Genomic DNA, 56,538 nt, shown 5'->3' with positions numbered 1-56,538 from the left:
GCCCGGCTCAACAGTGTTCCACTATCAAAATTAGCACCTCTAGCCATCTGTGCTTTCATAATCTTGTCTGTCTCTTCCAATAGCGTCGGGATAAACCGAATCGCAATGGAAAGCATGAGCGCCATTTCATGAACAGGAAGACCCCATTTTTTTAAAGGACCAAACATTCGTTCTACCCCATCCGTCAGATCAATAGGTGAAGTGGTTAAAGTCAGCAATGAACTGATTACAACCAATAGACCTAATCGCATCGACACAAACAAGGCCTGACGCACACCCTCCTCTTCTATGCTGAACCACCCCCATCTTACATACACCTGCCCACCTTTCGTAAGCAAGAGTTGCAAAATGACGGTTAGCAATAGCAGGAACCAGACTGGCTTTAAGCCACGAAGAATATAGGAAAGCGATAGTTTCGACATAAACAAGCATAGCAAGAGAATAGCTACTAAGAATCCGTAGATTTCCGCCTTGTTCGCCATAAAAACAACCATAGCAAATACGATAATAAATAGAAATTTACTTCTCGGATCTAGGCGGTGTACAAAGGAATCTCCGGGTATATATTGGCCGATAGCAAAATTTTGTAGCATGCTCATTGAACATCCCCCTTACCTTGCTTGAGTAGATCAAGCAGATAGGAGGATAAATCCTCTTCTTTGTATAAAGAGAGCGGCAATCGCTTATTGTGTGGAAGCTTTTCATTTAATCGATGAAGAAAAGAGACTGTTTCAGGTACATCTAAAGCTAATTCTTGCAAAGCAGCTTGCTCTTTAAAAATGTCTGTAGGTGTACCCTCCATCGCGATTCTTCCTTTAGCCAATACCAGAAGATAATCAGCATACCGAGCAGCTTCCTCCATACTGTGGGTAACCAGTAAAGTAGTGAGCTTTTGTTCTCGATGAATCTGATAAATCCCTTCTAAGATGGCTTTCCTCCCAGCAGGATCTAGTCCTGCGGTCGGTTCATCTAGAACAAGTACTTTTGGTTGCATGGCCAATACCCCTGCAATTGCAACCCGGCGCATCTGTCCCCCACTTAAATGAAAAGGAGAGCGATCTTTAACCTCATCGAAGGAAAGTCCCACAATTTCAAGCGATTCTTTTGCCCTTTGATAAGCCATTTGTTCGGGTAATTCATAATTTAGTGGACCGTACATCACATCTTTAAGTACAGTTTCTTCAAAAAGTTGATGTTCCGGATATTGGAACACGAGCCCCACCTGGCGGCGCAAATTACGCGTTTTTTTCGTTGTCGGAGTAACAACCATCTCGCCGACCCGCACAGTACCCTCTGTCGGCTTAATTAAACCGTTCAGATGCTGTATCAAAGTTGATTTTCCGGAGCCGGTTTGGCCAATAATACCTACAAACGAACCCGATGGGATAGTAAAGGAGATGTGCGAAAGTGCCTCTTTTTCAAACGGAGTCCCTTTTCCATACAAATAGGTCACATTTTCAAAAGATATTTGCATAATTCGTCAACCAACTCCTCTTGATCCAGTACAGTCTGAAGTTTTATACCTTGTTGCCTTAAAGTGTGACGAAGCCTTCCTGCAAAGGGAACATCCAGACCAATAGCCTTCAGACCCTCTACGTCAGCATACACTTCAACAGGAGTACCATCCGCATAAATCTTCCCCTGATCCATCACAATAATGCGATCAGACTCTAATGTCTCTTCAGGAAAATGCGTAATGTTAACGATTGTGAGCCCTTCTTCTCGGTTCAACCGGTGAACCAATTGAATAACTTCTTTCCTTCCTTGTGGGTCAAGCATAGCTGTGGCTTCATCCAAAATAATAATGGACGGGCGCATTGCCAGAATTCCAGCAATCGCAACACGCTGCTTCTGCCCACCAGATAGCCGTTGAGGCTGGCTTTTCAGGTAGGCTGTCATCTTAACCGATTCTAAGGATTCGTCAATACGCTTACGCATCTCAGTTGCTTCAATACCAAGGTTCTCAAGCCCAAAGGCTACGTCATCCTCGACGATCGTACCAACGATTTGATTATCTGGATTCTGAAACACCATACCTACCTGCTGTCTGATGTCCCATAATCGTTCCTCATCGTCAGTAGAAAATCCTGTGACCGTCAGTACCCCTGCAGTCGGTACCAACAAAGCGTTCATAAGCTTTGCTAACGTCGATTTGCCAGAGCCGTTATGTCCAATGATTGAAACAAAAGAACCTTCCTGAATAGAAAAGTCTATACCTTTTACCACGGGGGATGCTTCTGCTAGCTCCGAGTGATATTGAAAAGAAAGCCCACTAGCCTGAATCATGTTAGATTGTTCTTTCAAAGTCCTCACATCCCTCGTCACAGGCAAAATTACAAGATGTTTTTGGAACTAAATCTGGATAAAAGAAAAAAGGGTTGAATCAGAACCCGGCAAAACCAGACCCTGTCCTCACCCTTTCTCTAGCAACCAGTTACTATTCAACTAATTCGATATAAGCCATTGGTGCAGCATCGCCACGGCGAGGACCAACTTTAAGGATACGAGTGTATCCACCATTACGCTCAGCGAAACGTGGTGCGATATCATCGAAAAGTTTTTGAACAGCTGTTTTGCCTTCCTCAGTAGCAACTTCGTTACGAACGAAAGCAGCTACTTGACGACGTGCATGAAGATCACCGCGTTTTGCAAGAGTGACCATTTTATCAGCGATAGAACGTAGTTCTTTCGCTTTCATTTCAGTCGTTTCGATGCGCTCATTGATGATAAGATCTGTTACCAAATCGCGGAACAGAGCTTTACGAGCCGCAGAACGACGTCCAAGTTTACGGTATGCCATGTTCTAACCTCCTTCTTTCTGGTATGTTGTGACTTAATATGCATCAGCATTTCACACCAGATTTGACCCTCTCCCAAGACAAGGAGTGGATAGTAACATCTGTATAGATAACTATGCTAAAAGCTCTTAGTCGTCGTTACGTAGTCCTAGACCAAGCTCTTGAAGTTTTTCTTGAACTTCTTCTAAAGATTTACGTCCCAAGTTACGAACTTTCATCATATCTTCTTCAGACTTCTGAGTTAACTCTTGAACCGTGTTGATACCAGCGCGTTTCAAGCAGTTGTAAGAACGAACAGAAAGATCAAGCTCTTCGATAGTCATCTCTAAGACTTTTTCTTTCTTATCTTCTTCTTTTTCGACCATGATTTCAGCATCTTTCGCTTCGTCAGTCAAACCAACAAACAAGTTAAGATGCTCCGTCATGATTTTGGCTCCAAGGCTAACAGCTTCCTCAGGGCGGATGCTTCCATTTGTCCAAACTTCCAATGTTAATTTATCATAGTTAGTCATTTGCCCTACGCGGGTATTCTCAACCTGATAGTTAACACGTTTGATTGGAGTGTAAATGGAGTCAATTGGAATAACACCAATTGGTTGATCCTCAGATTTATTGCCATCTGCTTGAACATACCCACGACCGCGCCCTGCTGTCATGCGAATATGCAGACGACCGCCATTTGCTAACGTTGCGATATGCAGATCAGGGTTTAAAATCTCCACATCACTATCAGCACGAATATCTCCTGCTTTCACAACGCCTTCGCCTTCAGCATCAATCTCAAGAATTTTTTCTTCATCAGAATGGATCTTAAGCGCAAGACCCTTGATGTTGAGGATGATTTCAGTTACGTCCTCCACTACTCCCTCGACAGTCGAGAATTCGTGTAGTACTCCGTCAATTTGAACAGAAGTAACCGCCGCGCCTGGCAAAGAAGACAGTAAAATCCGTCTGAGTGAATTGCCAAGGGTTGTACCGTAACCACGCTCAAGGGGCTCAACGACGAATTTGCCGTACAAGTTGTCGTCGTCTAACTCCACAACCTCAATTCTAGGTTTTTCTATTTCTATCATTCTTAACAAACCCTCCTTCAAAACGTCGAAATTCAAGGGTGGGCCTAAGGACCCACTCAGGAATTTCTTTCGGCGGTTTACCGTTTGCATGCATGTCAAGCCAAAAAAGCAGAATCTACCATTCTATTATGGACAAGTTCTGAGCTTTATAAACCCGACTACACGCGGCGACGTTTTGGTGGACGGCAGCCGTTGTGTGGGATTGGGGTAACATCTTTAATCATGTTAACTTCCAAACCAGCAGCTTGCAATGAACGGATAGCAGCCTCACGACCAGCACCAGGACCTTTAACTAGTACTTCCAAAGAACGCATTCCATGATCCATTGCAGTTTTTGCTGCAGTTTCAGCAGCCATTTGAGCTGCGAATGGAGTGCTCTTACGGGAACCTCTGAAGCCGAGGGCACCAGCACTGGACCAAGAGATTGCGTTGCCATGAGGGTCTGTGATCGTAACGATAGTGTTGTTGAACGTAGAACGGATATGTGCTATGCCAACTTCAACATTTTTACGATCGCGACGACGTGTACGAGTCGCAACTTGTTTTCTTTTAGCCATGTTAATTTACCCTCCTTTACTTCTTCTTGTTCGCTACTGTACGACGAGGACCTTTACGTGTACGAGCATTTGTTTTAGAACGTTGACCACGAACTGGTAAACCACGACGATGGCGGATACCACGGAAGCAACCAATTTCCATCAAGCGTTTAATGTTAAGAGAGATTTCACGACGAAGGTCCCCCTCAACTTTGATGTTCTTGTCGATGAATTCACGAAGTTTGTTAACTTCATCTTCAGTCAAATCACGAACACGAGCATTAGCATCTACGCCAGCTTCCGCAAGAATGCGTTTGGAAGTAGAGCGACCGATACCGAAGATATAGGTAAGTGCGATTTCCACTCGTTTTTCACGAGGCAAGTCGACGCCTGCAATACGTGCCATTCTTCTAAAGCACCTCCTTAAATTTATCCTTGTTTTTGCTTATGTTTTGGATTTTCACAAATAACCATAACGTTACCTTTGCGACGGATAACTTTGCACTTTTCGCAAATCGGTTTTACCGACGGTCTTACTTTCATGGTTCTTGCCTCCCTTTTCTAGGGGTTAAAATTATTTGTAACGGTACGTAATACGCCCGCGAGTTAAATCGTAAGGCGATAGTTCGACAGTTACCTTGTCTCCAGGAAGAATACGAATGAAGTGCATTCGAATTTTTCCAGATACATGTGCCAATACTTTATGTCCATTTTCCAGCTCAACACGGAACATTGCATTTGGCAATGGTTCGATGACGGTACCTTCTACTTCAATTACGTCGTCTTTGGCCATTGGCTAGTCTCCTTTCAACTGTTTATACAGTCAGACCATGAGTTTGGCATCATCATAATGCCTCGAGAAACTTCTCGGCTACTTGAACAAACTTATCGTCAACACGTTGAACGACAATCTTCCAGTTCACCTTCGTTTAGGGTCTAGTCAAGATCTCATAGCCATCTTCCGTAATCGCGATGGTGTGTTCATAGTGCGCACACTTTTTCCCATCCACTGTTACGACCGTCCAATTGTCCTCCAATGTGCGGACATAACGCTCGCCAGCATTCACCATCGGCTCGATTGCTAAAACCATTCCTGGCTTTAATCTTGGCCCTCTGTTAGGAGAACCATAATTAGGAATTTGTGGATCTTCATGCAAACTTTGACCGATTCCATGTCCCACGTACTCGCGGACAATTGAATAACCAGCAGCTTCCGCATGTAGTTGAATCTCATGAGAGATATCAGAAAGGCGTCCATCAGGAATTGCTTTCGCTAAACCTTTATATAAGGACTCTTCCGTGACTTGCATCAGGCGCTGATCATCCACAGAGATGTTACCAACAGCATAGGTCCAGGCTGAGTCACCATGATAACCTTGGAACTTAGCACCAATATCTATGCTGATGATATCTCCTTCTTGCAATGCCCGTTTTCCTGGAATTCCATGTACGAGTTCCTCATTGACTGAGGCACAGATACTGCCTGTAAACCCACCGTAGCCTTTAAACGACGGAATCGCATTATGACTGCGAATAAAAGTTTCGGCCAGCTCATCAAGTTCCTTTGTAGTAACACCCGGCTTTATGAAGTTTGCCAGTTGTTGATGAGTTAAAGCGACAATTCGGCCAGCTTCCCTCATTATCTCAAGTTCAGCTTTAGACTTTATATTAATCATTATCGCTTACCCTCGCAATAACGTGGCAATATTTTCAAACACCTTGTCGATATCCTGTTCCCCATTGATTGTACGCAAGATACCCTCTTTGGAGTAGTAATCAACTAAAAGATTAGCTTGAGAAATATTAACATCTAAACGTTGTGTTACTACTTCTGCTTTGTCATCATCTCGTTGGAATAGCTTGCTGCCATCTTTGTCACAGATTCCATCCACTTGAGGTGGGTTAAACACTGTGTGGTAGCTCGCAGCGCAAGTTGGGCAGATCCAGCGACCAGTAAGACGTTCAATTAACAACTCGCGGCGAACCTCGATGTTAATCACGTGGTCAAGTTCACGTCCCAGTTCTTTTAGCATGGAGCTTAATGCTTCAGCTTGTGGAACTGTGCGCGGAAAACCATCGAGAAGAAATCCTTTTGCACAATCATCTTTACTTAAACGTTCCCGCACAATGCCGATCGTAATCTCATCTGGTACCAAGTTACCTTTATCCATGTAGGACTTTGCTTCCACGCCTAATGGAGTCTGGTTCTTAATAGCAGCCCGGAACATATCTCCGGTAGAGATGTGTGGAATGTTAAAGGTTTCTACGATACGCTCTGCCTGTGTGCCTTTACCGGCTCCAGGAAGACCCATCAAAATTATATTCATGTCAATCCCCCGTCCACTTACGAAAGACCCTATAAGGAAATCCTTAAAGAATTCTTTCTGCACCAGATCCTCTCCCATTAGGAGGTTCAGAGGTGATTATTATACTCGTTATTTAATGAAGCCTTTGTAATGACGCTGTATAAGCTGGCTCTCGATTTGTTTCATGGTGTCGAGAACAACCCCAATCATAATCAAGATGGAAGTACCACCGATATAAATCGTGTTAGGTAATCCAAACATCTTACTAAAAGCGAAAGGCAATAGTGAGATGATAGTCAGGAATATAGCACCGGCGAACGTTAGGCGAGTTAATGTACGAGTAATATATACCTCGGTGTTAGTACCAGGGCGAATTCCAGGAATGTAACCGCCATTCTTTCTCATATTTTCTGCCATTTGAGCAGGATTCATCTGAACAAATGTATAGAAGAACGTAAAGCCAATGATTAACACCGCATAGAGCGTCATACCAAGCGGAGCGCTAACTTGGAAGTTGTTATAAATCCAGTTAGCAATTCCTTCACCAGTTGGTTTAACCCAGAAACTAGCGATTGTTGACGGGAACACTACTAGCGACACAGCGAAGATTACCGGAATAACCCCTGCTGAGTTGACTTTTAGTGGAATATGAGAAGACTGTCCACCATACATCTTGCGTCCTACAACACGTTTCGCATACTGAACAGGAATCTTACGCAAGCCTTGTTGCATGTAGATAATCCCTACAATCAGTAATAGAACTGCAAGTAGAATCAGCAAGATTTTAATAACTCCAAAGAAAACTTGCGAGTTGGGATTGTTAAACTGCATCTCATAGATCGTATGAATCCCACCAGGTATATTGGCGACGATACCCGCCATGATGATAATGGAAATACCATTACCAATGCCCTTTTCGGTAATTTGCTCACCTAACCACAGCAAAAAAGCAGTTCCTGCTGTTAGAGTCAAAGCAATTAACAAAAAGCTGCTCCAAGATGTATCAGTAACTAATCCGTTCATCATTCGGTTAAAACCATAGGTCATACCAAGTGATTGGATAAATCCAAGAACAATCGTACCGTAGCGTGTTACCTGCGCAATTTTGCGACGTCCCACTTCTCCTTCCTTCGACCATTGCGTAAACTTCGGAACCACATCCATGGAAAGAAGCTGCATAATGATCGAAGCAGTGATGTATGGCATAATTCCCATCGCGAAGATAGAGAATTTTTTCAATGCACCACCAGAGAATGTATCCAGAAGACCTACAAAATTGTTGGTATTACCTTGAAGTAAATCAACATTGATGTTAGGCACAGGAACGTGGGTTCCAATTCGGAAGACGACAAGCATCAAAAGAGTGAAAAACACCTTTCGACGCAGGTCGCCTATCTTAAAGATGTTAGAAAAAGATCCTAACATTAGATCACCTCAGTGGTTCCACCGACTTGAGCAATCTTTTCAGCAGCAGCACCAGAGAATTTGTGAGCTTTTACTGTTAGCTTCACTGTTAATTCACCGTTAGCCAAAACTTTCACGCCATCACGAAGAGCACTGATAACTCCTGTTTCTTTAAGCAACTCAGGTGTAACCACTGTACCTTCAGCAAAGCGGTTCAATGCATCTAGAGATACGATTGCAAACTCTTTGCGGTTGATGTTGTGGAAGCCACGTTTAGGTAAACGACGGAATAGTGGGTTTTGACCACCCTCAAATCCTGGGCGTACGCCACCACCAGAACGAGCATTTTGACCTTTGTGACCTTTACCAGCTGTTTTACCAGTTCCGCTTCCGATACCACGTCCTAGACGTTTACGCTCATGACGGGAACCTTCTGCTGGTTTAAGTTCATGCAATTTCATAGGTTGCACCTCCTCACTATCAATCTGTAGCTTATTCTCCGATTTCCTTTACATCTACAAGATGTTTAACTTTGAAAATCATACCACGCATTGCTACGTTGTCTTGTTTTTCTACTGTTTGATGGATTTTGCGAAGGCCAAGGGCTTTCACCGTTTCCTTCTGGTCAGCCGGACGACCGATTAGGCTACGTTTTAGCGTGATTTGTAATGATTTCGCCATGTCCCTTTCCCTCCTTCTATCCTAAAAGTTCTGCGACAGTTTTTCCGCGAAGTTTAGCTACGTCCTCAGCAGTTTTCAGACGGCTAAGACCTTCAAGAGTAGCGCTAACCATGTTGATTGGGTTGTTAGAACCCAAAGATTTACTCAACACGTCACCTACACCTGCAAGTTCAAGTACCGCACGAACTGGGCCACCCGCGATAACTCCTGTACCTTCAGAAGCTGGCTTGATCAATACGCGGCCAGAACCGAAATGGCACAAAACTTCGTGAGGGATGGTAGTTCCTTTTAAAGGTACGCGAATCATGTTTTTCTTCGCGTCATCAATTGCTTTACGAATAGCGTCTGGTACTTCTTGGGCTTTACCCATACCAGAGCCAACATGGCCGTTCTTATCGCCTACTACTACTAGTGCGCTAAAGCTGAAGCGACGACCACCCTTAACCACTTTCGCTACGCGGTTAACAGCGACGACTCTTTCTTCTAGCTCTAATTTGCTAGCGTCGATACGCATTCTTTTCCCTCCTTGTATCTTATTGTCTCCTAGAATTGCAGACCAGCTTCACGTGCTGCATCAGCTAGTGCTTTAACACGTCCATGGTACAAGTAACCACCACGGTCAAAGACGATTTCAGTGAGACCTTTTTCTTGAGCGCGTGCTGCGATCAAGTTACCAACAGCAGTTGCTGCTTCGGTATTAGAACCGTTATTTAAGTTAAGCTCTTTATCAAGTGAAGATGCAGCTGCAAGAGTTGTACCTGCTACATCATCGATTAACTGAGCATAGATATGCTTAGAAGAACGGAAAACGTTCAAACGTGGACGAGCAGCAGAACCCATTACACGCTTACGAATACGCAGTTGACGTTTTTTCCGTGCTTTGTTTTTATCGTTTTTCGTAAACATTAAGCGGCCTCCTTTCTGATGAAACTATGCGGCTTATTTACCTTTTTTACCTTCTTTACGACGAACAACTTCATTGCTGTAACGAATACCTTTACCTTTGTAAGGCTCAGGTTTACGTAGAGAACGGATTTCAGCAGCCACTTGGCCTACACGCTCTTTATCGATACCTTTAACAACAAGTGTTGTTTGGTTAGTTAATTCTAATTCGATTCCTTTTTCAGGAGTTACCTCAACTGGGTGAGAGAAACCTAAAGAAAGAGTTACACCGTTAGCAGACTTAGCTCCACGATAACCTACACCTACTAGTTCAAGTGTACGAGTGAAACCTTCAGATACACCTACAACCATGTTCGAAACCAAGGCACGAGTAGTACCATGGAGAGAACGATGAAGTTTATTGTCAGACGGACGTTCAACGTTTACTTCAGATTCAGAAATGTTGATTTTGATGTCCGGATGAAAGTTACGAACGAGAGTACCCTTAGGGCCTTTTACTGTCAACTCTGTACCGTTCAGAGTTAAAGTAACGCCTGCAGGAACCGTAATCGGTTTTTTACCGACACGTGACATGACTTGCACCTCCTGTGCGTAAATCTAAGATTACCAAATATAAGCTAGTACTTCTCCACCAACATGCGCTTGACGAGCTTGCTTGTCAGTCAAAACACCTTTGGAAGTAGAGATCAAAGCGACACCTAGTCCGCCTAATACACGAGGAATTTCATTGTTGTTAGCATAAACACGGTGTCCTGGCTTACTGATACGTTTTAGGCCAGTGATTACACGTTCGTTGTTAACCCCGTATTTAAGGAACAAACGAATGATTCCTTGCTTGTTGTCTTCAATAAATTCCGCATCACGGATAAAGCCCTCTTCTTTCAAAATACGAGCAATTTCCTTCTTCAGGTTAGATGCAGGAATTTCAACTTTCTCGTGACGAACCATGTTCGCATTGCGGACACGAGTTAGCATATCAGCAACTGGATCAGTCATTACCATGAGAGAAAAACCTCCTTCCCGTCTATATTACCAGCTGGCTTTCTTTACACCTGGAATTTGGCCTTTGTAAGCCAATTCACGGAAGCAAATACGGCACAGTTTAAATTTGCGAAGCACAGAGTGCGGACGACCGCAACGTTCGCAACGAGTATACGCACGAACTTTAAACTTAGGATCACGCTGTTGCTTCACGATCATAGATTTCTTTGCCACAATTGTCCCTCCTTACGATAGGGTTTATTTACGGAATGGCATACCCATCTGAGTTAGAAGTTCACGAGCTTCTTCGTCAGTTTTCGCAGATGTTACCACTACGATGTCCATACCGCGAACCTTATCAATTTTATCGTACTCGATCTCTGGAAAAATCAATTGCTCTTTAAGACCAAGAGTATAGTTTCCACGACCGTCAAAAGCTTTGGATGAAATACCACGGAAGTCACGAACACGTGGTAGAGATACGTTCATCAATTTATCGAGGAATTGGTACATACGCTCACCACGAAGTGTTACCTTCGCACCGATTGGCATACCTTCACGCAATTTGAAACCAGCGATAGACTTCTTCGCACGAGTAACAATTGGTTTTTGACCAGCGATTAATTGCAAATCTTCAATGGCTGTATCGATAGCTTTTGCGTTAGCAACTGCTTCACCAACACCAATGTTGATTACGATTTTCTCTACTTTAGGAACTTGCATGACAGTTTTGTAGTTAAACTTAGTCATCAAGCTAGGAACGATTTCCTGCAAGTACTTATCTTTCAATCTTGCTGCCATTTAAGACAACCTCCTTTCCGACCTGACTACTTATCGATTACTTCGCCAGATTTTTTCGCAACCCGAACTTTTTTACCGTTCTCTAATACTTTGTAACCTACGCGGGTAGGTTTTCCTGTTTTAGGGTCAATTAGAGAGACATTAGAAACGTGGATAGCAGCTTCTTGTGTTACGATTCCGCCTTGAGGATTCGCTTGAGAAGGACGAGCATGCTTCTTCACAAGATTAATACCTTCTACCAACACACGGTCTTTTTTAGGTAAAGCAGCCAATACTTGACCTTTTTTACCTTTGTCTTTGCCCGCAGTAACGATAACCATATCGCCTTTTTTTACGTGCATCGCTGGGTGCACCTCCTATCGAACAAAATACAAATTTGTTACGTTAATTTAGATAACCTCAGGAGCCAGAGAGATGATCTTCATGAAATCTTTTTCACGAAGCTCACGAGCAACCGGTCCAAAGATACGTGTACCACGTGGAGAGTTATCATCTTTGATAACTACCGCTGCATTCTGGTCGAAGCGGATGTAAGAACCATCGTTACGACGTACACCACTAACGGTACGAACGATAACAGCCTTAACTACTTGACCTTTCTTGACAACTCCTCCGGGTGTAGCAGCTTTGACAGAGCAAACGATAATGTCGCCTACGTTAGCAGTCTTGCGGCCAGATCCACCAAGAACCTTAATGCACATTAATTCTTTAGCACCAGAGTTGTCAGCAACTGCTAGTCTGGATTGAGTTTGGATCATTCTGAGTCACTCCCTTCGGATGTGATGTTTTATCCGAGTCTATCATATAGTAAGCTATCTTATACAATGACAGCTTCTTGTACTACTTTTACAAGACGGAATCTCTTGTCCTTAGAAAGCGGACGAGTTTCCATAATTTCTACGATATCACCGATTTTAGCTGTATTGTTTTCATCGTGTGCTTTGAACTTTTTAGAGTACTTCACACGCTTACCATACAACGTATGTTTTTTGTAGGTTTCAACCAGAACAACAACGGTTTTATCCATTTTGTCTGATACTACACGACCTACCAGCGTTCTACGCAAATTGCGTTGTGCGGTCATCGTTGGAACCTCCTTCCTTATATTAGCCGATTCCTAATTCACGTTGGCGTAGGATAGTTTTCGCGCATGCGATATCCTTACGCACTTGCTTAATACGAGCCGTGTTTTCCAATTGGCCAGTAGCTAATTGAAAACGAAGGTTGAACAATTCTTCTTTCAAAGAAGAAACGTTTTGTTCGATCTCGGCAGTGGTTAGATTGCGGTATTCATTAGCCTTCATGTGCGTCACCACCCACTTCTTCGCGCTTAACAAACTTACACTTAACAGGTAGTTTGTGCATAGCAAGACGCATAGCTTCACGCGCTACTTCTTCAGATACACCAGCAAGTTCAAACATAACTTTACCTGGTTTAACTACAGCAATCCATTTTTCAACGGAACCTTTACCAGAACCCATGCGGACTTCTAGAGGTTTTTGTGTAATCGGTCTGTCTGGGAAAACTTTAATCCAAACTTTACCGCCACGACGGATATAACGTGTCATCGCAATACGTGCTGCCTCGATTTGACGATTCGTTACCCAAGCTGGTTCAAGAGCTTGGAGGCCATATTCACCGAAAGCAACAGTTGTACCGCCTTTAGCGTTACCGGACAACTTCGGACGATGTTGTTTACGATGCTTCACGCGTTTAGGCATCAACATGTTTACTTGCCTCCTTCCACTCGTGCAACGTTCTTCTTAGTTGGAAGAACTTCACCACGGTAGATCCATACTTTTACACCGATGCGGCCATAAGTAGTGTGAGCTTCAGCTGTACCATAGTCGATGTCAGCACGCAATGTATGAAGAGGTACAGTACCTTCGCTGTAACCTTCAGAACGAGCGATATCAGCTCCACCTAGACGACCACTAACAAGTGTTTTGATACCTTTCGCACCTGCACGCAAAGAACGAGTGATTGTTTGCTTTTGTGCACGACGGAAAGAAATACGGTTTTCCAATTGACGAGCAATGTTTTCAGCTACTAGAGTAGCGTCAAGATCAGGTTTCTTGATCTCATTGATATTGATGTGTACACGCTTGCTAGTAAGTTGGGAAAGAGCTTTACGAAGTGTTTCAACTTCAGATCCACCTTTACCGATAACCATACCAGGCTTAGCAGTGTGAATTGTTACGTTTACGCGGTTTGCAGCGCGTTCGATTTCAACTGTAGATACAGCAGCGTCTTTAAGACGACCTTTGATGTATTTACGAATGTGAAGGTCTTCATGCAACAAAGTTGCGAAGTCCTTATCAGCATACCATCTGGATTCCCAGTCACGAATTACGCCAACTCGCAGACCGACCGGACTTACCTTTTGTCCCACTCAATTTCCCTCCTTATTTTTCGTTTAGTACCACTGTAATGTGGCTAGTGCGCTTATGAATACGGCTAGCACGACCCATTGCACGTGGGCGGAATCGTTTCAAGGTAGGACCTTGATCTACGAAAATTTGACTCACAACAAGATTCTCAACGTCCATGTTGTGGTTGTGCTCAGCATTAGCAATCGCAGAGTTTAAAAGCTTCTCTACTACTGGAGAACCTGCTTTAGGAGTGTGTTTCAAAATACCTAGAGCTTCTCCAATTTTCTTGCCTCTGATTAGATCGATAACTAGACGCACTTTACGAGGCGCGATTCGAATATTACGAGCAACTGCTTTAGATTCCATGTTTGTACCTCCCCTCTATGAAGAGAATAATTAGCGCTTCTTGGATTTTTTGTCGTTGTCGACGTGACCCCTGAAGGTACGAGTAGGTGCGAATTCACCTAATTTGTGTCCGACCATATCTTCAGTCACGTATACAGGAACATGTTTACGACCATCGTATACAGCGAATGTATGACCGATAAAATCAGGGAAGATAGTAGAACGGCGAGACCAAGTTTTGACAACTTTCTTCTCGTTTTTCTCGTTCAAAGCATCAACCTTTTTCATCAAGTGGTCGTCCACGAAAGGACCTTTCTTCAAGCTACGACCCATAGTTCAGAAACCTCCCTTCGCCAAAGGCGTTCGGTTTATTGTATTATCCGATCTTACTTCTTACGGCGACGGATAATGTATTTATCGTTCTTGTTTTTCTTCTTACGAGTCTTAAGACCCAATGCAGGTTTACCCCAAGGAGTAACTGGTGCTTTACGACCGATAGGAGCGCGACCTTCACCACCACCGTGTGGGTGATCGTTAGGGTTCATTACGCTACCGCGAACAGTAGGACGTACGCCCAACCAACGTTTACGACCAGCTTTACCGATGTTGATCAACTCATGATCCAAGTTACCAACTTGACCGATAGTAGCACGGCATACGTTGTGGATACGGCGAGTTTCACCAGAACCTAGACGCACGATTACGAATTCGCCATCGCGACCTAGCAATTGAGCAGAAGTACCAGCTGCACGTACCAACTGAGCACCTTTACCTGGTTTCAACTCGATGTTGTGGATTGTTGTACCAACAGGAATGTTTACAAGTGGTAAGCAGTTACCTGTTTTGATGTCTGCATCTGCGCCAGATACAATCTCATCTCCAACTTTCAAACCATGTGGAGCGATGATGTAACGCTTTTCACCATCAACGTAGTTAATTAACGCGATGTTTGCAGAACGGTTTGGATCGTATTCGATAGTAGCTACGCGACCTACGATACCATCTTTGTTACGTTTGAAATCGATAACACGATATTTACGCTTATGGCCGCCACCTTGATGACGAACAGTAATCTTACCTTGGTTATTACGTCCAGCTTTTTTGTTAAGCGGTTGTAGAAGAGATTTCTCCGGAGTGGAGGTTGTGATCTCTTCGAAGGTAGAAACCGTCATATGGCGACGACTCGGAGAAGTCGGTTTAAACTTCTTGATACCCATTCCTTATTCCCTCCTTATAGAAAGTCGTCGAGCTTAAATACCTTCGTAGAATTCTAGCTCTTTGCTATCAGCAGTCAATTTAACGATTGCTTTTTTCCACTCAGAAGTGTATCCAGCATATTTACCATAGCGTTTAGGTTTTGCAGCAACGCGAATTGTGTTAACTGCTTCAACTTTTACGCCGAAAACTTTCTCAATAGCTTGTTTGATTTCCGTTTTGTTGGCTTTCATAGGTACTTCGAAAACGTACTTCTTGTCAGCCATCATATCGGTGGTGCGCTCAGTAATGATAGGGCGCTTGATAACATCATGAAGGCTCTTCATTATGCGAGCACCTCCTCTACTTTAGCAACCGCTTCTTTAGTTACGATTACTTTATCATGAGCAACTAGGTCAAGAACGTTAACGCCAGCAGCATCAATGCACTTAGCACCTGGGATGTTGCGAGAAGAAAGAGCGATGTTTTGATCAAAGTCTGCTGTTACGATAAGAACTTTACGATCAACTTTCAAGCTAGAAAGAATACCAGCAAATTCCTTAGTTTTAGGAGCAGACAAAGTCAATGCATCTAGTACCAACAATTCATTGTTTTGTACTTTTGTAGATAGAGCGGATTTAAGAGCCAAACGACGAACTTTACGGTTTAGCTTATATCCATATTTACGAGGTGTAGGTCCGAATACTACGCCGCCGCCTTTCCATTGAGGAGAGCGAATAGATCCTTGGCGTGCACGACCAGTACCTTTTTGACGCCATGGTTTGCGTCCACCACCACGTACTTCAGAACGATTTTTAACATCGTGAGTACCTTGGCGTTGAGAAGCTTGTTGCATAACGATTGCATCAAACAGTACAGCGTTGTTTGGTTCGATACCGAATACAGCTTCAGCCAATTCGATGTCGCCTACTTGCGCACCTGTTTGGTTATAAAGAGCTACTTTTGGCATGTCAGTTCCTCCTTTCCTTATTTCTTGACAGCCGTACGCACGACTACGTAGCTGTTTTTAGGTCCAGGTATGGAACCTTTAACAAGAATCAAGTTACGGTCTGTATCAACTTTAACAACCTCAAGATTTTGGATTGTTACTTTTTCGCCACCCATTTGACCAGGCAATTTCATACCTTTGAATACACGGTTAGCTGCGATAGAACCCATGGAACCTGGTCCACGATGGTAACGAGAACCGTGAGCCATTGGTCCACGAGCGTGGTTGTGGCGTTTGATAGAACCTGCAAAACCTTTACCTTTTGACTCGCCGGACACGTCTACAAACTCTCCTGCGGCAAAAATATCGGCTTTAAGTTCTTGACCTACCTCATAATCAGCGAGGTTAATTCCGTCGATTTCACGGATGAAGCGCTTAGGTGCAGTGTTAGCTTTAGCTGCATGCCCTTTTTCAGGTTTGTTCGTACGATTTTCTTTCTTATCGTCGTAACCGATCTGAATTGCCTCATATCCATCAGTCGCTTGATCCTTCTTTTGAAGAACCACGCAAGGACCTGCTTGGATTACAGTTACAGCAGTTGCTGTACCATTTTCAGCGAAAACTTGAGTCATTCCAAGTTTTTTTCCTAAGATTCCTTTGGTCATTTGTGCCACCTCCTACAATAACATTTTCATAAAATGACCTTTGTTGTATCAAGTCCCTACTGACGAGCAGGGGAGCTATATGGTGAATCCTTTAACTTCCGTACTCATCAAGACAACGCTAGCTAGCGTGTCGCGCTCTAGGTAGAGATTAAAGCTTAATCTCAATATCAACACCAGATGGTAGATCCAAACGCATTAGTGCATCAACCGTTTGTGGTGTTGGATTCAAGATATCAATTAGACGCTTATGCGTACGCATTTCGAATTGCTCACGAGAATCTTTATACTTATGAACCGCACGAAGAATTGTGTACACAGCTTTCTCAGTAGGAAGTGGAATCGGACCAGATACATTTGCACCGGAACGTTTCGCAGTTTCTACGATTTTTTCTGCTGATTGATCTAGAATCTTATGATCATATGCTTTCAATCGGATACGAATCTTTTGTTTTGCCATTGTAGTCCCTCCTTTTTCGCCCATATTATAACGGACATTTCTCCGCGAAAATATCCTGCACCCCAGCAATGGCAAAGGAGCCGGGTGTGTCAGCAACCTCCCGCATCATCGCAAGTCCATGACCAACATTCACTATTTTACTAAAGAAATATAGGCATTGCAAGTTTTTTTTGTAATTCCTATGAATTTCTAATCAAACAAGTATAATAGAGTTATGCGAGCTACGACTTTTGCTATTATACAATAGAAAGGAGCCTTCATGTGATTGAAAAGTCTGGAAGCCTTTATGACCAAATTGGAGGAGCTCCCACCCTTAGGAAACTAGTAAATCACTTCTATGATTTGGTTGCCAAGCATGAAGACTTAATTCCTATTTTTCCATCCGATCTTACAGAAGTAAAAGCAAAGCAATATTTGTTTCTTACTCAATTTCTTGGTGGACCTTCTCTCTATTCTGAAAAACATGGACATCCCATGCTTCGCGCGCGTCACTTGCCTTTTGAAATTACTCCAAAACGAGCAGGAGCTTGGCTTCTTTGTATGGAACAAGCTCTAGATCATACTGAGATAGAGGAACCGATGAAATCTCAGATTTTTGAACGACTTACTTTGACAGCGCACCATATGATTAATCAATGGAATCAACAAGAAGGAACGCCTTCCTAGGCGTTCCTTCTATATAATATAAGTTTTTCACTCTTGGAACGTCATTTAAACTTCTCTTTCTTTGATAGGTAGTGGAATTTTCACAGGATGCGACTTTGTAGAACCTAGATAAACTCCCGCAACCGTGCATAGTAATGCAATTATAGCCAAATAAGTAAACGGCTCATCAATAAGCAAAGCAGCAAAAAGCAAGCTCGCTATTGGCATGCCATTGAGAAAAATGGACGTTTGACTAGCCCCTATCTTTTGAATGCCATAATTCCAGCCTAATGATCCGAGTCCACTTGAAATGCCACCTGAGCAAAAAATGACAAACCAGGTAAACCAACTGATATTCATCTCCTGATAGATATATGTAGGATACATCCCCACGCTCAAAATCCCTAACATGATAGCACCTATCCACTGGGAATACGCCGTCAGCTCCCACACGGGCAAACCAGTAGATTTAGCTCCTCTTACCAACAAACCACCTACTACATACATTAGCATAGATCCAAAAATAATAATCTCTCCCAATCCAAAGGAGATTTGTCCATTCCCTTTTGATGTAACTGCAATAATTACACCAGTAAAACCAAGTAAAATACCTAAGCCCTTGCGCAATTCCAGCTTTTCCCCAAAAAACATAGCGGCTAATAAGGTAGTGGCTAAAGGATTTAATGCCATAATCAATGAGGAGCTTCCAGCCGTACTATGTTGAAGCCCCCAAGCTAAAAGAATCTGATGCAGAGCAATTGATGTAGAGCCGATAGCTACTATAAACAGCCATTGCTTTACTGAGATCTTACATTTTTCTTTCGTAATAAATAGGATTGGCGTCAATACAATTGCGGCAATCAACATTCGAATCGCTGCAATGACTACTGGAGGAAAAAAAGATAGGTATTTGATCATTACTACATTAAGTCCCCAGAAGCATACTACAGATGTTAATATGACATAGATGTATGAATCTTTCTTGCCCACTTCTGTTCCACTCCTCAATCAAAATATGAAAGGTATTGTAACAGGTTGATAATGATTTGACTATAGGGTGGCTGAAAAGTAATTATTACAAAGCATACAAAAAACCCGAGGAGCATATCCTCGGGTTTTTATAACAAGTAAATACTATTCAACGATAGTAGATACTACACCAGCGCCTACTGTACGGCCACCTTCGCGAATCGCGAAACGAGTACCTTGTTCCATTGCAACTGGAGCGATAAGTTCAACAGTGAACTCAGTGTTGTCACCAGGCATGATCATTTCAACGCCTTCTGGCAATTGAACGATACCTGTTACGTCAGTTGTACGGAAGTAGAACTGTGGACGGTAGTTTGCGAAGAATGGAGTATGACGTCCACCTTCTTCTTTAGATAGAACGTAAACTTCACATTTGAATTTAGTGTAAGGTTTAACGGAACCTGGTTTAGCTAGACATTGTCCACGCTCGATGTCTTTACGCTCAACACCACGTAGAAGAGCACCAATGTTATCCCCAGCTTCAGCTTGATCAAGAAGCTTACGGAACATCTCAACACCTGTTACAGTGGAGTTGCGAGTTTCTTCTTGAAGACCGATGATTTCGATAGCGTCACCAACTTTGATAACACCGCGCTCAACGCGACCAGTAGCAACTGTACCACGACCAGTGATTGTGAATACGTCCTCTACAGGCATCAAGAATGGTTTGTCAGTAGCACGTTCTGGAGTTGGGATGTAAGAATCAACAGCTTCCATCAACTCAAGAATTTTCTTAGCCCATTCGCCATTAGGGTTATCCAAAGCTTCTTTAGCAGAACCTTTGATTACTGGAGTGTCGTCACCTGGGAACTCGTATTGAGACAATAGGTCACGGATTTCCATTTCAACTAGTTCTAGCAACTCTTCATCGTCAACCATGTCGCATTTGTTCATGAATACTACGATGTAAGGTACACCTACTTGTTTAGAAAGAAGGATGTGCTCACGAGTTTGTGGCATTGGACCGTCAGCAGCAGATACTACTAGGATCGCTCCGTCCATTTGTGCAGCACCAGTGATCATGTTTTTAACATAGTCAGCATGGCCTGGGCAGTCAACGTGTGCATAGTGACGAGTTTCAGTTTCGTACTCAACGTGTGCAGTGTTGATTGTGATACCACGCTCGCGCTCTTCAGGAGCAGCGTCGATGCTACCGTAATCCATAGCAGTTGCTCCACCAGTTACAGAAAGAACAGTAGTGATAGCAGCAGTTAGAGTTGTTTTACCATGGTCAACGTGACCGATAGTACCGATGTTAACGTGGGGTTTATTCCGCTCAAATTTAGCTTTTGCCATGAGAATTTGTGCCTCCTTAAAGATTAAAGGTTTTTTTTATAATAAGTATAGAGAGAAAGGTTTACACGAATTTGGCTGTAACCAAACAATATTGTAAACCTTTCTTCTTTGAAGATAAAGAGAGAAATCTACACTGGAAGTAAATTCCCAAAAAATAGATACTGATTATTCACCTTTGGACTTCTTGATGATTTCATCAGAAATATTTCTTGGTACTTCTTCGTAGTGGTCGATTTGCATAGAGTACTGACCGCGACCTTGAGTACGGGAACGTAGTACTGTAGAGTAACCAAACATCTCAGAAAGTGGAACCATTGCGCGGATAACTTGTGCGTTTGCACGAGCATCCATACCTTCAATGCGTCCACGACGAGAGTTAAGGTCACCCATTACGTCACCCATGTAGTCCTCAGGTACAGTAACTTCTACTTTCATAACTGGCTCAAGAAGAACAGCTCCACACTTCTTAGCTGCTTCTTTAAGTGCCAAGGAACCTGCAACTTTAAACGCCATCTCAGAGGAGTCTACATCATGGTAGCTACCGTCTACAAGAACAGCTTTAATGTCTACAAGTGGGAATCCTGCAAGAACACCATTTTTCATAGATTCTTCGATACCCGCTTGAGCTGCTGGGATGTATTCACGAGGAACCGCACCACCAACAACTTTGTTCTCAAACATGAAGCCTTGACCTGGCTCAAGTGGAGAGAACTCAACCACAACGTGACCGTATTGACCACGACCACCGGATTGGCGTACGAATTTACCATCAACCTTAGCAGATCCGCGGAATGTTTCACGGTAAGCTACTTGTGGAGCACCCACGTTAGCTTCTACCTTGAATTCGCGTCTCATACGGTCAACGATGATATCTAGGTGAAGCTCACCCATACCACCGATGATGGTTTGTCCAGTTTCTTCATCAGTGTGCGTACGGAACGTTGGATCCTCTTCAGAAAGTTTAGAAAGGGCAATACCCATCTTATCTTGGTCTGCTTTGGATTTTGGTTCAATAGCAACGTGGATAACTGGCTCAGGGAATACCATAGACTCAAGGATAACTGGCGACTTCTCATCGCACAATGTATCCCCAGTTGTAGTATCCTTCAAACCTACAGCCGCTGCAATGTCACCGGAGTAAACCATAGGGATTTCTTCACGGTGGTTAGCGTGCATTTGTAGGATACGTCCGATACGCTCGCGTTTACCCTTAGTAGAGTTCAGCAAGTAAGAACCGGAAGCTAGTGTACCAGAGTATACACGGAAGAATGTAAGTTTACCAACGTAAGGGTCAGTCATGATCTTAAATGCAAGAGCAGAGAACGGACCATTGTCATCGGATTCACGAACTACTTCTTCTTCACTATCAGGAAGAGTACCTTTGATAGCTGGTACGTCAATTGGAGCTGGCAAGTAGTCAACTACTGCATCCAACATCAATTGAACACCTTTGTTTTTATAGGAAGAACCACAAAGAACAGGAACTAGATTAACTGCGATAGTACCTTTACGTAGAGCAACTTTGATTTCTTCAATCGTTAACTCTTCGCCTTCAAGGTATTTCATCATTAATTCTTCGTCTTGTTCTGCAGCTGCTTCAACAAGATGCATGCGAAGTTCTTCGCATCTTTCTTTCAATTCAGCAGGAATCTCTGTAGTTTCAGAAGTTTTACCCAAGTCATCTACATAGATGTGAGCTTTCATTTCAACAAGGTCAACGATACCTGTGAAATTATCTTCCGCACCAATTGGATATTGGATAGCTACAGGGTTAGCGCCTAGACGCTCTTTAATTTGTTCTAAACACATATCATAGTTTGCACCCATGATATCCATTTTGTTTACGTAACAAACACGTGGTACACCATAACGGTCTGCTTGGCGCCATACAGTCTCAGACTGAGGTTCTACGCCGCCCTTCGCGTCAAAAACCGCAACAGTACCATCAAGTACACGCAGAGAACGTTCAACCTCAACTGTGAAGTCTACGTGCCCAGGTGTATCGATGATGTTGATGCGGTGACCATTCCATTGAGCAGTCGTAGCAGCAGAAGTAATTGTGATACCGCGCTCTTGTTCTTGTTCCATCCAGTCCATCGTTGCGGCACCTTCGTGTGTCTCACCGATTTTGTGAACGCGACCGGTATAAAAAAGAATACGCTCGGTTGTTGTCGTTTTACCGGCATCGATGTGTGCCATGATACCGATATTACGCGTATTCGCTAGAGAGAATTCGCGAGCCATTTAGGAATTGCTCCTTCCATACTCATATGTGAGAATATGCGGGTATCTAAAGGATACCCGCCTTTGCATTCTACCAGCGATAGTGTGCAAACGCTTTGTTTGCTTCAGCCATTTTGTGAGTGTCCTCACGTTTCTTAACAGCTGCACCAGTACTGTTTGCTGCATCCATAATTTCGCTAGCCAAACGCTGTTCCATAGTTTTTTCACCACGAAGACGAGCGTAGTTAACTAACCAACGAAGACCAAGAGTCGTACGACGCTCAGGTTTAACCTCGATAGGTACTTGGTAGTTAGCACCACCTACACGGCGAGCTTTTACCTCAAGTACAGGCATGATGTTTTTAAGAGCTTCTTCGAACACTTCCATAGGGTTGCGTCCTGTACGTTCTTGAATGATGTCAAACGAGTTATATAGGATATTTTGCGCAACTCCACGCTTACCATCCAACATCAAACGGTTGATTAAACGAGTAACCAACTTGCTGTTATGAATTGGATCTGGCAATACGTCGCGTCGAGCAACTGGACCTTTACGCGGCATCAAGTTTCCCTCCTTTTCCTAGAGTTAATATAATGTAATCACGCAACGTGATTATTTTTTTGCAGCCTTCGGACGTTTTGTACCATATTTGGAGCGAGATTGCATACGGTTGTTAACACCCGCAGTATCAAGCGCACCACGTACGATATGATAACGTACCCCTGGTAAGTCTTTTACACGACCACCACGAACTAGTACAACACTATGTTCTTGAAGGTTGTGACCGATACCTCCGATGTAAGCTGTAACCTCGATTCCGTTAGTTAAACGTACACGAGCATACTTACGAAGCGCGGAGTTCGGTTTTTTAGGTGTCATTGTACCTACACGAGTACATACACCACGTTTTTGAGGCGAGCTTTGGTTCGTTTGAGATTTCTTAAAGCTGTTGTACCCTTTTTGTAGAGCTGGGGACTTAGACTTTACGACTTTATCTTTACGACCTTTGCGCACTAATTGGTTAATTGTAGGCATGATCTTTTTCCTCCTTCCTCATTCTTTATTGTAAGACCACAGATCCAGGTGAATCACATATGGGCAAAATAAGATGCTCTTGCCAGAAAAACATAACGTTCTTCAACAAAAACATGACTTAACCACTCTTTTTTATTGCACAAGCGGCTGCCCCAACCTGTATTCCGCACGCTTTACCTAAGCGCTTCATGGAATCAACAAAGTTGACGGGAACACCCTTTTCTTTACATAGAAGTGCGATCTTTTGTATTAAACGTCTATCTGCATCCTTAGCCAAAAACACTTCCTCAATAAGTCCGTGTTCGATCGCTTTGGTGGTCTGATTAATACCGATCGTTAACTCCTTTGCCCACTCTACTTTTTCATAAGACATGATGATCATATCCTCCAAAGTAATTGAGTATCAGGCACACTCAAGTATCATACCAGCTATTTTTATAGAAGTCAACCTATTATTCTATAAAAAATTACTTTCTATTAAATTGATAAGGAGGCGGTTTCCCCAGAGAGGAAACGCCTCTTTATCAATATAGCAAACTAGGATTCTACTGATACTGTTTCTAGTACGTCAGAGTTACCTTCTGCTTGTTCGCGGTTTAAGAGTCTTGAGTTGCGATAACGGTTCATACCAGTACCAGCTGGGATCAGCTTACCAATAATTACGTTCTCTTTCAATCCAAGTAGCTTATCTACTTTACCCTTAATCGCTGCATCTGTAAGAACACGTGTTGTTTCTTGGAAGGATGCTGCAGACAAGAAGGAATCTGTCTCCAAGGAAGCTTTTGTGATACCAAGCAACACTGGACGTCCAACTGCTGGGCTCTTGCCAGACATAAGCACTTTCGCATTGGCTTGCTCAAATTCATGAACCTCTACGAAGGAACCTGGCAACAGATCAGTTTCTCCACTATCAATGACGCGCAACTTGCGAAGCATCTGACGAATCATTACCTCAACGTGCTTGTCGTTGATTTCTACCCCTTGCATACGGTAAACTTTCTGAACCTCTTGCAGGATGTAGTTGGATACACCGCGCTGACCGCGTACTTTCAGCATTTCTTTCGGGTCTACAGAACCCTCTGTTAACTCATCACCGGCATTAAGTTTTTGGCCAACAGATACCTTGATACGTGCACCGTATGGCGCTGCGTATTCTTTGTTTTCTGCTTCACCACGAACCTCGATGATGCGTTTATCTTTATCTTCACGGATGCTAACCACTTCTGAGTCGATTTCGGTAATAACCGCTTGACCTTTCGGGTTACGAGCTTCAAACAACTCTTGGATACGCGGCAAACCTTGCGTGATATCGTCCCCTGCTACCCCACCGGTATGGAACGTACGCATTGTTAACTGAGTACCTGGTTCACCGATAGATTGTGCAGCAATAATACCTACTGCTTCACCGATTTCTACCTCTGCTCCTGTTGCTAGGTTACGGCCATAGCAACGTTTGCAGACCCCGTGACTTGTGCGGCAAGCAAGTACGTTACGAATGTATACGTCTTGAATGCCAAGCTTAACGATTAATTCAGCCATCTCCTCAGTAATTTCCTCATTTCGATGAACAAGGATCTCACCTGTTTCAGGATGACGAACAGTTTCAAAGCAGGTACGACCTTCTAATCGGTCAGACAGCTTTTCGATTTCTTCTTTACCATCTTTAATAGCACTTACGCGAATACCTTTATCTGTTCCGCAATCTTCTTCACGAACGATAACGTCTTGCGCTACGTCTACCAGACGACGAGTTAAGTAACCTGAGTCAGCAGTACGCAGGGCTGTATCGGCCAAACCTTTACGCGCACCATGCGTAGAGATGAAGTATTCCAATACCGTTAAACCTTCACGGAAGTTGGATTTGATCGGTAACTCGATGATTCGACCTGACGGGTTTGCCATCAGACCACGCATACCAGCTAGCTGAGTAATCTGGGACACGTTACCGCGGGCTCCGGAGTTAGCCATCATGTAAATCGCATTGAATTGATCCATGGATTTCATGAGAACATCAGTTACTTCATCTTTAGCTTTTGACCAGATGGAGATAACACGGTCATAACGTTCGTCTTCAGTAATTAAACCACGACGGAATTGCGTCATTACCGCATTTACTTTCTCATCGGCACTGTTAAGAATGGATTGTTTTTCAGATGGAACTACGATATCGGCAACGGCAATCGTAATACCAGCTTTTGTTGAGTATTTAAATGCCAATTCTTTTATTTTATCAAGAATTTCAGAGGTCATGGTTGTTCCAAAGCGACGGAAGCATTCAGCAATGATTGTTCCCAAGAAGCCTTTTTTAACAGCACCCGGATCCTTCAAGCTCTTAATAAAAGCAGTAGTATCCTGACCTTTTTCAAACATAAAGTACTCATCAGAAACTTGGTTCTGAAGGTTGTCTCTTGTAGGAGCATTGATGTATGGCAGCTCTGGAGGGAAAATTTCATTAAAGATTACTTTACCTACAGTAGTTGCTAGCAATGCATTCTGTTGTTTTTCTGTAAATGAAGTTTTGCTCAAGCTATTAGCCGGAATAAGGATACGTGTTTGCAGCGTGATATATGCATTCTCATAAGCTGCAATCGCATCAGCAGGATCACGGAAGATAGAACCTTCACCCACATCTCCTCTACGCTCCAGCGTCAGATAGTAAGAACCAAGCACCATATCCTGAGAAGGTGTAACAACTGGTTTACCATCTTTCGGGTTCAAGATGTTTTGAGCAGCAAGCATTAGGATACGAGCTTCAGCTTGTGCCTCCGCAGACAACGGTACGTGAACCGCCATTTGGTCACCGTCAAAGTCAGCGTTATAAGCTGTACATACGAGCGGATGTAGACGAATCGCACGTCCCTCAACCAATACTGGCTCAAATGCTTGAATACCCAAACGGTGCAAGGTAGGAGCGCGGTTTAGTAATACAGGATGTTCCTTGATTACCTCTTCCAATACGTCCCATACCTCAGGTTGTATACGCTCAACTTTACGTTTCGCACTCTTAATGTTATGAGCTAGGCCTTTTGCTACAAGCTCCTTCATTACGAAAGGCTTGAACAGTTCCAACGCCATTTCCTTAGGCAGACCGCATTGGTACATGCGAAGGTTCGGTCCTACTACGATAACGGAACGACCAGAGTAGTCAACACGTTTACCCAAAAGGTTTTGACGGAAACGACCTTGCTTACCTTTAAGCATATGACTCAAGGATTTCAATGGACGGTTACCAGGACCAGTAACAGGACGTCCGCGACGACCGTTATCAATCAACGCATCCACTGCTTCTTGTAGCATACGTTTTTCGTTTTGTACGATAATGTCTGGCGCGCCAAGTTCAAGCAGGCGTTTTAGACGGTTGTTACGGTTGATCACACGACGATACAAGTCATTTAGGTCAGATGTCGCAAAGCGTCCACCATCCAACTGTACCATCGGGCGCAATTCTGGAGGAATTACAGGCAATACGTCAAGTACCATCCAATCAGGGCGATTACCAGAGTTACGGAATGCTTCCAGCACCTCTAGACGTTTAATCGCACGAGTACGGCGTTGACCCTGTACGGTTTTTAAATCTTCCTTCAATGTGCTTACTTCTTTTTCAAGATCAATTTCAGCTAGCAAACGGCGAATTGCTTCGGCACCCATTGCTGCTTGGAAGGATTGACCATATTTCTCGCGATAGTTACGGTATTCTTTTTCAGACAAAAGTTGTTTTTTGTCCAAAGGAGTATCCCCGGCATCTACTACTACATAAGAAGCGAAGTAGATAACTTCCTCAAGGGAACGTGGAGACATATCCAGTACCAGACCCATACGGCTTGGGATACCTTTGAAATACCAGATGTGGGAAACAGGAGCAGCAAGCTCAATGTGTCCCATACGTTCACGACGCACTTTTGCACGAGTTACCTCAACGCCGCATCGATCACAGACTACACCTTTATAACGAACGCGCTTGTATTTACCGCAATGACATTCCCAATCCTTGGTTGGTCCGAAAATACGCTCACAGAACAAACCATCCTTCTCAGGCTTCAGGGTACGGTAGTTAATTGTTTCAGGTTTTTTAACTTCCCCGAAAGACCACGAACGGATCTTATCGGGAGAAGCTAAACCAATCTTCATATATTCAAAATTATTGACGTCAATCACAGGGCGTTACCTCCCTCTTGTACCGGAATCTTACTCATCTTGTGCGCCTATGCTTTCAGGTAAGAGATTTAACTTTTCTCCAGTTCCTTCATCCTCATCATCGGTTTCGCGCATTTCAATTTCCTGCTCGTCACCAGAGAGGATTTTTACGTCCATACCTAAGCTTTGAAGTTCTTTAATCAATACTTTGAATGATTCTGGAACGCCCGGTTCTGGTACGTTTTCACCTTTAACGATCGCTTCGTACGTTTTAACACGACCAACAACATCGTCAGATTTAACGGTGAGGATCTCTTGCAGAGTATATGCGGCACCGTATGCTTCAAGCGCCCATACCTCCATCTCCCCGAAGCGCTGACCACCAAATTGGGCTTTACCACCCAATGGTTGTTGCGTAACAAGAGAGTATGGTCCAGTTGAACGAGCATGAATCTTATCGTCAACCAAGTGAGCCAGTTTCAGCATGTACACGCAACCTACTGTTACACGGCGATCGAATGATTCACCTGTACGGCCATCGTATAGGAGGGTTTTACCGTCACGGTCTAATCCAGCTTCTTCAAGCGTATCAAGAACATCGTCTTGACGAGCACCGTCGAAAACAGGAGTCGCTACGTGAATACCCAACAATTTAGCAGCCATACCTAAATGTGTTTCAAGTACCTGACCGATGTTCATACGCGATGGTACGCCCAGTGGATTCAAGACGATCTCAACTGGAGAACCATCCGGTAGGAACGGCATATCTTCTTCCGGCATGATACGGGCAATAACCCCTTTGTTACCATGTCGACCGGCCATTTTATCCCCAACGGAAATCTTACGTTTTTGAGCAATGTATACACGCACTAGTTGATTAACACCTGGAGGCAATTCATCGCCATTGTCGCGCGTAAATACTTTTACATCAACAACAATACCGGAGCCACCGTGTGGTACACGCAGTGATGTATCACGAACTTCGCGTGCCTTTTCACCGAAGATCGCATGCAATAGGCGCTCTTCTGCTGTTAGCTCTGTTACACCCTTAGGCGTTACTTTACCAACCAGGATATCGCCATCGCGGATCTCGGCACCAACGCGAATGATACCACGTTCATCAAGATTCTTCAGCGCCTCTTCCCCTACGTTCGGAATATCGCGTGTAATCTCTTCTGGTCCTAGTTTCGTATCACGAGCTTCTGATTCATATTCTTCAATATGAATGGACGTGTAGACGTCATCTTTAACCAGTTTTTCACTTAGCAAGATCGCATCCTCGTAGTTATAACCTTCCCAAGTCATAAACGCTACGATAACGTTGCGACCAAGCGCCAATTCGCCCTTCTCAGTGGACGGACCATCACCGATAATATCGCCTTTTTCGATAATATCGCCAGGCATTACAATCGGACGTTGGTTAATGCAAGTCCCTTGGTTAGAACGGATAAATTTGTGCATTTTATATTTATCTAGGTCTCCAAGAACTTGTTTGCCATCAACCTCTATATAACGTCGAACAGTTACTTCGCGAGCTGTTACACGCTCTACTTTTCCAGGCCATTTTGCAACAACCGCAACACCGGAGTCTTGCGCTGCTTTATGTTCCATACCAGTTCCTACAAATGGAGCTTGAGGAATTAGCAAAGGAACGGCCTGACGTTGCATGTTTGATCCCATTAGGGCGCGGTTGGCGTCATCGTTCTCAAGGAACGGAATCAACGCTGTCGCAACCGATACAACCTGCTTAGGAGAGATGTCCATAAAGTCTACCTTATCGCGAGGAACGTTAAGGATTTCACCTTTACGACGGCAAATAACCATCTCGTTAGCAAATCTGCCATCTTCAGCTAGTGGCTGATTCGACTGAGCTACGTTATATACATCCTCTTCATCAGCAGTCAGGTATTCAATCTCAGACAATACAACGCCTGTTTCAGGATTAATTTTACGGCGAGGTGTTTCAATAAAGCCGTAATCATTAATACGAGCAAACGTAGACAAGGAGTTGATCAAACCGATGTTTGGTCCCTCTGGAGTCTCGATCGGACACATACGTCCATAGTGAGAGTGATGCACGTCTCGCACTTCGAAACCAGCGCGTTCACGCGTCAAACCACCAGGTCCTAATGCGGACAAACGGCGTTTATGTGTTAACTCAGCAAGCGGATTCGTTTGATCCATGAACTGTGAAAGCTGGGAGCTACCAAAGAACTCTTTGATTGCCGCGATCACAGGACGGATGTTAATCAAAGCCTGCGGTGTAATTTGATTTTGATCTTGAATGGACATGCGTTCACGAACCACGCGTTCCATACGAGAAAGACCGATACGGAATTGGTTCTGTAACAATTCACCTACAGAACGCAGACGACGGTTACCCAAATGGTCGATATCGTCTGTAGTACCTACACGATGCAGTAGGTTAATAAAATAGTTAATTGCCGAAACGATGTCTGCTGGAGTAATATGCTTTACAGACATATCGATATTCGCATTTCCGATAACCTTAACTACTTTACCTTCTTCATCAAAGATATCTATAGATTGAAGAGTAATCGTTTCATTTTCTAGAACTCCACCATGTGTACGTACGTCCACATAGTTTACGCCACCCTCCAACATAGGAAGAATCTTTTCCATAACACGACGGTCAATAATTTGACCTGCTTCTGCAAGGATTTCACCTGTTGATTTATCAATCAGCGTCTCAGCAAGACGTTGGTTGAATAGGCGGTTTTTAATATGGAGCTTTTTGTTCATTTTATAGCGACCTACTGATGCTAAATCATAGCGCTTTGGATCAAAGAAGCGAGAAATCAATAAGCTCTTCGCGTTCTCTACTGTAGGTGGTTCACCTGGACGCAAACGCTCATAGATTTCGATCAAAGCTTTCTCAGTAGAATCGGTGTTATCTTTTTCAAGCGTGTTGTTAACGAATTTCTCGTCATGACCCAGCAGGTCTAGAATATCTTTATCAGTTCCAAAACCTAAAGCACGAAGTAATACTGTAACTGGAATTTTACGAGTACGATCGATACGTACATAAATAATATCTTTCGCATCGGTTTCAAGTTCAAGCCATGCCCCACGGTTCGGAATAACAGTAGCGCTAAAAGTCTGTTTACCGTTCTTATCAATTTTAGTGTTATAGTAAACACTAGGGGAACGAACGAGCTGACTGACAATAACGCGCTCCGCTCCATTTATAATGAAGGTACCCGTTTCTGTCATCAGTGGGAAATCTCCCATAAAGACTTCTTGCTCCTTCACTTCGCCCGTCTCTTTGTTTAGAAGACGTACTTTAACACGCAATGGAGCAGCATACGTTACATCACGTTCCTTCGACTCGTCTACGCCGTATTTAGGCTCACCAAGACTATAATCAATAAACTCCAGCACTAAATTACCAGTAAAGTCTTGGATTGGCGAAATGTCTTGGAACATTTCTCTTAAACCAGTATCCAAAAACCATTGGTAGGATTTTTGCTGAATTTCGATTAGGTTAGGTAGTCCCAGTACTTCGTTGATTCGAGAATACGTGCGACGCTGGCGGTGCTTACCGCTCTGGACCAGTTTACCTGCCAACTCATTCACCCCTCACTATTTGTTGCAACATCCTTTATTAGATGTTGACCGCAACATGTCTTCCCTCTTAATATTTAGGAAAACGGAAAGCATCTAGTAATATAACACCAGACGCTGAAGACACAAAAATAAAAATGGGTTAACCATTTAACCTCATTTTTGATAAAAAACTCTATTCTAAAAGAATTCCCAACCTTTTACAGCTTTAACCCTCTACGCTAAAAAATCAGCATAAAAAGGTATTGACAAATCAGGAATCGCTCAGTTTAGACATTTAACCCATATTGACATTTTATAATGTTAACATAAGGAAAATGCCTCGTCAAGGAGATTTGGTCATTTTTTTGCTCGAATGATAAAATAACCCTTGCTTTTTTCGACAGTTTCTACCTCTCGAAAATATTCTTCTAATTTTTTAATTGCAGATGGTGCGCCTTGCTTTTTTTGAATAACAACCCACATCTCACCATCAGGCGCTAAAAGCTTATAGCCTTCCGTGAAAATGTGATGCACCGTCTCTTTTCCAGCTCGGATGGGAGGATTGGTTAAGATAACATCAAACTCTCTACCCTCTACTTGTTCGTAAAGGTCACTGGCCATAATCTCCACATTGGAAATACCATTTCGCTCTGCATTCCGTTTCGCAAGCGCTACTGCTCGTTCATTTATATCAATCATGGTAACGAGACCCTTGTTAGCTATCGATGCAGCTGCAAAACCTATCGGACCGTAGCCACAGCCTACATCAAGAACGCGTGCACGTTCCGAAAACTGCATGGTTTCTATTAAGAGCACGCTCCCAAAATCAATTCGTTCCCGAGAAAAAACACCACTATCGGTAGTAAAGTGATAGGTTTTTCCACGCAGCTCAAAATCAAATTCAGCTTCCTCATGTGCCGATTGTGGTCGGTTTGTGTAATAATGATCACTCATCCTCTTGCCTCCTTTCCCAAGCAATTCATTAAAATGAAATAAGCCTAGATAGCAGAAATCCCCCAACCTTTATAGGTAAGGGGGATTTTTCTATAGACAGTAGAAGAATTACTTAACTTCTACAGTTGCACCTGCTTCTTCAAGCTTAGCTTTCATGCCTTCAGCTTCGTCTTTAGAAACGCCTTCTTTAAGAGCTTTAGGAGCGTTATCTACCAAGTCTTTAGCTTCTTTCAAGCCAAGACCAGTGATTTCGCGAACAACTTTGATTACGTTGATTTTGGAAGCTCCGCCGCTAACTAGGTTAACAGTGAACTCAGTTTGCTCAGCAGCTGCTTCAGCGCCACCAGCCATAACAGCTACAGGAGCTGCAGCAGTTACACCAAACTCTTCTTCGATTGCTTTTACTAGATCGTTCAATTCAAGAACGGACATACCTTTGATAGCTTCTAAAATTTGTTCATGATTCATTTTATTGTCCTCCAATCTTTCTTATAACGAATTAGGCACCTTGGCCTTCTTTTTGTTCGGAAACAGCTTTAACCGCAAGCGCGAAGTTGCGAACTGGTGCTTGTAGTACGCTGAGAAGCATAGACAACAAGCCTTCGCGAGATGGTAGTGCAGCAAGTGCTTTGATTTCAGCAGCGCCTACTACTTTACCTTCGATAACTCCACCTTTGATTTCAAGTGCCTCATTTTTCTTTGCGAAGTCAGCGATGATCTTCGCAGGAGCAATCACGTCATCTTTGGAGAAAGCAATTACGTTTGGTCCCAAAAGGTATTGGTCCAAATCGCTCAAGTTTTCTTGAGCTGTAGCTAAACGAGCCAAAGTATTTTTGTATACTTTAAATTCAACGCCAGCTTCACGCAATTGTTTACGAAGTTCAGTTACCTGAGCAACTGTAAGACCACGATAGTCAGCTACTACAGTTGTTTGGCTTTCGCGTAACTTAGTAGCGATTTCGCTGATAACTTGTGCTTTCTCTTCACGGATAACAGTTGGACGAATTTCTGCCATTTGTTACACCTCCCGTGCAATCAATCCTAATGTAAATTGAAAATGCCCTCGCAGACGTTCGCGAGGGCACATATCAACAGAGCTAATCTATTAACAGTACACACCTCGGAAGGAAATTAAGCAACTTACCATTCGGTTCATTGCACCCTCTGTCTGCGGCATGACAATATTCTCTTTAACAACAGGTTATATATTATCAACTTCTCTAGTAGAAGTCAACTGTAATTATTTTACATCAACGCGTACACCAGGACCCATAGTGGAGCTGATAGATACGCTCTTCATGTAAATACCTTTAGCTGCTGCTGGTTTTGCACGGTTAAGCGCATCTGTCAGAGCTGCAAGGTTTTCAGTTAGTTTTTGAACATCAAAGGATACTTTACCGATAGGAGCGTGGATGATACCACCTTTTTCTACACGGTATTCGATCTTACCAGCTTTGATTTCATTAACTGCTTTTGTAACATCGAATGTTACAGTTCCAGTTTTAGGGTTTGGCATTAGACCTTTAGGACCTAATACGCGACCCAATTTACCTACTTCACCCATCATGTCTGGAGTAGCAACGATAACGTCGAACTCAAACCATCCACCTTGGATTTTAGCAAGCATGTCTGCATCGCCTACATAATCTGCTCCAGCTGCTTCAGCTTCTTTCGCTTTTTCACCTCTAGCAAATACAAGAACACGTTGTACTTTACCAGTACCGTGTGGCAATACAACAGCACCACGAATTTGTTGGTCAGCACGTTTTGGATCTACACCCAAACGGAATGCTGCCTCAACTGTTTCATCAAATTTAGCAGAAGCTACGTTTTTCACTAGCTCGATCGCTTCAGTTACAGGATAAACTTTAGTCTTATCGATCTGCTTTGTAGCTTCTAGATATTTTTTACCATGCTTAGGCATTTGCAAATCTCCCTTCAATGTGGTCGTAGCGGTTTAATCCTCCCACAGGGTGAGTTCCAAAGCTTGTAACTCACCCTTAACAAGCAATCAAAGACAAATTAGTCTTCGATTACGATACCCATAGAACGGGCAGTACCTTCAACCATACGCATAGCTGCTTCAACAGAAGCTGCGTTTAGATCCGGTTGTTTCAAGATCGCGATATCACGAACTTTATCACGTTTCAAAGTAGCAACTTTTGTTTTGTTAGGCACGCCAGAACCAGACTCGATTCCTGCTGCTTTTTTCAACAAAACTGCTGCCGGTGGAGTTTTTGTAATGAATGTGAAAGAACGATCTTCAAATACAGTAATTTCTACTGGAATGATCATTCCTGCTTCACTCTCTGTACGAGCGTTAAATTCTTTACAGAAGCCCATGATATTAACCCCAGCTTGACCGAGTGCCGGACCTACTGGAGGTGCAGGGTTTGCCTTACCTGCTGGAATTTGTAGTTTAATTACGCGGATTACCTTCTTAGCCACGTAATACACCTCCTTCTTCGTGTGTGGTAATGCGGGGTACTCGCCCCTCCCACTCTACCAAAAAACCATATAAGTCAATCAGTAGTGAGATTGAGAACCGCATTCGTCTGCAGATTCTAGAATCATCAAGAACTGTATCATATGACACAATACTTTTCAAGATGAGTTCTTAATCCATTTTTTCAACTTGTGTATAATCTAATTCAACTGGTGTCTCGCGACCGAAAATATCCAATAGCACGCGAATTTTTTGTTTGTCGGCCAGAATTTCAATGATTTCTCCATCACGACCTGTGAAAGGACCATCCTTTACAGTAACCATGTCGCGAAGCTCAAAATCGATCCTAACTTTCGGCGCTTCAAATCCCATTGTTTTGAGAATTGTATCCGCTTCTTCAGGAAGCAACGCTGTTGGTTTGGAACCAGCTCCAGTGGATCCGACAAAACCCGTGACCCCTGGGGTATTCCGCACGACATACCATGAATCGTCCGTCATAACCATTTCAACAAGCACGTATCCAGGAAATACCTTTTTGGTAACTGTGCGTTTTTTACCGTCTTTATTCTCTACTTCTTCCTCAGTAGGAACAAGCACCCGAAAGATTTTGTCTTCCATGCCCATAGACTCAACACGTTTTTCCAGATTCGCTTTAACCTTGTTTTCATACCCAGAGTAAGTATGAACGACATACCACGCTTTTTCCATATCCACGAGGACGTTAGACGTCCGTCCCTCCTAAGACCCGAATATTACCTACTTCTTAATAATAAGACCGATTAGCTCTGAAATTCCAAAGTCCACCACAAACATAAATACCGCTAAGAACGTAATCGCAAGCACAACGACTGTTGTATAGCTAACCAGCTCTTTGCGATTCGGCCAGCGGACTTTTTTCAATTCAGAGACAACATCTTTTAAAAACGAACCTGTTCTGGAAAAGATATTCATATTGCTACCTCCAGACTTTTCGTTCATCATTATTTAGTTTCACGATGAACTGTGTGCTTTTTATCACGGGAGCAATACTTCTTCTTTTCGATGCGCTCAGGGTTCGTACGCTTGTTCTTCGTGCTGATATAGTTACGATCACCGCAATCGGTGCACGCTAATGTAATGTTTACTCGCATCATTGCCACCTCCATCTTTTCTGTTACCTAAAGACTATAACTACAACCCAAATAAACTCGGGAAAAACCGCTACTTTTTTCCGTATGTTCATAGAAGTAACCATAGAATCTACTCTATGGCTACCAAACAAATTTATCACATCAGCTAGCATAATGTCAACGAAATGCCTTGACAATTTTATACACTATCGTTCTAACTAATTTTTCCTTGAATATAATTCGACAAAAAACAGGATTTTTGCGTTTATAGCCGAATACATGCTATAGACAATCTTGTAAAACTCCAAATTACAGTTGCACTTCTCTACCTTCTAGATATCGTTCCAACTTCCGTTTCACTCGTTGCAATGCATTGTCGATAGACTTTACATGGCGATCCAACTCAACTGCGATCTGTTGATAGGAACGTCCATCCAGATAAAGCATCAGTACCTGACGTTCCAAATCGCTAAGAATTTCACTCATTTTGCCTTCAATGTCGTCAAATTCTTCTCGATTAATAAACAGCTCTTCAGGATCAGTTACCTTTGTTCCACAAATCACGTCAAGCAATGTTCGATCCGAATCCTCATCATAGATGGGCTTGTCCAACGATACGTAAGAGTTAAGAGGAATGTGCTTCTGCCTTGTTGCCGTCTTTATCGCTGTAATGATTTGACGGGTAATGCATAACTCGGCAAATGCCTTAAACGAAGTGAGCTTGTCCCCTCTAAAATCCCGTATAGATTTGTATAGGCCAATCATGCCCTCCTGTACAATATCTTCACGGTCCGCCCCGATCAAAAAATAAGAACGAGCTTTGGCCCGTACGAAATTTTTGTACTTATTGATCAGGTATTCTAGGGCCTCAGCATCGTTCTCTCGTACTAACTCTACTACTTCTTCGTCGGACATCAGATCATATTGAGTATGTTTCAACTCCTTGAGATCAACACTCACTATTATCCCTCCGACACCTGGTTACATAAGATAGTGTTATTATACATGAATCGATAAAATAGCGTCAACCAAATGCGTTTTACTCTCTTCTCCATTTTTCGAAGATTTTCGCTATTTCATCATTTAACGGAATCCGTGAAAAATACTGGTCTTCATTTGTTTCTTTTACTGTTTGATTAATTTCCTTTTGGGCATTTTCTACTTCTAATAACAGCTCTCGTGCCGATTTCCGCAGAGCCCCCTGTCCAAAAATGACCCGCTGCGAGGTATAGTCGGATGTAGCTACATATATTTGTCGATTTTTCTCGAAAAATTCATGAACTAGTCGTTCAATTTTTTCGTCAGCCGTCTCTTTTTTCTTCGTAAAATAAACCTCAATCTTAAAATCTTCCTGTTTTTTTCCAATTCCCGGTATTTTATAGGCATCAAAAACTACAATGACTTTGATTCCTGAGTAGCTTTGGTATTCAGCTAATTGAGAAATGAGGATGTCGCGCGCCTCATCCATCTGATCCTGATCCTTTAAGACGCGCAACTGTGGCCAAGCCCCAATAATGTTATAGCCATCTACAATGAGCAGTTGCTTGCTCTTTCTTTTAGCCATTTCATTTTCCTCTAGGTAAGAGTGGGTTTCGTCCTCGATATACCTCATACATTAGAATAGCCGCCGCAACCGAAGCATTCAGCGAAGTAACTTGTCCAGCCATCGGTAAACGGTAAAGGAAGTCGCAATTCTCGCGTACAAGACGACTCATTCCCTTCCCCTCACTACCAATTACCAAAGCAAACGGCATGGTATAATCCCCTTCTCGGAAATCCTGTTTTCCTGCCGCATCTGTACCACCAATCCAGAAGCCTTTTTCCTTTAGTTCCTCCATGGCACGTACAATATTGGTCACACGGGCAACCGGTACATATTCAATCGCTCCAGCAGATGCTTTCGCAACGGTTGCTGTCAAAGAAACAGATCGGCGTTTTGGTATAATGACGCCATGCGCTCCAACCGCATCAGCAGTTCGCAGAATCGAGCCTAAATTATGCGGATCTTCCAGCTCATCTAAAATAATGACAAAAGGTACTTCATTTCTCTCTTCTGCCTTAGCCAAAATATCATCTATCTCCACATAGTCGTACGCCGCTACTGAAGCAATAACTCCTTGATGGTTATCTGAGCTAACTAATTGATCCAGCTTCTTTCGGTTAGCCGTGGTAATCACCACTCCAAGCTCCTTTGCTAACGTGAAGATAGGCCCCATCTGGTTTTTATTAGCACCTTCTGCCATCCATATCTTATTAATAGTACGTCCTGAGCGCAAAGCTTCGATAACGGGGTTTTTACCCAAAATCCACTCTTCATTCATTTCATTTATTCTCCTTCCACGATCGCAAACGCTTGTTGAATAATCTCCTGCAATCGCTTGTCTTCACCATTCAAATATAAATAACCGATCAAGGCTTCAAATGCTGTAGCATGCCGATAATCAACAATGTTAGCATTCTTGGCACTCGATCCCGATTTAGCATTTCTTCCCCGCTTTACTTGCGCCATCTCCTCCTCCGTCAAAGAAGGAAGGAGATGGTGCAGGATAGTCGCCTGCGCTTTTGCAGCCACATAGCGGTTTGCTGTTTTATGCAGCAGATTTGGTTTTGCAATCCCTTGCGTTATCAAATGACAGCGCACGTAATGGGCGTACGTAGCATCCCCTAAATAGGCGAGCACTAGCGGATTAATAAGCTTAGGATCACGGGCTAGTGTATCTCTTTCTATTATCATGTTATTGCTCCTTATTTTCGACGCCAGCGAATACCCTGTGGTGTATCTTCAAGGATAATTCCCATCTCTTGTAGTTGATCGCGGATTTCATCAGAACGAGCAAAGTTTCGAGCCTTTCGAGCTTCTGCGCGTTCTGCTATTAAAAGCTCAATCTCTTCATCTAGTAAAGTAGCCTCTTCCTGCAAAATTAACCCTAATACAGAACTTAGCTCTTCTAGCAACTGACGGTAAGCCTTGATTTCCGTAGCCCCTACGTTATCATGACGCGTATATAGATTAGCTTCCTTGGCGATGTCAAACAATACTGTAATTCCATTAGCAGTATTTAAATCGTCATCCATCTCTTCCTCAAAACGCTTACGCAAGCTCTCAATTAACTGCGCTTGCTCCTGTGCTAAGCCATTTGGCTCTTCTTCGCGCGCCGTATTGAGACGATGCCCCAGATTTACATATGCATTTTTAATCCGATCTAATCCATTAGCTGCTTGCTCCAGCATTTCATCGCTAAAATTAATCGGACTGCGATAATGACCGCTTAGCATGAAAAAGCGAATGAGTTGACCAGTGTATTTTGTAATCAGGTCGCGTGCTAATAAAAAATTGCCCAAGGACTTAGACATCTTTTCGTTGTCGATATTAAGCATTGCGTTATGCATCCAGTATCGAGCGAACGGTTTGCCTGTAAAGCACTCTGACTGTGCAATTTCATTTTCATGGTGAGGGAAAGTAAGATCTGTTCCACCTGCATGAATATCAATGGACTCTCCTAAGAAGCGAAGGGCCATCGCAGAGCACTCAATATGCCAGCCAGGACGCCCCGCTCCCCAAGGGCTCTCCCAAGAAATTTCTTGAGGCTTAGCCGCTTTCCACAAGGCAAAGTCAAGCGGGTTCTCTTTCTTTTCATTTACTTCAATTCGTGCCCCTGCTTGCAAATCATCTAGGGGCTGATGAGATAGTTTGCCATACTCGTTAAAACGATTAGTGCGGAAGTAGACATCGCCCTCACTCTCGTAGGCAAACCCTTTTTCAATTAACCCTTCAATAAAGGAAATAATTTCTGGAATCGTATTCATAACTCGCGGTTGAATATCAGGTGGCAGGACATTTACTCCCTGTAGATCCTGATTATATGCTACCGTATAGCGGTCAGCCAATTCGGCCACTGTTGTCTGCTCTTCATTTGCTTTGCGAATGAGTTTGTCATCTACATCGGTGATATTTTGTACAAATGTAACCTCATAGCCTTTGTATGCCAAATAGCGGCGCAATGTATCAAATACGATGGCAGGACGCGCATTTCCTATATGAATATAATTATAAACGGTTGGGCCGCAAACATACATTTTCACTTTGCCTTCCTCTAACGGGACAAAGGTCTCTTTTTCGCGTGACATCGTGTTATATAAGCGTATGCTCATTATTTGATTTCTCCTTTTTAACTTGATCAAGCTCCACCTTTAATTGAGCAATTTCCTTTTGCATATCCCGAATCATCTCTAATATCGGGTCTGGTAAATTAACATGGTCCAAATCACATTCTACCTTTTGACCATTTTGCACCTTAATACGGCCCGGAATCCCAACTACTGTTGAGTGGGAAGGTACAGGCTGGAGGACGACAGAGCCCGCTCCAATTTTAGAGTAATCTCCAATTTTAAATGAGCCGAGCACCTTTGCTCCGGAGGCAATAATAACATTGTTTCCTACCGTCGGATGACGCTTTCCTTTTTCTTTCCCTGTACCTCCAAGGGTAACCCCTTGATATATGGTTACATCATCGCCAATCTCACAAGTTTCCCCAATTACAACACCCGCTCCATGGTCAATAAACATTCTCCGACCAATCGTTGCTCCTGGATGTATCTCGATTCCTGTAAAAAAGCGCGTGATTTGAGAAACGAAACGAGCTGAGGTTTTCCATCCTCTTTTCCATAAGCTATTCGCCACTCGGTGTCCCCAAATGGCATGAAGCCCTGCATAAGTTAGCACCACTTCCCACGTACTCCGTGCAGCAGGGTCACGCTCAAACACGATCTGTATGTCTTCCTTCATCCTAGCAAACATGGGACTCCCCCTATTCTTTTGCCTGACCACCGGTTTCTTAACGTTTCATCGTAAACGAAGCAGGCTTTACGTTTTGACAAGGCTTCAGCAGGGCAGGATGTTGCTTTTCTCAGATGAATGCAAAAAACACCGCCTCTTACGCCTATATAGACGCAGAGACGGTGCTTTTACCGTGGTTCCACTCTGCTTAGATGAATCAAACTCTACCCCAAAGAAGACTAGAGTCCATCTCGCTCAATACCCTTTATCGGCGGGTCCCCCGACCAATCTACTTGCAATAGACATTGTGTTCAATTGGTTGCTCCCAGGTGCATTTCCAAGAAGAGTCTACAAACGGCTTCCACCTATCCCGTTCTCTCTATTGAATCCTCTTTCTTGTACTTCTCCTGTTCAACGCATGCAAAATCTATGTTGTTTTTTATTATAGACTAGAAATCACTTGCTGTAGACGTGCCAATACTTTTTCGCGGCCAATTAAGTAAATGGATTGGCCAAGATCACGTCCGTGCGCCTGACCTGTAATGGAAACACGTACTGGCATAAATAGTGCTTTCCCCTTATATCCAGTTGCTTTTTGGACTGCCTTTAAAGAAGCATTAATTGTTTCTACACTATATTCATCTGCAGATTCAATGTGCTCCTTAAAGCTCACAAGTACTTCTTTTACTTGAGGTTCTTTTAATACTGCCTTGGCATCCTCTTCATACACTACTTCTTCCAAGAAAAAGAGAGCGGAAAGAGGTACAATCTGTGCGCAATAAGACATCTGCTCTTGATATAGCGCTACGATTTGTTTTGCCCATTCTCTACGTTCAGTAGTCAATTCTTCTTCTAAGAAGCCCGCTTCTTGAAGATGAGGAATACACATGTCCACGATCTCATCCACTGATTTAGCTTTGAGATAATGATTATTCATCCAGTTCATTTTGGTGCTGTCAAATACAGCCGGGGATTTGCTAACTCGATCGAAGCTAAATCGCTCGCTCAACTCTTTTAATGAGAAGATCTCTTGTTCCCCACCTGGAGACCATCCTAATAACACAAGGAAATTCACAATAGCTTCTGGCAAGTAGCCCATATCGCGATATTGTTCAATGAACTGAATAATGCTTTCATCGCGTTTACTCATCTTTTTACCCTCTTGATTTAAAATAAGGGCTAAGTGAGCAAATTGAGGTGCTTCCCAACCGAATGCTTCATAGATCATTAATTGACGAGGGGTGTTGGATAGATGCTCTTCTCCTCGAACAACATGACTGATTTTCATGAGATGGTCATCGATTACAACCGCAAAGTTATAGGTTGGGATACCATCTGGACGACAGATAACGAAATCTCCGCCCATTTCATTTGAATCAAAGGTTACTTCACCACGAACAAGATCGTTTACTGTATAAGAACGATTTTCTGGCATAATGAAATGAACAGAAGGAACTCGTCCTTCTTTTTCATAGGCAGCTTTTTGTTCTGGTGTTGTATGACGGTGCTTTTCTAAAATACGAGGGGTTTCATTACGTGCAAGCTGCTCTTCGCGTTCTGCATCGAGCTCTTCCTTTGTTGCATAGCAGTAATATGCTTTTCCCTCTTTTAATAATTGTTCAACATATCCTTTATAAATATCCAAGCGGTCCATGCAACGATATGGGCCATATGGGCCACCAATGTCATCGCCCTCATCCCACTCGACACCGAGCCACTTCAAGTTTTCCATTTGTTTCTCTGCGGCATTTTCCACATTGCGCACTTGATCTGTATCCTCGATGCGCACAATAAATTTTCCGCCTAAACGACGTGCATACAAATAATTAAATAGCGCTGTACGAGCACCGCCAATATGCAAATGACCGGTTGGACTCGGAGCATAGCGCAAACGAACTTCCTTTGTCATGATGACACCATCCTTATCCCATCTCTTCCAAACTTATGATACTACTAGACTTACGCATTGACAAGCAAACATACAGCCTGTGCAGCGATACCCTCGCCACGTCCAGTAAAGCCTAATTTTTCAGTTGTAGTTGCTTTAATATTCACCTGAGCAGTATCCGCATCAAGCGCTTTAGCAATTACTTCACGCATCTGCGGAATATATGGTGCCATTTTAGGCGCTTGTGCGATGATCGTAGCATCAACATTTCCTAATTGATATCCTCGCTCTTTTACCAAATTCCATACATGGATGAGTAGCTCTAAACTATCGGCATCCTTAAAAGCTGGATCAGTATCAGGGAAATGCCGTCCAATGTCTCCCTCTCCAATCGCGCCAAGAAGTGCATCAGAAACCGTATGTAATAGTACATCTGCATCTGAGTGTCCTAATAAACCTTTTTCATATGGAATCGTTACACCGCCAATGATGCAGGGCCTGCCTTCAACTAGTTGATGTACATCGAAACCTTGTCCGATCCTCATTTTCTCCTCTTCCTCTCTTCCAAACGCCTCTTCATAATCTCTTCCCCAAACCAGAGATCATCAGGAGTTGTCACCTTGATGTTTTCATAGCTACCATCAACAATTGTAACTGGGTATCCAAGCATTTCTACGAGCATCGCATCATCTGTTCCTGCTTTTCCCTGTTCAAGTGCAAACTGGTGCGCTTCTTTTACGAGTGAAAGTGGAAAAGCTTGTGGGGTCTGAACCGCCCACAAGCTCTCGCGTGCCGGGGTTGCTTGCACGATTCCATCTGGACCTACGATTTTAATCGTATCCTTTACAGGAACCGCTACAACAACTGCCTGATGATCTTTTAATTTGGTTATGATTCCAGAAATTTGCTCAGCCGTGATAAAAGGTCTTGCTGCATCATGGATTAATACATGCGTACAGCTCTTTGATAGAGCTTCAAGTCCATTTCGCACACTATCTTGACGCTCTGCACCACCTATAGCCAAGATCACTGAATATGGCATGCTCTTTCGCCATCGATCCATATCCTCGTAATCTTGTTCATTTATCACCAGAACCACCTCGGAAATTCCCGGATGTTGAATGAAAGCTTCAACCGTATGCTGAAAAATCGGCTTATGCTGTAAATGCAACCATATCTTATTCTTACCAACTTTCATTCGTTTCCCTTTTCCAGCGGCAACAATCACCACGCTTGTTTCCACACGTACCCTCTCCATTATGTTATCAATGCGCTACAATGCCTTCTCCAGCATCTTTGGCTTCGCGAAGATCATGCGACCTGCCGATGTCTGTAGCACGCTGGTTACCAGCACATCAATCTCTAACCCAATATAATCACGGCCGCCTTCTACTACGATCATAGTACCGTCATCAAGATAAGCTACACCTTGACCGTACTCTTTTCCGTCTTTAATTACCTGCACATGTAATTCTTCACCCGGCAGGACCACAGGTTTAACCGCATTGGCCAAATCATTGATATTAAGAACTGGAACACCTTGCAATTCACAGACCTTATTTAAGTTGAAGTCATTGGTAACCACTTTACCATTAAGGACCTTTGCTAGCTTAATTAATTTACTATCCACTTCCGCAATCTCTTCAAAATCTCCTTCATAAATTTGAACATTAACTTTTAATTCTTTTTGAATTTTGTTTAGAATGTCCAAACCTCTGCGACCACGGTTTCTTTTTAGTGCATCAGACGAATCAGCAATATGTTGTAATTCTTCAAGTACGAACCCTGGGATAACAAGCGCTCCCTCGATAAAGCCGGTGCGACAGATATCAGCAATGCGACCGTCGATAATGACGCTAGTATCCAGAACTTTATGCTCAACGTTGGCACCAATGCCTCCGCTTTCCTTTTTGCTTTTCTCCTTGCGACCTATAGAAAATACCGCCATAATTTCGTCTCTTTTACGAAATCCCACCTGAAAGCCTAAGTAACCAAGCAAACCGGAAACAAGAAGTGGTAAGAAATCACCGAGAACTGGGACAGGTATACTATTGATCGGTAGGAATAATAAAAAGGCAACGATAAGTCCGATAATCAAACCTAAGGCTCCAAACATGACATCAGTAATAGGGAGTGTCAATAGCCTTTCTTCACCCCAGCGGATTGCATTCACCAAATAATCCACCAACGTATTTGCCAATAGGTAAAACAAAATCACCCCTAGTACAGCCCCAATGTATGCTGGACGTGGAACTTCTCCAAAATTGAGCAAATCATTCAAAAATGAGAAAAATGCAGGCCCAAACTGATACCCCAGTCCTCCACCAATGATAACAAAGAAAAACTTACAGATTCGTTTTAACATAGGCTCACCTCCTCTTATTAATATAGACAGAAGATCTAACAAAAAAACCTAGTCTCCTGCAAATGATTTGAATGGTTTGTCTCATATCTCTTTCCCCTCACTATAACAAAATATTTTTTATAGTGTCAAATAGCCGGAAATTTTAACACAGCTTAAACATATACGTCAATCAAAAAAACATAAATTTGAAAAAGCCAGCAAAAATTCTAAGGTTTGACAGATGGATTATGGAGTTTCTATAATAAACCATAATCAAGTGAATAGAATTTTCTGACTCCCCCTCATCAGAGAACAGAGGTGAATACTATTGTCTAGTGAAATCAAGGATTTTCAAGAACAAGTTTCCAACCTACTGATTAGACATCGGAGTATTTTAGATGTCATGTCTAAGCTGCAGGAGTCCGGCGCTCGAACAAACCGGGCTTTGACGAAAGCAGTAACTGATTGTGGATGCGTGGAGATTACTGCCTTAAAGCAAGCTTTTGATCCAGCAAGTTCCTTACACGATAACCAACCTCATCTAGACACGCATTTTTCGGGACAGCTTTGTGAGCACTGCCGGGATATCCTAACCGCTGAAATTGGAAAAAACTTGTTTTACTTGGCTGCCCTTTGCAACGTCACTGATATTTCCTTATCCAAAGTACTCGAAGTTGAAACAGATCGACTCAATACGTTAGGAGTTTTTAATCTCTCCTAGCATCCAATTGTTCTGTTCTCTCTATACTACGGATGAACCGGCAAGAAAGTTGCAACCCCCCGTTTGCGTTAAACGGGGGGTTGTTGTTTGATCCTATCAAGTTATAGATAATGCTTTTTCTCTTCTTGCGATTCTCTTTTTCTTACCTTGCGAATAAAATATTCAACGTTTTTTTTTATCCCATACAAAGCATATAGTGCGAGCGGCACAAATACCAGTTTGGAAATTTGATTCGGGAACATAATCGCAATAACAATCACACCAACGATGATGATGGGAGCAATCCAATATGCCGACTTCGGAATCCCTACTTTTTTGAAGTTCGGGTATTTAACGCGAGATACCATAAGGTAAGCAAGCATCAGCATTCCAAGTGCCAAGATGGTTGTTGGAAATACTTCATGAAATAATGCCAGTGTAGCTAGTACACCACCAGCAGCCGTAATAGGCAAGCCGATAAAGTAACCAGGAACACCCGCTTGTACATTAAAGCGTGCTAAACGACAAGCTCCACAAATGGGGAAAAGAGCCGTGATGATAATACCTACTACACTGATTTCCTGCAATGCAACTACATACATGATAAAGGCCGGTGCGACCCCAAAAGATATAACGTCCGATAATGAGTCCAATTCTTTTCCAAATTCACTTTGTGCATTTAACATACGTGCTACACGCCCATCCAAACCGTCCAACAGCATACCGACGATTACTGTAATGGCTGCGAAATCAACATAATCGTTAAATGCCAAAATCATTGCTACTATACCTAAAAATAGGTTGCCTAGAGTGAGCATGTTCGGCAATGCTTTCACAATCATAGTCTACCTCCGTTAATTATCATCCCACGATATTCTATCCCTACGGCTAATCGTAATTGGTAAGAGTAGAAAAAGGGGGTAATTTATACCTGTTGACTTTAAAAAGAAAACCGTAGCATAATTCCTTCATACTAATAGAACTAAATGTGCCTGTCAATGAACACTTGTTCCTGGATTCTTTTCAATCCGTCCTTAATGGCACGCGCTCTAATCTCACCAATTCCTTCTACGTCGTCCAATTCCTCGATAGTAGCCATCATAATGAAGTGTAGATTACCAAAGTGGCAAATGAGATTGCAAATCACAGTGGAAGGAAGTCTAGATATCTTGCTAAGCAATCGATATCCACGTGTCATTACTATCTCGTCCGACAGCTTATTCATATTTATATACCCCAATAGTCGAAGAAAGACACTTGGATCCATTAATTCCTCTGGACTTAGCTTACTCATTTCATTTAAGACTTGCTTAGTATCCACCTTATCATCTTTTGCATAGTCTAAAATGAGTAGCTCTGCCTCTTGCTCCACATTGAACACAAGCTCTTCTAGCTGTAGATTAATTAATCGACCCTCCGTACCTAATTCCAGGATATATTTTTTCATCTCTAACTTTATACGGATGACCATCTCAATCCGTTGCATAACCGATACAATTTCATGAACAGTGACTAATTGTTCAAATTCTAACGCACTTAGATTCGTAAGCCCCTGCTCTAATACCATCTTATATCTTTCCAAAGTTTGCAGTGCTTGATTCGTTTTCGCCAAAATAACGCTAATATCTTTAATAACATAGCGCTGAGTTCCTTGGTATAACGTAATGACATTGCGCCTTTGCGAAATGGCAATAACCAAATGGTTCGTTAATCGCGCTGTACGATCGGCTGTACGATGCCTTGTTCCCGTTTCATTCGAAACAACAGCCCCACTGGGCAATAGCTGTGTGTTGGCATATAAAATCCGCTTAGCGTCCTCGCTGACAATAATAGCTCCATCCATTTTGGCCAATTCATATAAATGGGCTGGAGTAAACTCACAGTCAATAAAAAAACCACCGTCAATGATGTTTTTCATCTGTGGACTACATCCCACAACAATTAAAGCCCCTGTTTTGGCATGTAGAACGTTTTCCAGACCCTCACGAAAAGGCGTACCTGGAGCGACAAAACGCAAAGCATCCAACATCAAATATAGCTACCCCCTTAATGCATATTGCAAAGCTTCCTCCACATTTTTCACACCAATTACCTCAATCCCAGCAGGCTTATCTAGTCCTCGTATGCTTCTCTCTGGAATAATGACCCGCTTAAAGCCCAGTTTTTCCGCTTCGCGTATACGTTGCTCAATTCGTGAAACACCGCGGACTTCGCCTGTTAAACCTATTTCTCCAATCACTACATCATATGGGTTCGTTGAATGATCTCGAAAACTACTAGCAATGCTTACCGCAATCGCTAAATCAATAGCGGGCTCATCTAACCGAACCCCACCTGCTACGTTTACATAGGCATCTTGATTTTGTAGCATTAAGCCTACTCGTTTCTCCAAGACTGCCATAATCATAGCGATTCGCTGATGGTCTACCCCTGTTGCCATTCGACGAGGAGTAGCAAAGCTGGTTGGGGAAACTAATGCCTGTAGTTCAACAAGCACGGGGCGAGTTCCTTCCATACTTGCTACTACCGTTGATCCAGCAACTCCAATTGGTCGTTCCGCTAAGAATAGCTCAGATGGGTTTTCTACTTCAGCTAGCCCTTTTTCTTTCATTTCAAAAATACCCATTTCATTTGTAGAACCAAATCGATTTTTAACCGCTCGTAAAATACGGAAGGTATTATGTCGATCTCCTTCAAAGTAAAGAACAGCATCAACCATATGCTCAAGCATACGCGGTCCAGCGATTGCTCCTTCTTTTGTAACATGTCCGACAATAAAGATAGCGATACCTTTACTTTTTGCTATTCGCATCAGATGGCTGGTACACTCTCGGACTTGAGCTACACTCCCTGCTGCGGATGTGACAGCAGGATGAAAAATGGTTTGGATTGAGTCAATAATGACCACATCAGGGTCGACAAACGTGATCTGCTCCTCCACCTGCTCCAAATCAGTCTCCGTCACTACTAGCAGATTTGATGTTTGTACACCAAGCCGATCAGCTCGCATTTTAATTTGTTTAACAGACTCCTCACCGGAGATATACAACACTTTATTATTCTGATGGGCAAGAGCAAAGGAAGTTTGGAGAAGTAAGGTAGACTTTCCGATCCCCGGATCTCCCCCAACAAGCACCAACGATCCCAAAACTAAACCGCCACCTAAGACACGGTTTAATTCACCTAAGGTGGTATCTAACCGTGGTTCCTCCTCACTTATGACCTCTGTGATGGGCTGTGCCTTTTGTTTAGTGGACATACCACGCTCTCTACCACCGGCTTGTTTACGCTCTAATTCCTCAACCATTGTATTCCAATTATTACAGCCTGGGCATTTGCCCAGCCATTTAGGACTTTCGTACCCGCATTCCTGACACACAAACTTTGTTTTTACTTTTGACATATAACATACTCCCGTATCTATAAATTCATTCTACTTGTTGTTCGTGCAACTACTGTTAAATCCTGCTAATGGACAGCATTTTTATATCACCTTACATGTATGCTAGATGTATAAAAAATATCCCCGAATCATCTTCGGGGATACGTACTGCTTTCTCCTGAAATTATACCATGTTTTGCTTCAGGATTCGTTTATTTTGTTACTTTTACTTGTTCCAAGCGTTTTACCGTTAATTTGCCGTCTTCCGCATCAATTTGAACGGTATCTCCTTTTGTGATCGTTCCCTTGAGCAATTCCTCAGATAAGCGGTCTTCAATATTTCGTTGAATTGCCCGACGTAGAGGTCGTGCACCATAGGCGGGATCAAAGCCCTCTTTAGCGAGAATTTTCTTAGCCTCTTCGCTTAGTTTGAAATCAATCTCCTGTTCGACTAGGCGTTTGCGCAAGTCCTCGGTCATCAAGGTAACGATTTTTTCAATATGCTCCTGTTCTAGAGAGTGGAACACAATAATTTCGTCGATACGGTTCAGGAACTCTGGACGGAAGCTACGTTTCAATTCATCCATGACTTTATCTTTCATATCTTGATATTTCTTTTCAGAATCATTTGTAGTAAAGCCAAGGGAGCTATTTTTCTTAATCATGCTTGCACCCACATTGGATGTCATGATGACTACCGTATTGCGGAAATCAACTGTCCGTCCTTTAGAATCTGTTAATCTTCCATCATCAAGCACTTGTAATAAAATATTAAAGACATCTGGATGTGCCTTTTCAATTTCGTCTAGCAAAATAACTGAGTATGGTTTACGGCGAACCTTTTCTGTCAATTGACCGCCTTCATCATAACCCACATATCCTGGAGGCGCACCAACTAGACGGGCCGTGGTGTGCTTCTCCATGTACTCGGACATGTCTACACGGATCATGGCATCTTCATCACCGAATAATGTTTCAGCCACAGCACGAGCTAATTCTGTTTTACCTACCCCTGTAGGGCCTAAGAAGATAAACGAACCAATTGGACGCTTTGGATCTTTTAAACCAGCACGAGCGCGACGTACTGCACGGGCAACTGATTTAACAGCCTCGTCCTGTCCGATAACTCGGTCGTGTAGAATATCTTCCATTTTTAATAGACGTTCTGTTTCTTCTTCCTTCAATTTTAAAACAGGAATACCAGTCCAGTTAGCTACCACATGAGCGATATCCTCCTGAGTAACCTCCATGTTTAGTTTTCCTTGTCTCTCTTTCCAATCCTTCTTCGTGGAATCGAGCTCCTCGCGTAGTTTTTGTTCCTTATCTCTTAACGCTGCAGCTTCTTCAAATTCCTGAGATTGTACGGCTGCGTCCTTTTCTTTGCGAACCTCTTCTAATCGTGCTTCTAGCTCTTTTAGGTTAGGTGGTACGGTAAAGGATTGCAGGCGAACCTTGGAAGCTGCCTCGTCAATTAAATCAATAGCTTTATCTGGCAAAAAGCGATCCGTTATATAACGATCTGACATTTTTACCGCCTGATTAATAGCTTCATCTGTAATTTTTACACGATGATGAGCTTCATAACGATCACGTAAACCGCTTAAGATTTTTATCGCATCTTCAGGAGTCGGTTCATCTACTTGAATGGGTTGGAAGCGGCGTTCGAGAGCGGCATCCTTCTCAATGTATTTACGATACTCATCCAGCGTGGTAGCACCGACACATTGTAGCTCGCCGCGAGCAAGTGCTGGTTTAAGAATATTGGATGCATCAATCGCTCCCTCAGCCCCACCTGCTCCAATTAATGTATGCAACTCGTCAATGAACAGAATTATATTTCCTGCTTGTCGAATTTCATCCATAATTTTTTTCAGACGATCCTCGAATTCTCCACGATATTTGGTGCCAGCTACCACTGTACCCATATCTAAAGTCATGACACGTTTATCACGCAATGTTTCTGGAATCTCATTATTAACAATTTTTTGGGCTAGACCCTCAGCTATCGCTGTCTTACCAACACCCGGTTCACCAATTAATACGGGGTTATTCTTTGTCCGTCTGCTCAATACCTGAATCACACGTTCAATTTCCTTCTGACGCCCGATCACCGGATCAAGTGAACCTTCTTTAGCAATAGCCGTCAAGTCCCGTGCTAATCCATCTAAAGTAGGAGTATTTGCCGATGCGTTGCTTCCAGAAGGCTGATGAGATGACATCATTTCTGAGCTGCCCAATAATTGCAATACCTGTTGACGTGCTTTATTTAGGCTAATGCCTAAGTTGTTCATAATTCGCGCAGCAATTCCCTCTCCCTCGCGAATTAGACCCAACAAAATATGTTCGGTTCCCACGTACGTATGACCAAGTTTGCGAGCTTCGTCCATGGACAGCTCAATTACTTTCTTAGCTCGTGGGGTGTAGTTTGGTGTATAATTCGTCGTGTTTGCCGGTTGTTCAGGAGCACGACCGATTAAAGATTCTACTTCATTTTGAATTTTATCAAGTCCGAGACCGAGTGCTTGAAGTGCTTTTGCCGCAATTCCTTCTCCCTCTCGGATCAGACCTAAAAGAACATGTTCGGTTCCAATATCTTTGTGACCTAAACGAACTGCCTCTTCCAATGCTAAAGCTAATACTTTTTGTGCACGCTCTGTAAATCGTCCAAACATCATAGTATAAGCACCTCCATTACTCTTCTCTTATGAATTACATTTTAGTCGTTCTCGAATGACATAAGCTCTACGCTCATCTCGTTGTTCTGCTGTTAATTTCTGTCCCGCATCATATTGTAAAAAACCGGGTTGTGTGCTAACTAACAGTTCATTTACAACAAATGGGCTGCATGCTTGTAAATAACCCAAATCTATTCCCAAGCGTACATCAGATAAGCGCTGAGCCGCTTCTTTTGATTCGACCGTTCTGGCATGAGTCAAAATCCCATAAGAACGAAAAATCTTATCCTCAATAGATATGCGACTATGCTCTTGCAAATACTGTCGCGCTTCTCGCTCTTGTTCAATAATTTGACTTGCGACGCTGTATAGATTTGAAATAATATCTGCTTCCGACATACCGAGTGTCACTTGATTGGAAAGCTGAAAGAGGTTGCCAACAGCTTCGCTTCCTTCCCCATACAAACCGCGAACAACCAAGCCTACTTGAGTAATTGCTTGCAAAATTCGATTAATCTGCTGGGTCATCACAAGTGCCGGTAAATGTAACATGACAGAAGCACGTATACCAGTACCTACGTTTGTAGGACAACTAGTTAAATAGCCTCGTTTTTCATCAAAAGCATAATTGACTTGTTTTTCGAAGATATCATCCATCTTGCTTCCTTTTTCCCAGGCTTCCCGTAATTGAAAACCTGGCAAGAAAACCTGAATACGTAGATGATCTTCTTCATTGACCAATACACTAATGGATTCGTCCTCACTTAAAATGACGGCACCTTTTCTGGATTCCTCTGCCAAATTGGGGCTGATAAGATGTTTTTCTACCAGCACTCTCTTTTCGAGAGGCTTCATGTCCTCCATAGACAACAGTTCGAAGGCGCCTTTCTTCTTCATAGAAGACGAATCGATTACTTCTTTTACTTTACGTACGACCTCTTCTGCTTGTGAGTCAGTAGCTAAGAGTGGAAAAGGATGCTGACGTAGGTTCCTAGCGATTCGCAACCGCGTACTAATAACAATATCAGAATCAGGACCCTCGCCTTTCATCCAATTACTCCATGGGTGCTGGGTAAAACGCTGTAGGGACATACTTGATGTTCACCTCCACCATTTATTCACTTGGATTGTTCAATCTTTTGTTCCAATGCACGAATACGGTCTCTAATTTCCGCTGCCTTTTCAAACTCCTCTGTAGCAATATGCTGTTGAAGAGCAGTTTTTAGTTGCTGTAAATCCTTTTTGATCTTTAATTGGCTACCTGTACGTTCAGGTACTTTCCCCATATGCTGGGTATTTCCATGAATTCTTCTAAAAAGCGGGTCAAGTTTAGCTCCAAAATGGTTATAACAATCACTGCAACCAAAACGACCACTCTTGCTAAATTGTGTATAGGTTAATCCGCAGGTTTCGCAACGCGTAAGCGGAGAAACTGTATTTTGGTTCATCTGTTGACTGCTGACACCTTTGTTCATTGGGTCAAAATTTAATAGACCAGCCAATAAATTATTTAGACCAAAATTACCAAAGCCTGAGAAATATTCGCCTTTTTCCTTGGCACATTGCTCGCAAATGTGAGTCTCAGACTTTTCACCATTTACGATTTTGGTAAGATGTAAGGTTGCGGGACGTTTGCCGCACTCTTCACAATTCATAATAAGAACCTCCTTACAAGTCAATCGGTACAACCAGACTTTTAGGGTTAATTCTATTTTTTGCAAAGGTGTAACTTCTATGTTATGAGAATCGATGTAATCATATGCTTTAAGATACTAGCTCTTAGCTGATCTCGTAAAGATGTATTAACCATCAGCACCTGTCTTGAGGTGGCTACCTTCATTAAGGTGGCTTCTCGTAAACTAATCCATCTTTCTTCCACCAATCGATCAATGATAGAGTAACCGTATGATTGAGTTATACTATCCCCAATCATTTCTTCCGTCAAAAGCTCCTGTAATGTATCCTTACACAAAATTTGTGCCTTTCGAATCCGGATAAAGCCTCCACCGCCACGTTTACTTTCAACAATATATCCTTTTTCAATAGAGAAACGAGTGTTAATGACGTAATTAATTTGGGACGGTACACATTGAAACTTTTCGGCAATATCACTCCGCTGAATTTCAATAGCTCCATTCGGACTCTCCTGAAGTATGCTCTTTAAATGCCGCTCAATGATGTCCGATATATTTCGCAAAGTGTCGCCTCCTTGCCTAAGAATATGAGTGAAACTAAGGGCGTTAAAATTGATTTTTTAGTTAGTTAATTTGACTTTGACTATCTTTGACTTTTATTATAATTACTTTTTTATTTACTTTCAACCCCTATTTCCCTTACTCCTTTATTTTGGTCAAAAAAGGTCTATTTCAACCTGCATCAATCAAAAAAACCACCTTCAAAAAGGTGGTTCACTTTTACCTGTTTATTTAGATTGATAAAATGGTACTTGTTGAAGTAATTCCGCATAGCCTTGAATGACTACATCTGCGTTTTTCAACTCACCAGAATCAGCAAATCCAAAATCACAGCCTATTGTCCATAAATGATTTTTTTTACCTGCCTCAACATCTGACTTACGATCTCCTACCATGACTGCCTGCTTAATATCGTATGTTTTTAGAAGAAGGGCTACTAGATCTACTTTTGACTCGGTTTGGAAACGCCCGGCTGAGTATAGATCAGTAAAAAGATGCGTGATGTTAAAGTGCTCACATATTGCTTCAACATAACCATCCATGGCATTAGATGCTACAAAAAGCGCAATTCCCTTCTCGTGCAGTGCTGTTAGTTGTTCTACCACTCCCGGATACAGGGAAACAACACCTTCATCCAATAATTTCTCTTCATGCTTAGCTAATAACTCCGTAGCCAGTTCTCTTGTCTTTTCATCTGCTTCCGGTAGCAGTACATCCCATATTTCATCTAGAACCATGCCCAGAGTATTAGTAATTGCATGATCATCAGGAAGTTCACCATCCCATAGCTGGCGATCTCGTAAATCTTGAAAGGTGCGTCTAAAACCTGGAATAGCCATAGACTCTGTCTGCAATAAAGTACCATCCATATCAAAAATAACGGCATGCTGTATGCTCACTCTACCACCTCAATATCGTGTTGTTACATGATTGTGACCGATTTTCATAGAACTCACTCATCTACTGCATATCTTGCTTAATAAATGCAGCAATGTCATAAGCGGCAAACGGACGTGCAATCATCTCTGCTTGTTGTCGCATTGCTTTAGACTTTTGTTCATCTAAAAGCACTTGCTCAATTGAGTATATCAAATCTCGACTCTCTGTAGCGTGGACAGCACAGCCATTGTTTAACAAAAAGTGACTATTTCGTTCCTCTTGACCTGGCAATGGATTAAATATAACCATCGGGACACGTTTGCTTAATACCTCAGCAGTTGTTAAACCACCTGATTTTGTTACAATCGCATCGGCTACTTCTAAATACTCATGAAAATTATCTACATATTGTAATGCCACTACATCATGAGAATACGAACGGTTTGTAACACTTCTATATAATTTTTCATTTAGACCTGTTAAGACGAAAATTTTTAAAGGAATATGTAAGGCATCGAGACCTTGCAATACTTTATCCATGGGGCCTAAACCTAATCCACCACCGGACAATATTAACACCTTTTGGTCTGGCTTAATTTCAAATTTAGCACGAAGCTCCTGTTTATGAACCTCTTCTCTAAATTTGCGCATAATCGGAATACCCATTGGTTTAAATTTTTGCCGATTTTCATGATAAAGATCAACTAAGTAAAAAAGCTGTTCACTAGCAATAAAATAGTGGTCAATATGATGATTTACCCAGGATGGATGGATTGTATAATCCGTTATAATTGTATAAATTGGTTCCGTCCATTGATTGCGTCCCTTTAATACAGAGAGCATACAGCTAGCAAATGGATGCGTAGCAATAAAAGCATCCGGTTCTACACTGTTAATTAATCGTTTTAAATTATTTGCTAGTAGCTTATTAACAAAAACGTTCATATCAAAAAGTCTGGTTTTCTCTGTATTATGATAAATTTTACCCCAAACACTTGGAGAGAGCTTTAATATATTCGTATAGCTTTCCAATAAGATTTTATGGAAGGTTGGACTTATATATTCAAGGGTATCAATTACCATAGAAGCATAACCAAGTTCGCTTAACTCTTCCTGAATCGCACGAGCAGCCTGGTTATGACCGTTGCCAATGGAGGCGGAAAAGATGAGTATCTTTTTCATTTCGACTCTCCTTTGCTGTCTATTCCAACATCAGTTCACTTGCCCCCAATTCTTTTTACATACCAGTATGCCTTACATGTTCTGTAAGGCTTCAATGGGTGTCCTATGATTGGGGTACGAAGATGAGGAAGGCCTAATTCATGTAGGAAAAGTATATTTAGCCGGATTTGATTCTTATCCTTAGCATATCATACCATTGGTTATAACCTAAGTCATATCTTCATGTGCATATATGTTCTAATGTTCTCTTATGTAATACGATTTAACACGGCAATAAGATACACTATGATTCTATCTAAATAATCTTTTCATAAAACGAAAAATCTCTCAACAATAATCTGTTGAGAGATTCTATTCATAATCTTCATTCTCTGAAAACTAGATAATGAAAGTCAGCATAAAGGCAATGTGGATAAGTCCTCGACCGATTAGTATTCGTCAGCTCCATGCATTACTGCACTTCCACACCGAACCTATCAACCTTATCGTCTATAAGGGGTCTTACTAGCTTGCGCTATGGGAAGTCTCATCTTGAAGGGGGCTTCACGCTTAGATGCTTTCAGCGCTTATCCCGTCCGCACATAGCTACCCAGCTGTGCCACTGGCGTGAC

70 protein-coding genes, 1 rRNA gene and 2 other annotated features (1 of these 73 only partly in view) are annotated in these 56,538 nt (G+C 42.6%); of the genes, 2 read left to right on the top strand and 69 right to left on the bottom strand.

What is annotated here, in order from left to right; translation table 11 throughout:
- The 33 genes from O0550_RS21605 to rpsJ form a co-directional block, all read right to left on the bottom strand.
- Positions 1-599, bottom strand: the 5' portion of a protein-coding gene (locus O0550_RS21605) for an energy-coupling factor transporter transmembrane component T family protein (RefSeq protein ID WP_003333757.1). It extends 205 nt beyond the left edge of the window; only the first 599 of its 804 coding nucleotides appear in the window; the start codon lies at positions 597-599; its stop codon lies off the left edge, out of view.
- On the bottom strand, positions 596-1,474 hold the full coding sequence (locus tag O0550_RS21600) for an energy-coupling factor transporter ATPase (protein ID WP_003333758.1): 879 nt from the start codon (positions 1,472-1,474) through the stop codon (positions 596-598). Before O0550_RS21600 ends, O0550_RS21605 begins: the two co-directional genes overlap by 4 nt.
- Positions 1,450-2,286, bottom strand: a complete 837-nt coding sequence (locus tag O0550_RS21595) for an energy-coupling factor transporter ATPase (RefSeq protein WP_031309258.1) — start codon at positions 2,284-2,286, stop codon at positions 1,450-1,452. The genes O0550_RS21600 and O0550_RS21595 overlap by 25 nt, the downstream gene beginning before the upstream one ends.
- A gap of 151 nt (positions 2,287-2,437) precedes the next feature.
- Positions 2,438-2,800: a 50S ribosomal protein L17 gene (rplQ, locus tag O0550_RS21590; RefSeq protein ID WP_003333760.1), complete on the bottom strand. Its 363-nt coding sequence runs from the start codon at positions 2,798-2,800 to the stop codon at positions 2,438-2,440.
- Between the two features lie 126 nt (positions 2,801-2,926).
- Positions 2,927-3,871 carry a DNA-directed RNA polymerase subunit alpha gene (locus O0550_RS21585; protein WP_003333761.1) on the bottom strand — a complete coding sequence of 315 codons (945 nt, stop codon included), beginning with the start codon at positions 3,869-3,871 and terminating at the stop codon, positions 2,927-2,929.
- Between the two features lie 158 nt (positions 3,872-4,029).
- Positions 4,030-4,428, bottom strand: coding sequence for a 30S ribosomal protein S11 (rpsK, locus tag O0550_RS21580; protein ID WP_003333762.1), 399 nt, complete (start codon positions 4,426-4,428; stop codon positions 4,030-4,032).
- A gap of 16 nt (positions 4,429-4,444) precedes the next feature.
- On the bottom strand, positions 4,445-4,813 hold the full coding sequence (gene rpsM, locus O0550_RS21575) for a 30S ribosomal protein S13 (protein WP_003333764.1): 369 nt from the start codon (positions 4,811-4,813) through the stop codon (positions 4,445-4,447).
- Between the two features lie 23 nt (positions 4,814-4,836).
- A complete protein-coding gene (gene rpmJ, locus O0550_RS21570) occupies positions 4,837-4,950 on the bottom strand; it encodes a 50S ribosomal protein L36 (RefSeq protein WP_003333770.1) in 114 nt (37 codons plus the stop codon).
- A gap of 31 nt (positions 4,951-4,981) precedes the next feature.
- Positions 4,982-5,200, bottom strand: a complete 219-nt coding sequence (infA, locus tag O0550_RS21565) for a translation initiation factor IF-1 (RefSeq protein ID WP_003333772.1) — start codon at positions 5,198-5,200, stop codon at positions 4,982-4,984.
- Positions 5,201-5,336: 136 nt separating this feature from the next.
- Positions 5,337-6,083 carry a type I methionyl aminopeptidase gene (gene map / locus O0550_RS21560; RefSeq protein ID WP_003333773.1) on the bottom strand — a complete coding sequence of 249 codons (747 nt, stop codon included), beginning with the start codon at positions 6,081-6,083 and terminating at the stop codon, positions 5,337-5,339.
- 6 nt (positions 6,084-6,089) lie between these two features.
- On the bottom strand, positions 6,090-6,734 hold the full coding sequence (locus tag O0550_RS21555) for an adenylate kinase (RefSeq protein WP_003345163.1): 645 nt from the start codon (positions 6,732-6,734) through the stop codon (positions 6,090-6,092).
- 108 nt (positions 6,735-6,842) lie between these two features.
- Positions 6,843-8,138, bottom strand: a complete 1,296-nt coding sequence (gene secY / locus O0550_RS21550) for a preprotein translocase subunit SecY (protein WP_003333775.1) — start codon at positions 8,136-8,138, stop codon at positions 6,843-6,845.
- Positions 8,138-8,578: a 50S ribosomal protein L15 gene (rplO, locus tag O0550_RS21545; RefSeq protein WP_003333776.1), complete on the bottom strand. Its 441-nt coding sequence runs from the start codon at positions 8,576-8,578 to the stop codon at positions 8,138-8,140. The genes secY and rplO overlap by 1 nt, the downstream gene beginning before the upstream one ends.
- Positions 8,579-8,609: 31 nt before the next feature.
- The gene (gene rpmD / locus O0550_RS21540) at positions 8,610-8,798 is read right to left on the bottom strand and encodes a 50S ribosomal protein L30 (protein WP_003345160.1); all 189 of its coding nucleotides are present in this window, start codon (positions 8,796-8,798) and stop codon (positions 8,610-8,612) included.
- Between the two features lie 16 nt (positions 8,799-8,814).
- Positions 8,815-9,312: a 30S ribosomal protein S5 gene (gene rpsE / locus O0550_RS21535; RefSeq protein ID WP_003333777.1), complete on the bottom strand. Its 498-nt coding sequence runs from the start codon at positions 9,310-9,312 to the stop codon at positions 8,815-8,817.
- Between the two features lie 29 nt (positions 9,313-9,341).
- Positions 9,342-9,704 (bottom strand): 50S ribosomal protein L18, encoded by a 363-nt coding sequence (gene rplR / locus O0550_RS21530; protein ID WP_003333778.1) that lies wholly within the window; start codon positions 9,702-9,704, stop codon positions 9,342-9,344.
- Positions 9,705-9,737: 33 nt separating this feature from the next.
- The gene (rplF, locus tag O0550_RS21525) at positions 9,738-10,274 is read right to left on the bottom strand and encodes a 50S ribosomal protein L6 (RefSeq protein WP_003333779.1); all 537 of its coding nucleotides are present in this window, start codon (positions 10,272-10,274) and stop codon (positions 9,738-9,740) included.
- A 30-nt stretch (positions 10,275-10,304) separates the two neighbouring features.
- Positions 10,305-10,703: a 30S ribosomal protein S8 gene (gene rpsH / locus O0550_RS21520; RefSeq protein ID WP_003333780.1), complete on the bottom strand. Its 399-nt coding sequence runs from the start codon at positions 10,701-10,703 to the stop codon at positions 10,305-10,307.
- Between the two features lie 27 nt (positions 10,704-10,730).
- Entirely contained in the window at positions 10,731-10,916 is a 186-nt protein-coding gene (locus O0550_RS21515) for a type Z 30S ribosomal protein S14 (RefSeq protein WP_003333781.1), read from the bottom strand.
- Positions 10,917-10,940: 24 nt separating this feature from the next.
- Positions 10,941-11,483: a 50S ribosomal protein L5 gene (gene rplE, locus O0550_RS21510; protein ID WP_003333782.1), complete on the bottom strand. Its 543-nt coding sequence runs from the start codon at positions 11,481-11,483 to the stop codon at positions 10,941-10,943.
- A 26-nt stretch (positions 11,484-11,509) separates the two neighbouring features.
- A complete protein-coding gene (rplX, locus tag O0550_RS21505) occupies positions 11,510-11,824 on the bottom strand; it encodes a 50S ribosomal protein L24 (protein ID WP_003333783.1) in 315 nt (104 codons plus the stop codon).
- A 48-nt stretch (positions 11,825-11,872) separates the two neighbouring features.
- A complete protein-coding gene (rplN, locus tag O0550_RS21500) occupies positions 11,873-12,241 on the bottom strand; it encodes a 50S ribosomal protein L14 (protein ID WP_003333784.1) in 369 nt (122 codons plus the stop codon).
- A 59-nt stretch (positions 12,242-12,300) separates the two neighbouring features.
- On the bottom strand, positions 12,301-12,567 hold the full coding sequence (rpsQ, locus tag O0550_RS21495) for a 30S ribosomal protein S17 (RefSeq protein ID WP_003333785.1): 267 nt from the start codon (positions 12,565-12,567) through the stop codon (positions 12,301-12,303).
- 22 nt (positions 12,568-12,589) lie between these two features.
- Entirely contained in the window at positions 12,590-12,787 is a 198-nt protein-coding gene (gene rpmC / locus O0550_RS21490; RefSeq protein ID WP_003333786.1) for a 50S ribosomal protein L29, read from the bottom strand.
- On the bottom strand, positions 12,777-13,211 hold the full coding sequence (gene rplP, locus O0550_RS21485) for a 50S ribosomal protein L16 (protein ID WP_003333787.1): 435 nt from the start codon (positions 13,209-13,211) through the stop codon (positions 12,777-12,779). Before rplP ends, rpmC begins: the two co-directional genes overlap by 11 nt.
- A 2-nt stretch (positions 13,212-13,213) precedes the next feature.
- A complete protein-coding gene (gene rpsC / locus O0550_RS21480; protein ID WP_003333788.1) occupies positions 13,214-13,876 on the bottom strand; it encodes a 30S ribosomal protein S3 in 663 nt (220 codons plus the stop codon).
- A 13-nt stretch (positions 13,877-13,889) separates the two neighbouring features.
- Positions 13,890-14,222, bottom strand: coding sequence for a 50S ribosomal protein L22 (gene rplV / locus O0550_RS21475; protein WP_003345155.1), 333 nt, complete (start codon positions 14,220-14,222; stop codon positions 13,890-13,892).
- 30 nt (positions 14,223-14,252) lie between these two features.
- Entirely contained in the window at positions 14,253-14,534 is a 282-nt protein-coding gene (gene rpsS / locus O0550_RS21470) for a 30S ribosomal protein S19 (protein ID WP_003333791.1), read from the bottom strand.
- A 53-nt stretch (positions 14,535-14,587) separates the two neighbouring features.
- Positions 14,588-15,418: a 50S ribosomal protein L2 gene (rplB, locus tag O0550_RS21465; protein WP_003333792.1), complete on the bottom strand. Its 831-nt coding sequence runs from the start codon at positions 15,416-15,418 to the stop codon at positions 14,588-14,590.
- A 33-nt stretch (positions 15,419-15,451) separates the two neighbouring features.
- On the bottom strand, positions 15,452-15,742 hold the full coding sequence (rplW, locus tag O0550_RS21460) for a 50S ribosomal protein L23 (RefSeq protein WP_003333793.1): 291 nt from the start codon (positions 15,740-15,742) through the stop codon (positions 15,452-15,454).
- Complete coding sequence (rplD, locus tag O0550_RS21455; RefSeq protein ID WP_003333794.1) at positions 15,742-16,365, bottom strand: 50S ribosomal protein L4; 624 nt, start codon at positions 16,363-16,365, stop codon at positions 15,742-15,744. The genes rplW and rplD overlap by 1 nt, the downstream gene beginning before the upstream one ends.
- 17 nt (positions 16,366-16,382) lie before the next feature.
- Positions 16,383-17,009 (bottom strand): 50S ribosomal protein L3, encoded by a 627-nt coding sequence (gene rplC, locus O0550_RS21450; RefSeq protein ID WP_096888197.1) that lies wholly within the window; start codon positions 17,007-17,009, stop codon positions 16,383-16,385.
- 148 nt (positions 17,010-17,157) lie between these two features.
- On the bottom strand, positions 17,158-17,466 hold the full coding sequence (rpsJ, locus tag O0550_RS21445; protein WP_003333796.1) for a 30S ribosomal protein S10: 309 nt from the start codon (positions 17,464-17,466) through the stop codon (positions 17,158-17,160).
- 261 nt (positions 17,467-17,727) lie between these two features.
- Here rpsJ and O0550_RS21440 point away from each other — a divergent pair, with 261 nt between their 5' ends.
- Complete coding sequence (locus tag O0550_RS21440; RefSeq protein ID WP_003333797.1) at positions 17,728-18,132, top strand: globin domain-containing protein; 405 nt, start codon at positions 17,728-17,730, stop codon at positions 18,130-18,132.
- 45 nt (positions 18,133-18,177) lie between these two features.
- On the opposite strand, the gene O0550_RS21435 is transcribed toward O0550_RS21440, so the two are convergent.
- From O0550_RS21435 to O0550_RS21310, 26 genes are all read right to left on the bottom strand, one after another.
- A complete protein-coding gene (locus tag O0550_RS21435) occupies positions 18,178-19,101 on the bottom strand; it encodes a DMT family transporter (protein ID WP_003345147.1) in 924 nt (307 codons plus the stop codon).
- Positions 19,102-19,245: 144 nt separating this feature from the next.
- Positions 19,246-20,436 carry an elongation factor Tu gene (gene tuf / locus O0550_RS21430; protein ID WP_003345145.1) on the bottom strand — a complete coding sequence of 397 codons (1,191 nt, stop codon included), beginning with the start codon at positions 20,434-20,436 and terminating at the stop codon, positions 19,246-19,248.
- A gap of 165 nt (positions 20,437-20,601) precedes the next feature.
- Positions 20,602-22,680, bottom strand: a complete 2,079-nt coding sequence (gene fusA / locus O0550_RS21425) for an elongation factor G (RefSeq protein ID WP_003333800.1) — start codon at positions 22,678-22,680, stop codon at positions 20,602-20,604.
- A 70-nt stretch (positions 22,681-22,750) separates the two neighbouring features.
- The gene (gene rpsG, locus O0550_RS21420) at positions 22,751-23,221 is read right to left on the bottom strand and encodes a 30S ribosomal protein S7 (protein ID WP_003333802.1); all 471 of its coding nucleotides are present in this window, start codon (positions 23,219-23,221) and stop codon (positions 22,751-22,753) included.
- A 51-nt stretch (positions 23,222-23,272) separates the two neighbouring features.
- A complete protein-coding gene (rpsL, locus tag O0550_RS21415; protein ID WP_003333803.1) occupies positions 23,273-23,695 on the bottom strand; it encodes a 30S ribosomal protein S12 in 423 nt (140 codons plus the stop codon).
- A 118-nt stretch (positions 23,696-23,813) separates the two neighbouring features.
- A complete protein-coding gene (locus O0550_RS21410; RefSeq protein ID WP_003333804.1) occupies positions 23,814-24,068 on the bottom strand; it encodes a 50S ribosomal protein L7ae-like protein in 255 nt (84 codons plus the stop codon).
- 164 nt (positions 24,069-24,232) lie between these two features.
- Entirely contained in the window at positions 24,233-27,850 is a 3,618-nt protein-coding gene (gene rpoC, locus O0550_RS21405) for a DNA-directed RNA polymerase subunit beta' (protein WP_003333805.1), read from the bottom strand.
- A gap of 30 nt (positions 27,851-27,880) precedes the next feature.
- Positions 27,881-31,417, bottom strand: coding sequence for a DNA-directed RNA polymerase subunit beta (gene rpoB / locus O0550_RS21400; RefSeq protein ID WP_003345142.1), 3,537 nt, complete (start codon positions 31,415-31,417; stop codon positions 27,881-27,883).
- A 336-nt stretch (positions 31,418-31,753) separates the two neighbouring features.
- Positions 31,754-32,350 (bottom strand): class I SAM-dependent methyltransferase, encoded by a 597-nt coding sequence (locus O0550_RS21395; protein ID WP_003345141.1) that lies wholly within the window; start codon positions 32,348-32,350, stop codon positions 31,754-31,756.
- A gap of 108 nt (positions 32,351-32,458) precedes the next feature.
- On the bottom strand, positions 32,459-32,818 hold the full coding sequence (gene rplL / locus O0550_RS21390) for a 50S ribosomal protein L7/L12 (protein WP_003333809.1): 360 nt from the start codon (positions 32,816-32,818) through the stop codon (positions 32,459-32,461).
- Positions 32,819-32,849: 31 nt separating this feature from the next.
- Positions 32,850-33,365, bottom strand: a complete 516-nt coding sequence (gene rplJ / locus O0550_RS21385; protein ID WP_003345139.1) for a 50S ribosomal protein L10 — start codon at positions 33,363-33,365, stop codon at positions 32,850-32,852.
- A 28-nt stretch (positions 33,366-33,393) separates the two neighbouring features.
- Positions 33,394-33,542 (bottom strand) — a sequence feature (ribosomal protein L10 leader region).
- Positions 33,543-33,590: 48 nt separating this feature from the next.
- Positions 33,591-34,274 carry a 50S ribosomal protein L1 gene (gene rplA, locus O0550_RS21380; protein ID WP_003333811.1) on the bottom strand — a complete coding sequence of 228 codons (684 nt, stop codon included), beginning with the start codon at positions 34,272-34,274 and terminating at the stop codon, positions 33,591-33,593.
- 98 nt (positions 34,275-34,372) lie between these two features.
- Complete coding sequence (gene rplK, locus O0550_RS21375) at positions 34,373-34,798, bottom strand: 50S ribosomal protein L11 (protein ID WP_003333812.1); 426 nt, start codon at positions 34,796-34,798, stop codon at positions 34,373-34,375.
- A 169-nt stretch (positions 34,799-34,967) separates the two neighbouring features.
- Positions 34,968-35,504: a transcription termination/antitermination protein NusG gene (gene nusG / locus O0550_RS21370; RefSeq protein ID WP_003345138.1), complete on the bottom strand. Its 537-nt coding sequence runs from the start codon at positions 35,502-35,504 to the stop codon at positions 34,968-34,970.
- 48 nt (positions 35,505-35,552) lie between these two features.
- Positions 35,553-35,747 carry a preprotein translocase subunit SecE gene (gene secE / locus O0550_RS21365; protein ID WP_003333814.1) on the bottom strand — a complete coding sequence of 65 codons (195 nt, stop codon included), beginning with the start codon at positions 35,745-35,747 and terminating at the stop codon, positions 35,553-35,555.
- A gap of 29 nt (positions 35,748-35,776) precedes the next feature.
- The gene (gene rpmG, locus O0550_RS21360) at positions 35,777-35,929 is read right to left on the bottom strand and encodes a 50S ribosomal protein L33 (protein ID WP_255193757.1); all 153 of its coding nucleotides are present in this window, start codon (positions 35,927-35,929) and stop codon (positions 35,777-35,779) included.
- Between the two features lie 285 nt (positions 35,930-36,214).
- On the bottom strand, positions 36,215-36,865 hold the full coding sequence (gene sigH, locus O0550_RS21355; protein ID WP_003333816.1) for an RNA polymerase sporulation sigma factor SigH: 651 nt from the start codon (positions 36,863-36,865) through the stop codon (positions 36,215-36,217).
- A 79-nt stretch (positions 36,866-36,944) separates the two neighbouring features.
- Positions 36,945-37,469, bottom strand: coding sequence for an NYN domain-containing protein (locus O0550_RS21350; protein WP_003333817.1), 525 nt, complete (start codon positions 37,467-37,469; stop codon positions 36,945-36,947).
- Position 37,470: 1 nt separating this feature from the next.
- A complete protein-coding gene (gene rlmB, locus O0550_RS21345) occupies positions 37,471-38,226 on the bottom strand; it encodes a 23S rRNA (guanosine(2251)-2'-O)-methyltransferase RlmB (RefSeq protein WP_096888198.1) in 756 nt (251 codons plus the stop codon).
- A 5-nt stretch (positions 38,227-38,231) separates the two neighbouring features.
- Complete coding sequence (locus O0550_RS21340; RefSeq protein WP_003333819.1) at positions 38,232-38,639, bottom strand: Mini-ribonuclease 3; 408 nt, start codon at positions 38,637-38,639, stop codon at positions 38,232-38,234.
- Positions 38,640-38,650: 11 nt separating this feature from the next.
- Positions 38,651-40,057 carry a cysteine--tRNA ligase gene (cysS, locus tag O0550_RS21335; RefSeq protein WP_258427204.1) on the bottom strand — a complete coding sequence of 469 codons (1,407 nt, stop codon included), beginning with the start codon at positions 40,055-40,057 and terminating at the stop codon, positions 38,651-38,653.
- Positions 40,038-40,703, bottom strand: a complete 666-nt coding sequence (cysE, locus tag O0550_RS21330) for a serine O-acetyltransferase (RefSeq protein WP_003333821.1) — start codon at positions 40,701-40,703, stop codon at positions 40,038-40,040. Before cysE ends, cysS begins: the two co-directional genes overlap by 20 nt.
- A gap of 151 nt (positions 40,704-40,854) precedes the next feature.
- Positions 40,855-41,106: a binding site (T-box leader), on the bottom strand.
- 18 nt (positions 41,107-41,124) lie between these two features.
- Positions 41,125-42,591, bottom strand: coding sequence for a glutamate--tRNA ligase (gene gltX / locus O0550_RS21325; protein ID WP_003345134.1), 1,467 nt, complete (start codon positions 42,589-42,591; stop codon positions 41,125-41,127).
- 50 nt (positions 42,592-42,641) lie between these two features.
- Positions 42,642-43,115: a 2-C-methyl-D-erythritol 2,4-cyclodiphosphate synthase gene (gene ispF, locus O0550_RS21320; protein ID WP_003333824.1), complete on the bottom strand. Its 474-nt coding sequence runs from the start codon at positions 43,113-43,115 to the stop codon at positions 42,642-42,644.
- Positions 43,112-43,813: a 2-C-methyl-D-erythritol 4-phosphate cytidylyltransferase gene (ispD, locus tag O0550_RS21315; protein ID WP_003333825.1), complete on the bottom strand. Its 702-nt coding sequence runs from the start codon at positions 43,811-43,813 to the stop codon at positions 43,112-43,114. The genes ispF and ispD overlap by 4 nt, the downstream gene beginning before the upstream one ends.
- A gap of 30 nt (positions 43,814-43,843) precedes the next feature.
- On the bottom strand, positions 43,844-44,935 hold the full coding sequence (locus tag O0550_RS21310; protein WP_003333826.1) for a PIN/TRAM domain-containing protein: 1,092 nt from the start codon (positions 44,933-44,935) through the stop codon (positions 43,844-43,846).
- A gap of 307 nt (positions 44,936-45,242) precedes the next feature.
- Between O0550_RS21310 and O0550_RS21305 the strand changes: the two genes are divergently transcribed.
- Entirely contained in the window at positions 45,243-45,635 is a 393-nt protein-coding gene (locus O0550_RS21305) for a nucleoside triphosphate pyrophosphohydrolase family protein (RefSeq protein WP_003345132.1), read from the top strand.
- A gap of 101 nt (positions 45,636-45,736) precedes the next feature.
- Here O0550_RS21305 and pssA read toward each other — a convergent pair whose 3' ends face one another.
- From pssA to O0550_RS21255, 10 genes are all read right to left on the bottom strand, one after another.
- Positions 45,737-46,456, bottom strand: coding sequence for a CDP-diacylglycerol--serine O-phosphatidyltransferase (gene pssA, locus O0550_RS21300; protein WP_003345131.1), 720 nt, complete (start codon positions 46,454-46,456; stop codon positions 45,737-45,739).
- Between the two features lie 140 nt (positions 46,457-46,596).
- Positions 46,597-47,643, bottom strand: a complete 1,047-nt coding sequence (gene disA / locus O0550_RS21295) for a DNA integrity scanning diadenylate cyclase DisA (protein WP_003345129.1) — start codon at positions 47,641-47,643, stop codon at positions 46,597-46,599.
- Between the two features lie 9 nt (positions 47,644-47,652).
- A complete protein-coding gene (gene radA, locus O0550_RS21290) occupies positions 47,653-49,017 on the bottom strand; it encodes a DNA repair protein RadA (protein ID WP_003333830.1) in 1,365 nt (454 codons plus the stop codon).
- Positions 49,018-49,208: 191 nt separating this feature from the next.
- Complete coding sequence (locus tag O0550_RS21285) at positions 49,209-51,671, bottom strand: ATP-dependent Clp protease ATP-binding subunit (protein WP_003333831.1); 2,463 nt, start codon at positions 51,669-51,671, stop codon at positions 49,209-49,211.
- A 27-nt stretch (positions 51,672-51,698) separates the two neighbouring features.
- Positions 51,699-52,763, bottom strand: coding sequence for a protein-arginine kinase McsB (gene mcsB / locus O0550_RS21280; RefSeq protein ID WP_003345125.1), 1,065 nt, complete (start codon positions 52,761-52,763; stop codon positions 51,699-51,701).
- Between the two features lie 26 nt (positions 52,764-52,789).
- Complete coding sequence (gene mcsA / locus O0550_RS21275; protein WP_003333833.1) at positions 52,790-53,326, bottom strand: protein-arginine kinase activator protein McsA; 537 nt, start codon at positions 53,324-53,326, stop codon at positions 52,790-52,792.
- Between the two features lie 77 nt (positions 53,327-53,403).
- Complete coding sequence (locus tag O0550_RS21270) at positions 53,404-53,868, bottom strand: CtsR family transcriptional regulator (protein ID WP_003333834.1); 465 nt, start codon at positions 53,866-53,868, stop codon at positions 53,404-53,406.
- Between the two features lie 225 nt (positions 53,869-54,093).
- Positions 54,094-54,765, bottom strand: coding sequence for an HAD family hydrolase (locus tag O0550_RS21265; RefSeq protein ID WP_003345122.1), 672 nt, complete (start codon positions 54,763-54,765; stop codon positions 54,094-54,096).
- A gap of 61 nt (positions 54,766-54,826) precedes the next feature.
- On the bottom strand, positions 54,827-55,927 hold the full coding sequence (locus O0550_RS21260; RefSeq protein WP_096888202.1) for an MGDG synthase family glycosyltransferase: 1,101 nt from the start codon (positions 55,925-55,927) through the stop codon (positions 54,827-54,829).
- Positions 55,928-56,335: 408 nt separating this feature from the next.
- A 23S ribosomal RNA gene (locus O0550_RS21255) occupies positions 56,336-56,538 on the bottom strand; the annotation flags it as partial.

This window comes from Brevibacillus halotolerans (assembly GCF_026891775.1).
GTDB lineage: Bacteria > Bacillota > Bacilli > Brevibacillales > Brevibacillaceae > Brevibacillus_B > Brevibacillus_B halotolerans.
This window is presented reverse-complemented; position numbering and strand designations above follow the sequence as displayed.

What these genes read in the sequence shown, in the direction of transcription:
- O0550_RS21600 (WP_003333758.1), bottom strand. Translation starts at nt 1,474, where the DNA reads ATGCAAATATCTTTTGAAAATGTGACCTATTTGTATGGAAAAGGGACT.
- O0550_RS21595 (WP_031309258.1), bottom strand. Translation starts at nt 2,286, where the DNA reads ATGATTCAGGCTAGTGGGCTTTCTTTTCAATATCACTCGGAGCTAGCA.
- rplQ (WP_003333760.1), bottom strand. Translation starts at nt 2,800, where the DNA reads ATGGCATACCGTAAACTTGGACGTCGTTCTGCGGCTCGTAAAGCTCTG.
- O0550_RS21585 (WP_003333761.1), bottom strand. Translation starts at nt 3,871, where the DNA reads ATGATAGAAATAGAAAAACCTAGAATTGAGGTTGTGGAGTTAGACGAC.
- rpsK (WP_003333762.1), bottom strand. Translation starts at nt 4,428, where the DNA reads ATGGCTAAAAGAAAACAAGTTGCGACTCGTACACGTCGTCGCGATCGT.
- rpsM (WP_003333764.1), bottom strand. Translation starts at nt 4,813, where the DNA reads ATGGCACGTATTGCAGGCGTCGACTTGCCTCGTGAAAAACGAGTGGAA.
- rpmJ (WP_003333770.1), bottom strand. Translation starts at nt 4,950, where the DNA reads ATGAAAGTAAGACCGTCGGTAAAACCGATTTGCGAAAAGTGCAAAGTT.
- infA (WP_003333772.1), bottom strand. Translation starts at nt 5,200, where the DNA reads ATGGCCAAAGACGACGTAATTGAAGTAGAAGGTACCGTCATCGAACCA.
- map (WP_003333773.1), bottom strand. Translation starts at nt 6,083, where the DNA reads ATGATTAATATAAAGTCTAAAGCTGAACTTGAGATAATGAGGGAAGCT.
- O0550_RS21555 (WP_003345163.1), bottom strand. Translation starts at nt 6,734, where the DNA reads ATGAATATAATTTTGATGGGTCTTCCTGGAGCCGGTAAAGGCACACAG.
- secY (WP_003333775.1), bottom strand. Translation starts at nt 8,138, where the DNA reads ATGTTAGGATCTTTTTCTAACATCTTTAAGATAGGCGACCTGCGTCGA.
- rplO (WP_003333776.1), bottom strand. Translation starts at nt 8,578, where the DNA reads ATGAAATTGCATGAACTTAAACCAGCAGAAGGTTCCCGTCATGAGCGT.
- rpmD (WP_003345160.1), bottom strand. Translation starts at nt 8,798, where the DNA reads ATGGCGAAATCATTACAAATCACGCTAAAACGTAGCCTAATCGGTCGT.
- rpsE (WP_003333777.1), bottom strand. Translation starts at nt 9,312, where the DNA reads ATGCGTATCGACGCTAGCAAATTAGAGCTAGAAGAAAGAGTCGTCGCT.
- rplR (WP_003333778.1), bottom strand. Translation starts at nt 9,704, where the DNA reads ATGTTTACGAAAAACGATAAAAACAAAGCACGGAAAAAACGTCAACTG.
- rplF (WP_003333779.1), bottom strand. Translation starts at nt 10,274, where the DNA reads ATGTCACGTGTCGGTAAAAAACCGATTACGGTTCCTGCAGGCGTTACT.
- rpsH (WP_003333780.1), bottom strand. Translation starts at nt 10,703, where the DNA reads ATGGTAATGACTGATCCAGTTGCTGATATGCTAACTCGTGTCCGCAAT.
- rplE (WP_003333782.1), bottom strand. Translation starts at nt 11,483, where the DNA reads ATGGCAGCAAGATTGAAAGATAAGTACTTGCAGGAAATCGTTCCTAGC.
- rplX (WP_003333783.1), bottom strand. Translation starts at nt 11,824, where the DNA reads ATGCACGTAAAAAAAGGCGATATGGTTATCGTTACTGCGGGCAAAGAC.
- rplN (WP_003333784.1), bottom strand. Translation starts at nt 12,241, where the DNA reads ATGATCCAAACTCAATCCAGACTAGCAGTTGCTGACAACTCTGGTGCT.
- rpsQ (WP_003333785.1), bottom strand. Translation starts at nt 12,567, where the DNA reads ATGACCGCACAACGCAATTTGCGTAGAACGCTGGTAGGTCGTGTAGTA.
- rpmC (WP_003333786.1), bottom strand. Translation starts at nt 12,787, where the DNA reads ATGAAGGCTAATGAATACCGCAATCTAACCACTGCCGAGATCGAACAA.
- rplP (WP_003333787.1), bottom strand. Translation starts at nt 13,211, where the DNA reads ATGTTGATGCCTAAACGCGTGAAGCATCGTAAACAACATCGTCCGAAG.
- rplV (WP_003345155.1), bottom strand. Translation starts at nt 14,222, where the DNA reads ATGGAATCTAAAGCAGTTGCTCGTAATATTCGAATCGCGCCTCGTAAA.
- rpsS (WP_003333791.1), bottom strand. Translation starts at nt 14,534, where the DNA reads ATGGGTCGTAGCTTGAAGAAAGGTCCTTTCGTGGACGACCACTTGATG.
- rplB (WP_003333792.1), bottom strand. Translation starts at nt 15,418, where the DNA reads ATGGGTATCAAGAAGTTTAAACCGACTTCTCCGAGTCGTCGCCATATG.
- rplW (WP_003333793.1), bottom strand. Translation starts at nt 15,742, where the DNA reads ATGAAGAGCCTTCATGATGTTATCAAGCGCCCTATCATTACTGAGCGC.
- rplD (WP_003333794.1), bottom strand. Translation starts at nt 16,365, where the DNA reads ATGCCAAAAGTAGCTCTTTATAACCAAACAGGTGCGCAAGTAGGCGAC.
- rplC (WP_096888197.1), bottom strand. Translation starts at nt 17,009, where the DNA reads ATGACCAAAGGAATCTTAGGAAAAAAACTTGGAATGACTCAAGTTTTC.
- rpsJ (WP_003333796.1), bottom strand. Translation starts at nt 17,466, where the DNA reads ATGGCAAAACAAAAGATTCGTATCCGATTGAAAGCATATGATCATAAG.
- tuf (WP_003345145.1), bottom strand. Translation starts at nt 20,436, where the DNA reads ATGGCAAAAGCTAAATTTGAGCGGAATAAACCCCACGTTAACATCGGT.
- fusA (WP_003333800.1), bottom strand. Translation starts at nt 22,680, where the DNA reads ATGGCTCGCGAATTCTCTCTAGCGAATACGCGTAATATCGGTATCATG.
- rpsG (WP_003333802.1), bottom strand. Translation starts at nt 23,221, where the DNA reads ATGCCGCGTAAAGGTCCAGTTGCTCGACGCGACGTATTGCCAGATCCA.
- rpsL (WP_003333803.1), bottom strand. Translation starts at nt 23,695, where the DNA reads ATGCCTACAATTAACCAATTAGTGCGCAAAGGTCGTAAAGATAAAGTC.
- O0550_RS21410 (WP_003333804.1), bottom strand. Translation starts at nt 24,068, where the DNA reads ATGTCTTATGAAAAAGTAGAGTGGGCAAAGGAGTTAACGATCGGTATT.
- O0550_RS21395 (WP_003345141.1), bottom strand. Translation starts at nt 32,350, where the DNA reads ATGAGTGATCATTATTACACAAACCGACCACAATCGGCACATGAGGAA.
- rplL (WP_003333809.1), bottom strand. Translation starts at nt 32,818, where the DNA reads ATGAATCATGAACAAATTTTAGAAGCTATCAAAGGTATGTCCGTTCTT.
- rplJ (WP_003345139.1), bottom strand. Translation starts at nt 33,365, where the DNA reads ATGGCAGAAATTCGTCCAACTGTTATCCGTGAAGAGAAAGCACAAGTT.
- rplA (WP_003333811.1), bottom strand. Translation starts at nt 34,274, where the DNA reads ATGCCTAAGCATGGTAAAAAATATCTAGAAGCTACAAAGCAGATCGAT.
- nusG (WP_003345138.1), bottom strand. Translation starts at nt 35,504, where the DNA reads ATGGAAAAAGCGTGGTATGTCGTTCATACTTACTCTGGGTATGAAAAC.
- secE (WP_003333814.1), bottom strand. Translation starts at nt 35,747, where the DNA reads ATGAATATCTTTTCCAGAACAGGTTCGTTTTTAAAAGATGTTGTCTCT.
- rpmG (WP_255193757.1), bottom strand. Translation starts at nt 35,929, where the DNA reads ATGATGCGAGTAAACATTACATTAGCGTGCACCGATTGCGGTGATCGT.
- O0550_RS21350 (WP_003333817.1), bottom strand. Translation starts at nt 37,469, where the DNA reads ATGGCTAAAAGAAAGAGCAAGCAACTGCTCATTGTAGATGGCTATAAC.
- rlmB (WP_096888198.1), bottom strand. Translation starts at nt 38,226, where the DNA reads ATGAATGAAGAGTGGATTTTGGGTAAAAACCCCGTTATCGAAGCTTTG.
- O0550_RS21340 (WP_003333819.1), bottom strand. Translation starts at nt 38,639, where the DNA reads ATGATAATAGAAAGAGATACACTAGCCCGTGATCCTAAGCTTATTAAT.
- cysS (WP_258427204.1), bottom strand. Translation starts at nt 40,057, where the DNA reads ATGAGCATACGCTTATATAACACGATGTCACGCGAAAAAGAGACCTTT.
- cysE (WP_003333821.1), bottom strand. Translation starts at nt 40,703, where the DNA reads ATGTTTGCTAGGATGAAGGAAGACATACAGATCGTGTTTGAGCGTGAC.
- gltX (WP_003345134.1), bottom strand. Translation starts at nt 42,591, where the DNA reads ATGACAAAGGAAGTTCGTTTGCGCTATGCTCCGAGTCCAACCGGTCAT.
- ispF (WP_003333824.1), bottom strand. Translation starts at nt 43,115, where the DNA reads ATGAGGATCGGACAAGGTTTCGATGTACATCAACTAGTTGAAGGCAGG.
- O0550_RS21310 (WP_003333826.1), bottom strand. Translation starts at nt 44,935, where the DNA reads ATGTTAAAACGAATCTGTAAGTTTTTCTTTGTTATCATTGGTGGAGGA.
- pssA (WP_003345131.1), bottom strand. Translation starts at nt 46,456, where the DNA reads ATGATTGTGAAAGCATTGCCGAACATGCTCACTCTAGGCAACCTATTT.
- disA (WP_003345129.1), bottom strand. Translation starts at nt 47,643, where the DNA reads ATGTTGGATGCTTTGCGTTTTGTCGCTCCAGGTACGCCTTTTCGTGAG.
- radA (WP_003333830.1), bottom strand. Translation starts at nt 49,017, where the DNA reads ATGTCAAAAGTAAAAACAAAGTTTGTGTGTCAGGAATGCGGGTACGAA.
- O0550_RS21285 (WP_003333831.1), bottom strand. Translation starts at nt 51,671, where the DNA reads ATGATGTTTGGACGATTTACAGAGCGTGCACAAAAAGTATTAGCTTTA.
- mcsB (WP_003345125.1), bottom strand. Translation starts at nt 52,763, where the DNA reads ATGTCCCTACAGCGTTTTACCCAGCACCCATGGAGTAATTGGATGAAA.
- mcsA (WP_003333833.1), bottom strand. Translation starts at nt 53,326, where the DNA reads ATGAATTGTGAAGAGTGCGGCAAACGTCCCGCAACCTTACATCTTACC.
- O0550_RS21260 (WP_096888202.1), bottom strand. Translation starts at nt 55,927, where the DNA reads ATGAAAAAGATACTCATCTTTTCCGCCTCCATTGGCAACGGTCATAAC.